Genomic DNA, 57,671 nt, shown 5'->3' with positions numbered 1-57,671 from the left:
TATCTTTTCCAACTGCTAAGATTTCTTTTACAATCTTATCAAGCTTTTCTTGAATTATCATAGAACGGCTAGGTAAGGTAGTTTTCATATAGATTTATCGTCATATTTTGAGAATATATTATATAATTTTACTTATTTTCTTGGCAATGTAACTAAAAGATTACTTAAAAATTTGCTTTATGCATAATTATCTCTAATTAGTATGTTTTAACATAAACTTGTTGATATATATCAAAGCCGGCTGGATTTAGCTTATAATCAATTTCTGCTTGCTCTAAATGTTTCAATGTTTTAATGCAATCTTCTAAGTTAACCTTATTTAGAGCTTGCTTAAAACTTGGCACATATTTATAGAAAATTGGTGGAGATAGTGATTTTATAGCCATATCTATATTAACACCCATTGCTAATTTATTCAATACGGTGTATAGATTTAGATAATACCTGATTAATGCTCTGATAATTAGCACTTCATTAATATTTTGTTGTTTTAGTTTGGTGAATTCTTGTAAAAAATTATCAAGATTTCCTGAGGAGAAATAAACGCATAAATCATCCCCATTCCCTGTAAAATCATCACTAACTACAGCTAGTGCATCATCCAAGGTGATTTGATCTTTATCAAATGTAAAATATATTAACTTATTGATTTCATTAACTAGTGTTTGATGGTCACCTTTTAAACGATCTGTTAAATAGTTAACAGTATCTTCACTTATAACTTTACCAACACTGTTACATTTTTGTAAAATTATCTTAGTAATTTTGTGTTCATCATCGTGATAGCAAGCTAGAGAAGCCAAATAAGTTTCAGTTTCAAAAAACTTACGTATACTAGAAGCAGCTGATAATTCATCAGCAATAAAAACTAAGAAATGCAATGAGTCTTTACTAAGAGCCAGTTTTAAAGATTTATCTATAGACTCGCCAACTGACCTTACTATAATCAATTGTTTTTGCATAAAGAAATTTTGGGTATTAACTAACGTCTCGAGCGATCGATTTTTAATTTCAGAATATTCTATAGAGGTTTTTAGTAAGTCAAATTTCTTTACTAAAGTCTTACAAACTTTATCAATGTACCCTTTATCTGGACCATAAAGCAACAGAGCCTTAATTTGTCCATTTTCTACCTTATCAAGTAGCTGAATGATTTGTGATAGATAAAGCTTCATCTTTAATTCTATTTTGTTAAAACGAACTGATTCTTTTTGGTAATTTTGTCGTCAAAATTTGCTTCCGTTCCTCACGTACATTTGCTTACTGCTTGCGGTACTAAGCTACATTTTTCCTAAAAATTCCTCAAAAATTATTCAGTTCGTAGGCACTCTCTTAAAATATAAAATTAATCTTGCTAGGATTTCATCTGCTCCTCGTTTTGTAAGGTCTTTCAATGCTACCTCTTCATCTATATAGCTATAATATGGTAAAGCAGCTGTACTATAAGAGGTTATATGACTAAATGTTCCTGTTGTTACTTCTCGATTAGTAACAATATCAACTAACCTATATTGAATAGTTTGACTGATTGCTTCTCTTAACACATCAGAATTCTTTTGAAGAATAAGTGGTAAATGTTTGTTGGTAAATTTTACCTTTAATAAATACTTTGTTGTGACTGTTGTAGAGCTTGGTAAAATACTCGATAAATAGTAACAAAATTCTGCACCTTCAATAGATGCTATTGGTTCAATTTCAATGCTACTTAATTGGTTTAATTCCTGCGTGCTATATTTATTACTATATATAGGTTTTAAACTACAAGAGGTAAATAAAAATAAGTAAGCAAGAGCTACTAATAAATTTGAACGCACCATATTGCATTTACCATTTTCAACTATTAGCTACCTCCTGAGATTGTCCACTATCATTGTCATCTACCTTACGTTTATTATAGTTACGTACTCTAGAGGGGCGAGAATAATTTGATTTTTTCTCAATATATTTACGGTTTGACTTATTGGTGTCAAGGTCATTGACTCCGTTAAACGATTCATTTACCACTACTGGTTTATTAGTTTCTTGAATAGAATCAATTACCTCTTTATCAATTTTTTCCATACCCTTATTTGATTCACTACTAGATTCTAATTTATCAGGCATTTTCCATTTTTGCTTCTTCTTGTTATGAGCAGGAGTCTCTTTAATACTCTTTTCTTCTTGATAATTAGAGGACTGATTCTGAATTAATGGCTTATTACCAGCTTCTGTATGGCTAGATTTCTTTGATAATTTTATTTTTTCAATTGAATAATTATCAGAAGTGGCAGAAGGATCAACATGGAATTTTAACTTTAAATTATATTTTTCTTCAATTAGAGATATTTCTGAACGTTTATTATTCAGTAAATAGATAACTGAATGAATATTAGCAAAAATATTTACTAAATCAATATTTTCATTAAAAATTTCATTTTCCACCGTACGTAGAATCAACATAGCATTTGACTCATCTGCCCTAACAAGACCCTTACCGTTACAATATGAACAAATCGATGAATTTGATTCCAAAAATGATGGTCTTAATCTTTGACGAGACATCTCAAGCAAACCAAATTGGCTAATATGAGCAGTTTGAATTCTTGCACGATCTCTACTTAGAAATTCCTTAAAAGACCTCTCGACAATCCTACGATTTCTAGCCTCATACATATCGATAAAATCAATAACCACTAAGCCTGATAAATCTCTTAATTTAATTTGCCTAGCAATTTCTCTAGCAGCTTCTAAGTTGGTCTTTAATGCTGTTTCTTCAATATTTTTTTCAGAAGTTGCTTTTCCTGAATTAACATCAATTGAAATAAGTGCTTCTGTTGGATTTATCACTATATAACCACCAGAAGCTAAAGCAACAACTGGTTGGTATAGTTTTGCTAGTTGTTCCTCAACAGCAAATTTTGTAAAAATTGGCACCTTATTTTTGTATTCTTTGAGCTTAGCCAAATCAATAGGTAATATATCCTTCATGAATTTCACAGCATTTTGATAAGCCCCACTACCTTGTATTATCAACTCTTTAACAGTAGGATCACACATATCTCTTATGACTTTTTGAATTAGACCATCTTCTTCATGTATAAAACAGGGAGCTACAGATTTAAGAGTATTCTCCCTAATTTTATTCCATAATCTTGCTAAATAATCATAATCTCTTTTTATGTCTAAAGTAGTACAGCCAGCACCAGCTGTACGAATTATGATACTTGACCCACTACTGTTATTATTTGCAGTTATTTTACTGACTATATTCTTAAGCCTTTTTCGCTCATCAGCATTGGATATCTTACGCGATACACCATTCTGCAATGGAGTATTAGCCATCAGAACGCAATACTTTCCCGCAAGAGATATAAAGGTTGTAAATGATGCACCTTTATTAGCTCTTTCCTCTTTTGTAACTTGAACAAGCATAACTTGTCCTTTTTTTATTACTTCTTGAATTTTGTATTGCTTTTGTTTATTGTCTTCCTCTCTATCACTTTTGTCTACACTTATTGTTTCAATATCATTATCTAAGACATCCAAATTAAATTCTACCTGAATTTTTTCGTCCACTAATCTTTCTATGGCATTTAAATCAATTTCTTCACTATCTATTATCGGATTATAATCCCTCTTTGCTTCAGATTCTACAAAATCATCTTGGGTAATATCTAAAAGAGAAATTTCTTGTAATTTATTTATAGAAGTTAAAGATTTAAGATCAGATACTGGTACATTATAATAATATGGATGAATTTCATTGAAAGGCAAGAATCCGCTTTTGTCCGGACCATAATCTATAAAGGCAGCCTGCAACGCTGGTTCAACTCTTATAACTTTTGCAAGATATATATTACCTTTGATTTGTTGTTTTATGGCTGTTTCATATTCAATATCCTCGATATTGTTACTATGATTCAGTAAAACCACCCTTGTTTCATTAGGGAAGTTAGCATCAACTATAATTTTTTTACTCATTAATTTTTTACTCGTAAATTTCTAGGTATATCTCTAAACTCTGTAACATTTAGCAATATTAGAGAATATTATAACAAATTTAAAACTTAATATTAAGTTTTTATGAGAAAACATTTAACAAGTACATTAACCTAACAAATAACTAAAAAACTCTACTTAACCTAAATTCGATATAACATTACTATGCCATTGATCATTCCTAGCTAAAAGCGGGAATCCATGATACCTAACAGTCATTCAGGCTGTTCTTTGGATTCTGCAATGAAGCGGGGATGACATCGAGAACTATTATACCTACTTGGTTATATATATAGACTTCTTGCATAATTCTACTTCTGTTGGTAATTTATACGTCAATCCGGTACTCAAATCCTCACGTACACTAGAGTACGCTGCGGTTTTCTGTTCCGTGTCTCCTATAAATTCCGGAGCAGCAGCGAATTCTGCAAGAAGTCTAATATTTTATTAATGGTCAAAATAACAAATTAATTAGACAAATCATAATGAGTGATATAATGTACTTTTAGTTATATCAAAATCTCTTAAACGCCTCTCAACTAATAAAATTTATATACGATGTAATCTAGTTTAGCAAACAATTATTTATGACCCAAAATAATCATTTAAAAACAGTTTTGCTATTGTTTCTTAGCGTATTTCTTTTTGCATGTATCACTTACATCAATGCATTTAACTTCTGCCTTCTTTTGCGATCTGCATCCTGTTTTACCATCTTAAGATACATCTGACGATTTCTTAAAGTTGGATTAATTGTTTCCGTATCAGATTCACTAAGTAAATCTTCCTCATCGTCATCAAAATTTTCTTCCGTGACGTTCCTTTTTGCCATTGATATATACTTCTTATTATAAAGAGGCGGACGCTTACCACCTTCAAAACCTTTGGTATCTATAATTTTATTATTAGCAGATTTTTTAAAATATCCTTTAAAACCATCAGTACAACCTGAAAGTAGGAACAATCCCAAAACTGTAATAATAACTTTCCCTAACATAAAGCAATCCGATAATTTTTTACTAAACCATAATTAATGAAACAGAATTATTAAAGTTGCAAGAAGCAATTCCCTCAACTGAATTAAAAAGTCAGCTTATTATTTCTTCTACTGCATCAGCTAAAACCATACTACCATCATTTTTCTTTTTTAATAACTGATGAGATGTTTGTTGTAATATATCACGATTTCTTACTAGCACTAAGAGTTTACTGGCTAATTTTTCTGCTGTGACGTCATTTTGTTCAAAACACCACCCTGCCCCACTATCTTCTAGAGCCTTGGCATTATAGAATTGATGGTTTTCGCTAGCTGAAGGTAGTGGAATAAAAATCGCCGGCAATCCTACATAGCAAAGCTCAGAAATAGTCGATGCCCCAGCTCTTGATATTACTAACTCTTGACTCGCATATTGCTGATCCATATCATAAAAAAAATCTGCCAACTTATATGGAATTTTCAACTGAGCATAAATTTTAGCAATATTATCATGATCTTCTATGGAAGCTTGTTGGGTAATATGCAGTTTAATATCAGGATTTGATTGCACTAATATTTGAATAGCTTCAGGTACTAAAGTAGAAAAAATCTTTGCTCCTTGGCTTCCTCCAAAAATAAATATCCGAAAAGGATCATTGCCAAAATCATTTCTTACTTTCAGGTTTTTAACATTCTCCCGTACTATATTTCCTATAACCAATTTCTTATTCTTATCAAGAATATCATAATTTTTAGTTTCATCATATGTAAGGGCAACTTTCCTAGCATATTTTAAGAAAAATCTATTAGCTTTACCAATAAAGCAATTTTGTTCATAAACTATGATAGGAATACGTAAAAATACTGCAGCAAGCAATGGAGGAAAAGTCGGATAGCCACCAAACCCAATTATAGCATATGGTTTAATCTTCACTAATAGCAATAACATCTTAAAAGTTATAATTAATAAGGAAATCAATAATTTAAACTTATTAAATAAACCTTTAGGTGGCAATCTAAAATTTATTATATGTGGTATAAGCTTTAAATCTTCAGTTAAATATTTTTGACACCTAACATCGGTGATAAGGTGCAACTCATACCCACGCTTCATTAATTCTTCACCTAAAGCAATAGCGGGAAACAAATGCCCCGCTGTACCACCACCAGCAACAATTATATTCTTCATATGTCAATATCTTGAATTTTATATTTACTAAGAGAGGTTTTATATTTGGTAAAACCAAGCAGCATCCCCATAGCAATGGCTATAGCAAGAGTTGAAGAACCACCATAACTAATAAAGGGTAACGTCATACCTTTGGTTGGCAATAAATTCAAGGTTACACCAATATTAATGATTGTTTGTAACCCTATTTGGGAAATAATACCACTTGCTGCTAATTGAATAAATTTATCTTCTTCATTAATAAGTTTAAGTAAACTACGAATAACTATAAAAGCAAATATCCCTACAATGATTAAACAAATAATTGCCCCAAATTCTTCACCAGCAACAGCAAAGATAAAATCAGTATGCGAATCCGGCAATACTTGTTTTACCGCCCCTTCACCAGGACCACAACCGTATAAACCTCCATGCTCAAACGCCCTGATTGACTTACCAACTTGGTAATTACTACTACTATCAGGATCCAAGAAACTATTAATCCTTTTTGTTACATGAGGAAGCCAAAAGTAAGCTGCTGTAACCCCAAATACCAACATAAAAGCAGCAAGTATAATCCAAAATATCGGCATACCAGCAATAAAAAGTTGAATACCAAAAACAGCAGTCACCATCACTAACATACCAAAATCTGGCTGGATAATTAATAATAAAGCAACGATACTATAAAGACTTATGCAGATAGAAAAACTTGGAAATTCACCTTCAAATTTCAGCGATAATATCCAGCCTGCCACCACTGCAAAAAATGGTTTTACAAATTCTGAAGGTTGTATAGAGAGACCTAGAATATTAATCCAACGAGTAGCCCCCTTAACCTCATAACCATAAAATCTAACTAAAATTAATAATAATATACTACCAATAAATCCTAGAATTGAGAATCTCTTTAACCATTTTCTTGAGAAAAAAGAAAAAAAAATGATTAGTAACAAAGCACTAGCAAGGTAGAATAATTGTCTAGATGCAAAATAATACTCATTAAGTCCAATTCTATTGGCTACTGCTGATCCTGATGTAGTAACCAACATTATACTAAATACAAATAGGATTACTAAAGCAATAATCATTTGCTGGTCAATACTACGCCACCACCATTTTATATAGTTGTTAGACAATTCATTATTATGATTATCTTTAACCATGATTAATAATAGCATTATATAATTTAATAAATAATTCTCCGCGTTCCTCAAAATTTTTAAATTGATCGTAGGAAGCACAAGCTGGGGCTAGCAAAATATTCTTTATACCCCCCATATCCTCCATTGCATCTTTAAAGGCAGAATTAAAAGCCTCCGTTAAATCTTGACAAATTTGGTAGTCTACCTTGCCATTAAGAAATGATGCAAAAATATCTTTGTCTTGACCAAAAAGATAAGCCTTACGAATTTTATAAAACCATGGCTCTAGCTCTGTTATTCCTCCTTCTTTTGCTATCCCCCCAGCTAACCAATATATATTATCAAGCGATGAGATGGATTTAGAGGCAGCAATACCATTGGTAGCTTTGCTATCGTTATAAAAACTTATTCCTTGTATTGTACCAACATATTGCATTCTATGTGGTAACCCCTTAAATAGCCCGATAGCGGCAATTATTTGTTCTGGCATTGCCCCTATAATTCGACAAACTGCATAACTAGCGGCAATATTTTCTTGATTATGTATACCTTGTAGATAGTTATTATTATGGAGATTAATAGTAATCGGTTCAAAAATATTGTCATAAATAATATTATTACAAATTGATATTCCTTTATTAAGAATTTCATAAGTAGAGATTGGTACTACATTTGTTCTATTTTCCTTTTGTAATTCTAGAAAAATATTCTTGGTAATTTCATGATCAACACTAATTATAGCAAATGAATCTTTATCTATTCGATCAAAGATCTTTTTTTTGGCAGCAATATAGCCTTGCATATTATTATGTCGGTCTAAATGATCTTGCGTGATATTAAGAAGCACCACAATTTTGGCTTTAAAACTGTTTAATAAATCTAATTGGAATGAGGATAGCTCCAATACATATCCTTTACTATCTAATCTCATAGCCAAAACAGGAAAACCAATATTTCCTCCAACTTGATAATGAAAACCACAAGATTGTAAAATATGGCTGGTTAAAGCAGTGGTAGTACTCTTACCATTAGTACCAGTTATGCCAATGAAATTAGCTTCCTCAGGCTCTCTTAACCTAACTTCCTCAAATAACAGATCTATATCTGAAGTTATCGGTATATTATAAGAATTAGCCATTGTAACAATGTCATGAGACAAAGGAATACCTGGACTCAGTAGAATCTTATCAAGATTTTGCCACTGCAGATCAGATAAGCTAACAAGACTATCACTCCCATAGATTTTGGTAAAAGCATCCCGACTACTCTTTGCTTGATCATAGCAAATTACTTTAGCTACTTTATTCAGTACTTTCCAAGCAGCTATACCAGTCTTACCTAAACCAACTATACCTATATTCTTATGTTTTTGCGAAAGAAATGATGACATAATTTTTAGGCTTACCTTGTTTTACTTATGTTTACTATACGTCTATAAAACGTCTATTAGCGAGGAGACCATAAGCACAACTGTTGAAAGTTAAAAAGTTGTTATTGCGATGAGCTTTGTAAGCCCTAAACCGTCTATTAGCGAGGAGTCGCTGTAAGCGACGACGTGGCAATCTTGTGAAGAAGAACTTACTTCATGAGATCGCCACGGCGTCTATCGACGCCTCGCGATGACGACTTTTTAACTTTCAACAGTTGTAGATTGCCACGCTCACGTATGTTCGCTCGCTAATAGACATATACGTCTATAAATAAGAAACGAGAACTATATTAACTCCTTAAGATTTCAAAAGAATTTTGTTGCTGAATTTTCAGCAATCTCTGACTTATTATCAAGCTCACTACTTAAAGACCTTACATTACTTTTAAATTGTTTAAATTTTGCTAATTGCTTGCCAACAAGCTCTATGCCTGGAGTAGATTTAACGTGCATAGGGTTTATGTTCTTACCACCTATTTTAACCTCATAATGTAAATGTGGCCCCGTAGTTCTACCAGTACTACCAACATACGCAATAACTTGGCCTTGTTTAACTATACTTCCTAACTTAAGATTTTTAGCAAAATTAGAAGCATGAGCATAAGCAGTTGATAGATTTTGACTATGTTTAATCTGTACAAATTTTCCGTAACCAGATTTCCATCCTATTTCAGTTATCACCCCATTACCTGCAGCATAAATCGGCGTACCAGTTGGAGCGGCGAAATCAACACCTTTGTGCATTTTGGTATAGCCTAAAGTAGGATGATGTCTATTACCATAATGAGAAGAAACTCTAACTAATTTAACAGGGGTTCTAAGCAAACTTCTTTTTACACTTTTACCATCTTCAGAAAAGAAATCATGATTATTGGGTGTATTATCTAGAGAATACCGGAAAATATTATATTCTTTACCGGACAAATTAAGCGATACATATAAAACCTTACCATGATGAGAGAATTTACCCTCCTTGGTAACAAATTTTTCGGTTATAACAGTTACCGTATCACCATTTTTAATTTGACGTTGAAAATCAATCTGATAACTATACGAGTTAATCAGCTCAATTATACTGTTACTTGATAATCCCAACGATTTTAAGGCCGACATAAAGCTTGAATTAATAACCACAGAAGATTTGGTTATTAATTTATTTAGAACTTTGGTCACATCTTTCGCATAAAAACTTTCCTCTTCTCTAATAATTTCTAAAGATTTAACATTATCATACGCTATGGTTATTTTATTCAATATACGTGATTCAGAAGCAAGATCTTCATCATCTTGTTCAGTAATGTTTATCTCATAATCAAAAACAAGTTGCTGTCCTATCTTCAGGGAAGATTCAATATTCTTGTCTTTTACTAGTTTTACGATTTGGTTTATTTCATTATTTGGAACTTGTTGCCGTAAAAGTATTGCCTTTAATGTATCACCTTTTTTGACTGTTATAATTTGGGAGATTTCATTTGATAGTTCTTCTGAAGATTCAAGTATCTCTGGCTCTGCTATAGTAATTGACATAGTATCACTAACGAACTTATTGATCGATAAAGATACAAAAGTAGCAAACCCCATAAAAAGGAATATAGAAAAGTACGAGAAAATGACCCTAAATTTATACTTAATCTGCGGGTTTGTTAATATAAGGCGGATAATAGCTTGCATTAATGCTCATTTAAGTGATATTGATTCATGAAAAAACAAATAACTAACCAAAAATTTATTTAAATATTTTTAGTTTTTATTTGATCTGTATGTAATGATCCTACCAATATGGAGTATAGAAAAATAAATTACAATAAAAATATTACTAAAGTTTTACTTATTTTAAACTACTAGCAATGAATTACACTATCAGGGCAGTTTAAAAGCCCCAACTAATGATAAAAAATACTAAATTATAGAAATAAATAGTTGTCATCGCGAGCCACAAAGTGGCGTGGCGATCCAAATAAACAGCAATTATCTTTTTAAAAAACAAACTTTTCTATCATTAGTTGGGACTTCTAAACTGCCCTGTTACACTATCATAAAATTTTATATATACAATTTTGCTGCATGCTAGTATAATTCAGCATAGTCCAAATTATAACTTAAAGAATTGTTATTTTCGCATGTTGCAGAAATTGATGAAGCACCTTATATTTGCTAGTATAATGGGGTTTTTATGCATTCTTTCTTCTTATGGACAAGCTGAAGATAATACTCAAAATATGGAATTCCTTGATACTACAGATGAAAGTAATGAATTAGAAAAAGATAATAATTTTACTGAGCATGTTGCTGATTCTAATAACTTGCCAAATATACAAAATAATGTTGAACATTCAGAATTAAAAACTTACAGTCTTGGTAAGATTATTGCTTTAAATAAAATCACAGCAACATCAAAGGAGCTGGTATTAAAGCCTAATGAACCACAATATTTTGGTAATATTCAAATTAAACTTCATAAATGTATTAAAAATCTTGATCCTTACAATGAGGATAATTACATGCTATTAACCATTACAGAGCATAAAATTGATGAGGATGCTATGTTAATTTTCCAAGGATGGATTATCTCGTCAAGTATTTCAGTCTCCACCTTTGAACATCCTATTTATGAAATCTTTGCTAAAAATTGTTTATAGAATATTTTAACTAATGATATACTCAAATGATTTAAAAAATGGGGACAATAAACAAGGGGAGAGTAAGCGGAGCATACATTTAGTACGTGAACACGCGAATGCCCCGCAAGTATTTGCAAAAGCCAATTCTTTAAAGCAGAAGAGTATACAATCCATGATCTGCCTATTAGTTATGTTATTCCCAGTAGTTGGATTGATTTCTGGTTTTTCTACTGCAGTAACAGTTCCTATGTTGTTATTAACTATATTAGTTGCTTTGCGAGATAAAATCTTTATTCATTTTAAATACGCTACTATTAAAGAAACTTTGTTATCCAATTGGAAACTGGAATTACTATTTTGTCTTTGGTGTCTTATAACAAATTTTTATTCACCTAATTACCCCTCTTCTTTATTTAACTATCTACAGGTTTGTTTAATTGTTATAATAGGGTTTATCGTAAATAGCAATATTGACAAATTATCCATAAATGTAACTAAAATAAAAATATATTTTATTATAGGAATAACAGCAGCAATTGCTTTGTTTTTTATAGAATACGCATCTCACGGTATTATAACAAGGGCTTTCCGTACTATTTTTCAGCCAAAATCTTCATGTCAATTCTTTTTATTCATTCTTGACCGTGGGTGTTCTTTATTATCAGTTCTTTCATGGGTAGCAATAGCTATAATTATATCATATCATAGATATTTACTAGCGCTAATATATTACCTGATAATTTTTTATTTGCTCTATATCTCAGATAGCCTTGCAAGCTTTTTAGCATTTACCGTAGCTGGATTAGTATTTTTAACAAATAGGCTGTTAGTAACCAAATCACTGCAATCTGTTTTTTTGAAATTATTTACCCTTGCTATGATATCTGGTTCAATATTGATGCCAATAATTGCATATAAAATACAACCACATTATGCCTCAGATCACTATGCCAAGTTTCTACCAGACTCTGCTAAGCACCGTGTATTTATTTGGCACTTTGTTGCTGAACAAATTATCAAAAAACCAATTTTGGGTCATGGATTTGCTTCATCAAGAAATTTTAAAATTGATGAGAAACAAATGATTAGCTATAACCAGTGGACGTGGTCTCCCCTTCCTCTACACCCACATAATAATATAATGCAAATTTTATTGGAAACGGGCTTAATAGGTTTGATACTATTTTTATCTTTAATTTACAAATATATTCAAAAAATTAGTAATATATCCTTAGTGCAGTCTTCTAAAAGTGGTAAGATAAATCGAACGACTGAGAATAACAAAATAGATGTATTAAATTACAAGTCAGTTGCCTATGCTTGCTTTATAAATTATTATATAATAGGTATGATTTCATTTAACATTTGGCAAATATGGTGGGTTTGCAGCTCTTTTGGAGCGATGATTTTGTTTAAGTTACTTCTTTCAAAATCACAGGAGTATAATTACTAATGTTGGAAACATCTAATATTTTACAAGAATACTTGCCTATAGCTGTGTTTTTTGGTATAGCATCAGTTTTATCATTGGTAATAGTTACATTGCCAAGGCTTTTAGCTCCTCGAAAATATAATAAGGCTAAGTTGGATAGTTATGAATGCGGATTTGAAGCTTTTGGTGATGCTAGAAGCAAATTTGATGTACGTTTTTATCTAGTAGCTATTTTATTTATTATTTTTGATCTAGAAATAACTTTTTTGGTGCCATGGGCTATTACGCTTGGACAAATTGGTAAATTTGGTTTCTTCTCAATGATGTTTTTCTTATTGGTACTTACCATCGGTTTTGTATATGAATGGAAAAAAGGAGCTTTAGACTGGGAGTAATGACATGCAAGCAAAGATAGATCTATATGAATACGATCAAGATAAGCTCCTTGAAGAAGAAATTTCAAATCGAGGATTCCTTATAACTAAACTCGATGATTTGATAGGCTGGGCTAGATCTAATTCACTTTGGCCTATGAGTTTCGGTCTTGCATGTTGTGCAGTAGAAATGATGCAAGCTGCTTCTAGCCGCTATGATATGGATCGCTTTGGCATGTTGTTTAGACCAAGCCCACGTCAATCTGATTTAATGATAGTTGCAGGGACATTAACAAATAAGATGGCTCCGGCTCTTAGAAAAGTTTATGACCAAATGACTGAACCTAAGTGGGTTCTGTCAATGGGAAGCTGTGCCAATGGTGGTGGTTATTATCACTATTCATACTCAGTAGTACGCGGCTGTGATCAGATTGTTCCAGTAGACGTATACGTACCAGGCTGCCCTCCAACTGCTGAAGCTTTGATTTATGGTTTAATGCAGTTACAAAAGAAAATTAGAAGAACTACTAGATTTAGAAAAGGTGACAATGGAAAATATCATTGACGACTTAATAAAAAATCAGGAGCTTGAGATAACTGCTTTGCCTGTAAATGATTTGAATATACATTTTACTAGCTATAAAGCTGGTATAGAAAGTTTGTTACCATTTTTATCGGCAATTAAGGAATCTGAGGATTTGCGTTTTACTGTGCTAACAGATCTATTTGCTGCTGATTTCCTAAACCGCTCTAATCGGTTTGAGATAGTGTATAATTTACTGAGTCTTAAATTAAATAAACGTATATTAGTAAAAATTGAGGCTGGAGAACATGACATAATCCCCTCAGTTACCAAAATATTTAGTGCTGCTTGCTGGTATGAACGCGAAGCATATGATATGTTTGGAGTAATTTTTGGTGGTAGTCATGATAATCGTCGTATTCTAACAGATTATGATTTTGTCGGTCATCCTCTCAGAAAAGACTTCCCATTAACGGGTTACGTGCAGGTTAAATATGATGAGACTCTTGCAAAAGTAGTATATGAGCCAGTGAAACTCGAGCAACCATATAGAGAATTTGATTTTTCATCAAGTTGGCAAGGACCAAGTTATGTATTACCTGGAGATGAAAAGGCGAAGTGAAATAACTGTCATCTTTGCAGGGTAATTTAAAAGTCCCAACTAATGATAGAAAAGTTTGTTTTTTTAAAATGCATAAATGTCTATTAGCGAGGAGCCGCAAAGCGGCGACGTGGCAATCCAAAAGTTGCAGTAGCAAAAAATAAAACAGCAAGCTGTTTATTTGGATCGCCACGCCACTTTGTGGCTCGCAATGACAACTATTTGTTTCTATAATTTAACATTTTCCATCATTAGTTGTGACTTTTAAACTGCCCTGACCTTCACAACCTAAAAATTAAGTTGAATATAAACTATTAACAAGCTAATATGCAAGGTACTAAAAATTAGATACAATATTAGATAAAATGATTACTATTACTTTTCCAGATAGAACGCAAAAACAATTTGAAAAAAATATTACGGGATTGGAGATAGCTAGTAAAATCTCTACTTCTCTAGCAAAAGAAGCTATGGTTATTGAGATAAATAATCAATTAAAGGATTTAAGTTTACCTATAGAATCTGATTGTAATGTAAGGATTCTAACCCATAAAGATACTGAATGTTTAGAGATAATACGTCATGATGCCGCTCATATAATAGCAGAGGCAGCTAAAGAATTATTTCCAGATATCCAAGTGACCATAGGACCTGCTATCGAAAATGGCTTCTTTTACGATTTTGCCAAAGATAAACCTTTTACCCCTGAGGATTTAGTCAATATAGAAGCAAAGATGCATGAGATTGTCAAAAGAAATGAAAAAATTACTAGAGAAGTATGGAATCGTGATCAAGCCATAGAATTCTTTAAGTCAATAGGCGAGCATTATAAAGCCGAGATAATTTCAGAGATTCCAGCAAGTGAGGAGATTACATTATATCGACAAGGTAACTTCCTTGATCTTTGTCGTGGTCCACATGCCCCGTCAACTGCCTTTGTCAAACATTTTAAATTAATGAAAGTAGCGGGAGCCTATTGGCGAGGTGATAGTAAAAATCCTATGCTACAAAGAATCTATGGTACAGCTTGGTCAACAAAAGAACAGTTAGACAACTACCTTTATATGATTGAAGAAGCAGAAAAGCGTGATCATAGAAAATTAGGGAAAGAGCTTGGTCTGTTTCACTTTCAGGAAGAAGCTCAAGGTATGGTATTTTGGCATGATAAAGGTTGGAGTATATATCGCATTATCGAACAATATATCAGAAATAAAATCAGAAAAACTGGATATATTGAAGTAAAAACCCCGGTGTTAGTTGACAAAAGCTTGTGGGAGGCTTCTGGTCATTGGGAAAAATTTAGGGAGGATATGTTTGCTCTAAATCTCGCTGATGATAAAACACTAGCTATGAAACCAATGAACTGCCCATGTCATGTGCAAATTTTTAAACAAGGTATCAAGAGTTACCGAGACTTACCGTTACGTATGTCTGAATTTGGTTTGTGTCATAGAAATGAAGCGTCTGGTGCATTACATGGTCTGATGAGAGTAAAGGCTTTTCGGCAAGATGATGCACATATTTTTTGTACTGAGGAACAAATTAACAGTGAGACGGTAAAATTTTTTAGCCTCTTAACCGAGGTTTATAAAGATTTTGGTTTTTCTGATATTAAAATTAAATTCTCAGATCGTCCTAAAATACGGGCTGGCAGCGATGAAGTTTGGGATAAAGCAGAAAATGCTCTAAAAGAAGCCGTAAAAGAAGCCGGTTATTCTTACATATTAAATCCCGGTGATGGTGCGTTTTATGGACCAAAACTAGACTTTTGCCTTAAAGACTCAATAGGTAGAGAATGGCAGTGCGGCACTCTGCAAGTTGATTTTGTTTTACCGGAACGTCTTGACGCTCATTATATTACTGTAAGCGGTGAGAAAAAAAGACCAGTAATGTTGCATAGAGTTGTAATTGGTTCTTTTGAACGGTTTATTGGCATATTAATTGAAGAATATGCAGGACGTTTTCCTTTATGGTTAGCCCCTGTACAAGTAGCTATTGCTACCATCACAAGTGACTTAAATGACTATGCACTGGAAGTACACAAATTGTTGATTAGTGAAGGAATACGGTCAGATGTCGATATTTCACCTGAAAAGATTAATTATAAAATACGCTATTTTTCTAATAATAAAGTACCTATAATAGCCGTTGTTGGTAAACAAGAAATGCTAAATAATACTGTGACTATAAGACAACTAGGATCAGATCAGCAGGAAATTATTTCTCTACAAAATCTAGTAAAGCTTGTAAAAGATCAGAATATTCGCTATTTAACATAATGAAAGCAATTGTGTCGTATGTGTAAAAAGTACACAAAAACACAATAATAACAATTTTTATGGAGAAAATATCATTTCTGGAATTAAGAATAGTAATTTTCCGAAGGCTAATAGGGAAATTAAGGTCAATCAAGTTCGTTTAGTCGATGAAAATGGTAATATGCTTGGTATCGTTAGCATCAAGAATGCTCTAGAACAAGCTGAAAAAGCTGGTTTAGATTTGGTAGAAATTTCACCAAATGCTGAGCCGCCTGTTTGTAAAATCTTGGATTTCGGTAAATTTAAGTATGAGAGTAAAAAGCGTGTCCATGATGCCAAGAAAAAACAAAAGATCATAGTGCTTAAAGAAATGAAATTTAAGCCTAATATCAGCCAAGGTGATTTTAACGTGAAACTTCGCAAGATCAAAGATTTTTTGAAGGAAGGTGACAAAGTAAAAATTTCTCTATGGTTTAAAGGCAGAGAGATTATCCATAATGATATTGGTATGAAGTTGTTTGACCGCATATCGTTAGAACTAGAGGGCTTAGCTAAGATTGATTCCGCTCCTAAAATGGAAGGTAAACAGATAATTATGTTAGTCAGCCCTGATCCAAGCAAAATACCAACTAATTAGAACTATTTATGCCAATTAAAATTCTAATGCCTGCTTTATCTCCAACTATGACTGAAGGAAATATTGCAAAATGGCTTAAAAAAGAAGGGGATAAAGTTGTTCCAGGAGATGTTATAGCAGAAATAGAAACAGATAAAGCTACTATGGAAGTAGAAGCTGTAGAAGAAGGAATTTTTGCTAAAATAATTGTGCCACAAGGTACAGATAATGTGCCAGTGGGTTCGCTTATCGCTGTATTACTTGAAGATGGTGAAGATGCAAACTTATTGGATAGTTTTATAGCAAGTAGTGATAATTCTGCTAAACCATCTACAGAACCAGTAATATCTATAGAAGAAACTAAGCCGGTTAAGTACGATCAGCAACCGCAAACAATGAATGTGAAAGCTTTAGGCAGGATATATGCTTCGCCTTTGGCTAAAAGATTAGCTGCTATTGATAATATCGATCTGTCAAATATTCAAGGTAGTGGACCTCATGGAAGAATAATAAAAAAAGATGTGTTATCATACTTAGTGCTACCCACAAATAGTGGTAAGATTAGAGCGGTGAACAGAAATAAAGAGGAGTACAGGTGCGTCCCCAATAATAATATTCGTAAAATTATTGCTAAACGTTTGCTTGAATCTAAACAAACCATACCACATTTCTATCTCTCAATAGAATGTAACATGGATAAGTTATTGGATATTAGAGAAGATATAAATAAATCACTTGTAGAAGAGAGTAAAATTAAAATTACAGTTAATGATTTTGTTATTTTAGCAGTGGCAAAAGCTTTAAAAGCTGTACCGGAAGCAAATGTTAGCTGGGATGAGTCTGCTATTCGGTATTATAATAATGTTGATGTATCGGTTGCTGTGGCAATTGATAATGGTCTTATAACGCCTATAGTCAGAAATGCCGATCAAAAAGATATAATTACATTATCGCAAGAATTACAAACTCTTATAAAAAAGGCTCGAGATAATAAACTAACTCCTGAAGAATTTCAGGGAGGAAGTTTTTCCGTCTCTAACTTAGGTATGTACGGTATTAAGAACTTTAGTGCTATAATAAATCCGCCACAAAGCTGTATTCTAGCAATAGGAGCAAGCTCAAAACGTGCAATAGTTGAAAATAATCAGATAAAAGTCGCTACTATCATGGATATTACTCTTTCTTCTGATCACAGAGTTGTTGATGGTGCTGTTGGAGCTAAATTTTTAGCTTCATTTAAAAAATTTATGGAGAGTCCTGCGTTAATGCTCATATAACGTTTGATTGACACCCTACCCTCACTATAACTTAAAACTTAAATCATAGAATAAATTATGAGTTTTTCCGATAATCTAGCAAAAATCTTGAATAAACATGAAGAATTATCGAAAAAGTTGGCCACTGGTATAGTCGGAGATGATTTTATAAAAGCATCGAAGGAATATGCCGAACTAGAACCTATTGTTCAAACAATTAATGAATATAATAAATCTCTATCTGAATTGCACGACATCAAAGAGATGGCTCAAGAAGCAAATTTGGACAATGATACACAAACGATGATATATGATGAAGTACATCGTTTAGAGGTTCTGATGCCTAAATTAGAAAGGGCAGTAAAACTCTCTTTGTTGCCAAAAGATGAAGCGGATACAAAAAATGCTATTATTGAGGTAAGAGCTGGTAGCGGAGGAGAAGAAGCGGCGTTATTTGCTGCAGATTTATTTAATATGTATCACCGATACGCAGAATTAAAGAACTGGCGTTTTGAAATATTATCAATCTCTGATACTGGTATTGGCGGATATAAAGAAGCATCAGCACTAATTAAAGGACGAGATGTGTTCTCTAAACTTAAGTTCGAATCAGGCGTCCACCGGGTGCAAAGAGTCCCTGAGACTGAGTCAAGTGGTAGGATACATACTTCTGCAGCTACTGTTGCTGTCTTGGCTGAAGCAGAAGATGTAGATGTTAAGATCGATGACAAAGATTTACGAATTGATACATATCGTGCATCGGGAGCCGGCGGACAACACGTAAATACCACAGAATCAGCGGTAAGGATTACCCATTTACCAACTGGTATTGTCGTTGCATTACAAGATGAAAAATCACAGCATAAAAACAAAGCTAAAGCTATGAAAATTCTTCGTTCTAGAATTTATGAAGCAGAGCGATATAAAAAGGATATGGAAAGAGCCGAGGTACGCAAAGGGCAAGTTGGTTCTGGTGATAGATCAGAAAGAATTCGTACCTATAACTTTCCACAAGGTCGAGTTTCTGACCATAGAATTAATCTAACCCTCTATAAAATAGAGGATATCGTAAAAAACGGGCAATTAGATGACTTTATTGAAGCTTTGATATCGGCTGATGAAGCAAGAAAACTTTCAGAAGTTTAGGTTATATACAATGCAAATCATATATTTTTTAAAGGCTACACCATTTTGGGTATACTTATTATTTGGTTACTTAATTTTTAGAGGGATTAAAGCAACTAAGCAAACAGTTATATTGCCATCAAGATTATTTATTGCTCCTGTTATTTTCTTGTTACTTTATATAAAAGGATTTTCTAATAATGTACAAGACTTAACATTATTTTGTATGTTGCTAATTATCTCAATTATTATTAATTGGCGATTTTTTGACAAACCTCTTATACAGGTTAATAATAATTTAATAATTATTCCAGGTTCATGGCAACCTCTTATATTGATACTTATCATTTTTTCAATAAAATATTTTTTTGGATATATGAGAGCTGTAAATCTAGAACTAGCCCAAAAATATAAAATAATGGAATTAATAATATCAAGTTTGGTGTTGGGGGGCATGTTTTTTAAAGCAATATATTGTTATAGCTATGCAAAAAAAATAAATAATCAGAAAAATTGACCCAAAAAGTCCTAAATTAATTAAAACATTAATTAACATTTTTTCAAGTGTTATAAAAATTTTACTAGACTTAGAAAGCTAATAATTATATAAACCTTAACGATCACTATAAAAGGGCCTGTAGTTCAGTTGGTTAGAACCCACCGCTCATAACGGTGTTGTCGCAGGTTCAAGTCCTGCCGGGCCCACCATTATTCAATTTTAGTGCATTTTACGAATGCGTTAAACGGTGGACGTAGCATAAAGTCTAGCTTTCTGTCTTTTAATTTTAGGTTACCAAACACTAAATTTATCAATTTACGTTTTCTCTCAATAGTAGAACCTTTGAAGGATGCAAACACTCTAGAAGCCAGTTCTACTAGGTTAATCAGGAGTTCTGAAAATTTATCATCAGTATTTGTATGATTCTCTATTTCTCTAATAATATCTTTACGTTTTTGTATTAATTGTTTATGTTTTTCTTCCCTCTGTAGAAATAAATTTTCTATTTTGTCTATTACGAACAATAAACAAAGTACCCATTTCTTGACACGACCATAATAGCTCAAAGATATCTGCTTCTCTGTCACCAATAGTTATAACTTTAGTATCTTCAGGTATAATATGCATAGTGTCTTTAAGTCGAAGCTATTTCTATGTTTCTTGTCACCTAATTCAATGTATTATACTATATTAATTTAACAATCAGATACAGAATCGTCTCAAATCTGATTGTTTCGATAATTTCACCGAATTTGGAATAAGAATTGACAAATTCTTATCCCGAATTCGCGTAATTAATGTGACATTAATGTTGACAAAAGAATTAATATGATATGGAATAACACGAATTTGGATAGGTTAAATAATGAAAAAAATATTTTATATTATTTCAATAATATGTCCAATAGTTGTTGGCATATTATTAATTAACAACAAAGATGAGATGGTAATTAATCTATACAATAATAGTTTTGTTATTAATTTTAGTAGTGAAAATAAGTTAATAGCACTTGCTTTTATTGTTGTAACGCTGGCTACTAACTTATATGCCATAAGTAAAAACAGAAAATTTGAGGTACTTATAGGTAGCCTATATTCAGCTAGTTCTTTGGTCTGTTTATTTGCTGGGGATTTTGTTTCGATGTTTGCTTCTCTAGAAATGATGATGATATTTGCTGCTTTGTTGATTTTTTATGGCAATTACAAAAATAGTGTTAGAGCAGCAAGACAATATTTGCTTACCCATCTTATAAGTGGTAGTCTTATTTTAATAGGGATTAGTTATATAATTACTCACACCTCTAGTTCACAAATTGTTTCTCTTACCTCATTGACAGAAAATCAAGAGGCTGGTTTTATATTTTATGCTCTAATACTTTGTGGTTGTTTGATTAATGTAGCTAGCATACCTTTCTCTGGATGGATTGTTAATTGCTATCCATTTGCTTCAAGCTCAGGGATAATATATTTAACTAGCTTTACTAGTAAAATATCGATAATTATACTCCTTAAACTATTTAGTGGCTTAGAAATACTTAAATTCTTTGGATTATTAATGATTATATATGGCGGGGGTTATGCTTGCCTAGAAGATAACATCAAAAGATTAGTATGTTATCTTACCATTTCTCAGCTTGGATTCATGCTAGTTGCTATTGGCACAAAATCTCAACAAGCAAATTTAGGAATCATAGTTTTTCTTTTTGTCCATATACTGTATAAAGCTTTATTTGGTTTATATGTTGCTATATTAATAGACAAAGAAAATATAGAAAATTGTTCTGAGATAAAAGGAATTTACTCGCCCAAAAGTCATTTGTTGTTTGTTAGTTTAATAGTTAGTGTATTGTTCATTATAGCCTTGCCTCCTTTTGCTAGTTTTGTTACCAAAATTGTTGTGACCAATGCTTTGGATCAAGATATTAATTATTATGCTATTTTCTTACTCAAGATTGTCACATGCATCGCTTTATTTTCTACAGTTAAATACAAATCTTTAGTTAGTGGTTTTTACCCTAAGTTAAATATTCTAACTAAAGTTAGTTTATTTGTCATGTTATCGTTTCTATTAGCAACTAGCTTTTGTTTAGAAGAAGGTTTGAAACTAGTATGGTCATCTTATCCTATTGAAATAATTGATACAAATTGGTTGGATTTAGTAAAACAAATAGTAATAATAGTAATAGGTATAATATTTGCCTTAGTTCTTAGTAAAACGATTTCTAGGCGTTCAACTGCCAACATAAATTTAGACTTATTTCAGTTTATTGAAAATAATATTCGTCATATTTATTTTAAATATAACTTAGTGGTGCAAGACTTTTATGATAAAATAGGAGCGGACTGCCCTACTTTTGACAAAATAGAAAAAAATACTTTACGTAGAATGAAATCTTGGCATAATCAGTCAACCGGTTTGTTGGTAGTAATGATACTATTAATTATTTTTACCATATCATTGATTACAAGTAGTAGAGGAGAGTAAAATGAAGCCACCCATAGCCGATAAGATTGATTATAATTTTGTATTACATGGTCAAAAAATTACAGATGAGTATGCTTGGCTTAGGGATAGTGAGTGGCCTAATGTTAGTAATAAAAAAATTATAGAATATTTACAGGCAGAAAATAAATATTCCGAACAATTTTTTGCACAATTACAACAAGAAAAAGATAAAATATTTGAAGAGCTAAAAGGTAGGATTAAGCTCGAGGATCAGTCAACTTACGTAAAGAAGGATAATTATTACTATTATACTAGAACTGAAGAAACTACAGAATATCCTATATATTGCCGAAAAATGGGGTCAGTAGATGCTTCTGAAGAAATTATATTAGATGTTAATAGCATCTCTAAAGGTAATAAATTTACTGATGTAGGGCAAGTAGCAGTCTCTCCTGATCATACGTTAATGGCTTATAGTGTTGATTTTTCCGGTGATGAAAAATATATAATTAGGGTTTATAACCTAAAGACTAAAGAATATTTACTAGATGAAATAAATAACGTTAGTGGTAATATAATTTGGCATGAATATCTCAAGGGATTTTTTTATATGCCTATTAATGAGAATTTTCGTCATGATAAATTAATGTTCCACTCTTTAGGTGATGTAGTTTCAAATGATAAATTAGTACTCCATATAACAGACCCATTATACCAACTGAACGCTACAAAGTCAGCTAGTCGACAATATATTTTTGTTAATAGCTTTGGTCATAATGAAAATGAAATATATGCGGTGCAAATGCATGATCATAGCTTTCAGCCTAAACTGATTAGAGCGTCAAAAGAAGAGATTTTTTATTCAGTTGAGCATAATGGTGATAATTTTTATATTAAGACCAATGAAGGAGCAAAAAACTTTCGTATAGTACTAGTAAATGTAAATAATTTCCAAAATGATTTGTGGAAGAATGATTATATATCGGAAGATCCGGGTAAATATTTGTCAAGCTTTGCCATCACTAGAAATTATTTGATACTTAATTATCGTGACCAAGGATTGCCTGTTATTAAAATAAAATATCTTAAAGAACAGGATGAGAAAGTTATTCACTTTCCGGATACTTCTTTTACTGCCTACGCTTTGTCTACTAATTTTGAGGAAGATGATATTAGAGTAAATTATTCTTCACTTGCTAGACCAAACACCACTTATAGTTATGATTTTGATAGTGACCAATTGTCAATATTGAAAGTGCAAGAAATACCAAGTGGTTTCAATCCTGAAGAATATAGGGTAGAAAGAATATTTGCTGATAATGAGGGGGTAAAAGTGCCAATTACCTTATTATATAAAAAAGCACTGTTTAAAAAAGATGGAAAAAATCCTTTATATTTGTATGGCTATGGCTCATATGGCATTAGCATACCAGTATCTTTTCGGAATACAGCTATTTCTCTTGTAGATCGTGGGTTTGTCTATGCTCTTGCCCATATTAGAGGTGGAGATGATCTTGGACATGATTGGTATGAGGCTGCCAAGTTCCTCAATAAAAAAAGAACTTTTGACGATTTTATTGCGGTTAGTAAAGAGCTAATTAAAGAAAAATATACTAGCCAAGGTAATATAGTAATCTGTGGCGGAAGTGCAGGAGGGTTATTAATTGGAGCGGTAATTAATGAGCAACCACAATTATTTAAAGCAGCACTTGCCCATGTACCTTTTGTTGATATGTTAAATACCATGCTTGATGAACAATTGCCATTAACCCCCGGTGAGTTTAAAGAGTGGGGGAATCCTAAAGAATTAGACTATTTTAACTATATTAAGTCTTATTCTCCGTACGATAATATAAAGTCACAAAATTATCCAAGTCTATTTATTACTGCTGGAATCTCTGACCCAAGAGTTGGGTATTGGGAAGCAGCTAAATGGGCAGCAAGGATTCGTGCAACAAAACTCGACGATAATATATTATTGCTAAAAACTAATATGGATTCAGGACATAAAGGGGCTTCTAGTCGTTTCGATTATCTAAAAGAAGCAGCCGATGATATAGTATTTGTATTTAGGGTTTTTGGTATAATCAATTGACTATATTAAGATTATTATTAACCAGCTATTGACTCGTATTTTTATAAATGGTAACATGAAGTTTATGATTTACACAATAAATAGAATCACTTAATTTAGAGGATTTACAATGACTAATAGTACTGCCCAATTTGTAGATTTTATGAAATCTTTTATGAATCCAGAAGTTTACATAAATTCCGTAAAAAACTTACCTGTTATGGATTTTTCTGCTATGTCAGATACTATCAAGAAAAGTACTAAAATATTTACTACAACAAATCAGATTGTTACTGAATCACTGCAGTCTATGATCCAAAAAAATTCAGAAGATTTTCAAAACAATGCTATGAATATGCTGAATTCTACAAAAGATGCAATAGCTTTTGGAGATTTTAACCAAATAGCCGAATGTCAGCAAAAATACCTTAAGTCAACTTGCGAAACTTCAATCAATAACATTAAAGAGTTTGTCAGTATGGCATCTGATACTTCAATGAAAATGTTTGATGCCATAAATAGTATGACAGGAGAGATGACTAAGGCTTGTGACAACATAAAAAACAAAGCTTAAGATAAATTCAGGAGAATTGGATAGCAGGAACGATGGAGCGAAGCCTGTAGATAATAGGCGAACGACTAGTCATGGATTGCCACCACAACTGTTGAAAGTTAAAAAACCGTCATCGCGAGGCGTCGATAGACGCCGTGGCGATCTCATGAAGTAAGCTCTTCTTCACAAGATTGCCACGTCGTCGCTTACAGCGACTCCTCGCTAATAGACGGTTTAGGGCTTACAAAGCTCATCGCGATGACAATTTTTTAACTTTCAACAGTTGTGCCTCTCTCACATAGTTTGAAATCATAGCAGTATACAGAAGTGCGAATAATAGACTTCCTGCAGAATTCGCTTTTGCTGAGGAATTTGTAGGAGACACGGAACCTCGACCCGCAGCGTACTCAAATGTACGTGAGGAGCAGAGTACCGGTATCACGCACAAATTACCAGCAAAAGTAGAATTATGCAGGAAGTCTAATGGTTAATTCAAAAGCTACCCCCTATTCTTCTATAGTTTAGTGCTTCAGCAATGTGTATCCTGTAGACGTTGGAAGAAGCGTCTAGATCCGCTATAGTTCTTGCAACCCGTAAGATACGGTTATAAGCACGCATGGATATACGAAATTTTGTCGCGGCTTCATTAAGTAAATCCTTACCTTCATCTACTGGCAATGCATGTTCGATAAGCAATTGTCCGTCCAAACGGTTATTTGTTTTGATATTATATCCTTCATATCTAGTTTGTTGAATATTACGAGCCATTTCTACCCTATTTGCTATCTGCCCCGACTCTTCTTCTGTATCATCTTCTATTAAATTATAGTTATATGAGTCGATAGATCCTACCTCTATATGTAGATCAAATCGATCCATGATAGGGCCGGAAATTCGCATCTGATAATCGCTCCCACATTTTGGGGCTTTAGAACATGCTTTGTGAGGATCGCTTAAATAACCACATTTATAAGGATTCATTGCTGCTATTAGCTGAAAGTTGGCCGGATATTTTATATGTGAATTTGCTCTAGCAATTAGTATTTCTCCGGTTTCAATTGGCTGCCTTAAAGATTCGATAACGTTAGGTGGAAATTCTGGTAATTCGTCTAAAAACAACACTCCATTATGTGCTAACGAGATCTCTCCAGGTTTTACTCTTTTACCAACCCCACCGCCGACCATCGCTGCTATCGAACATGAGTGGTGGGGGGGACCTAGCTCTTGATAGTTTCCCGTTTGCTAGCTTGCCTGCAACGCTTGCTATAGTACTGCACTCCAATATTTCTTCAGGTTGCATTTTGGGTAATATACCAGGTATACATTGTGCCAACATAGATTTGCCAGTACCAGGTGGACCAAGCATTAATAGATTGTGACCACCAGAAGCTGCTATTTCTAAAGCTCGCTTGGCTACTTTTTGTCCTTTGATATCTTTAAAATCAGGGTAATTTATTATAGTAGTATCAATTTCTAATTCAGGTGATGATAATATTTGTGAGCCTTTAAAATGGTTAACTAACTCTATTAAATTTCCTGCTACCAAAATATTATTATTGCCAGACCATGCAGCTTCCTGACCATTAGATTTTGAACAAATTAGCCCTTTATTTCTAGCCGAAGCTCCAATAGCAGCAGGTAAAGCCCCGCTGACAGGCAGAATAGAACCATCTAGAGATAATTCTCCTATTACTAGATATTCTTGTATTTCCTCAGCTGGTAAAATTTTCATGCTGCTAAGTATAGCACAAGCAATAGCAAGGTCAAAATGACTACCTTCTTTAACCAAATCAGCTGGAGCTAAATTTATCAGTATTTTTTGAGCAGGCAAGGCAAGACCTATTGAAGAAAGTGCTGCTCTAACTCGTTCTTTAGACTCGCCAATAGTTTTATCAGCAAGTCCTACTATAGTAAAATTAGGTATCCCTGGTGATATCTGTACTTGCACATCAACATCGATAATATCTATACCGCTAAAAGTTAAACTACCAAGGTGAACTATCATTTTTATAAAATAAATTTTACTAGATCAAGATTTTTTATAATTTTTGATAATTGCTGGTCGACAAAATGTTCGTCAATAACTATCTCTTTTTCTTTCGTATCACTTGCATTAAAGCTTATCTCCTCCAATAAATTTTCTAGAATAGTATGTAATCTTCTTGCTCCAATATCTTCAACTTCTAAATTAACATTTGCTGCATAAGTAGCAATTTTATCTATTGCATTATCAGTAAATTTTAATTTTACCCCTTCGGTTGCGATTAAGGCTGAATATTGTTTTATTAAACTTGATTCTGGTTCAATTAAAATTTTTATCATATCATCCTTAGTGAGTGAGCTTAACTCTACTCTAATAGGTAGCCTTCCTTGCAATTCAGGTAATAAATCAGATGGTTTTGATAAATGAAAAGCACCTGATGCTATAAATAATATATGAGCAGTTTCTATAGGACCATGTTTTGTATTAACTGTTGTACCCTCAATAATAGGTAATAAATCTCTCTGCACTCCTTCTCTACTAATTTCTGAACTTTTTCCCTCAGATCTTGAGGTAATTTTATCTATTTCATCCAAAAATACTATACCATCATTTTGTACTAGCACTAAGGCATCTTGAGTAATTTTTTCTTGATCGATCAATTTTTCTGACTCTTCGGCAGAAATAATTAAACGAGCATCTTTAACCAGCATTTTCTTAGTTTTTGTTTTATTAGTACCGATAGCTTTGCCGATCATATCAGAAATATTTAAGACGCCCATGGCAGCTCCTGGCATACCAGGAATCTCAAAATTACTACTACCAAATAAGCCACCTGAATCTGTTATACTTATTTCAATTTCAGTATTGTCAAGTTCACCTTTTTCAAGCTTGCGACAAAATTTCTCTCTAGTTTCAGTTGATGCTGATTTGCCGACTAAAGCATCCAAAATCCTTTCTACAGTTTTTAAATGTGCATTAGCAATCACTGCTTTTTTAGCATTAGCTTTTTGTGTGTTAACAGCTATTTCCACTAAGTCTCGTATTATTGACTCAACATCTCGTCCAACATATCCTACTTCAGTGAATTTTGTTGCTTCTACTTTAAGAAATGGTGAGCCGCTAAGCTTAGCAAGTCGCCTAGCGATTTCAGTCTTACCTACACCAGTTGGTCCTATCATTAAAATATTTTTTGGCACGATTTCTTGACGCAGTGGTTCGTCTACATTTCTACGTCTGCAGCGATTCCGCAACGCTATCGCAACAGCTTTTTTAGCTTTATATTGCCCAACAATGAATCTATCAAGTTCAGCTACGATTTTAGCGGGAGTTAATCCCATAGATTTTTTTTTAAGATTAATACTCATATAACTTTAACTTTTTCTAGAATAATATTATGATTAGAGAAAACACAGATATCAGCTGCAATATTCATTGATTTTAAAGCAATCTCTTCTGCAGTTAGGTCATTGTCAAAAGACATTAAACCTCTAGCAGCAGACAGTGCATATAATCCACCAGAGCCAATGGCAGCAGCATCACCATCAGGTTCAACTACATCGCCATTACCAGTTAAAATTAATATATTTTTTTGATCTGCAACGATCATCATTGCTTCAAGCTTACGTAAATATTTATCGCTACGCCAATCTTTTGCCAGTTCTACAGCACTTCTTAGTAACTGATACGAATATTTCTCCAACTTTAATTCTAATTTTTCAAATAAAGTTAGAGCATCTGCAGTAGATCCAGCGAAGCCAGCAATAATACTATTATTGAACATGACTCTTAATTTTCTTGCTGTAGATTTTAAAACTGTATTACCATGGGAGATCTGACCATCTGCTGCGATTACAACATTCCCACCTTTTCTTAAGCAAAGTATAGTAGTCCCGTGTAATGTGACAGAGCCATGCGAGTTATCTGACATAAAGAATCTTTTAAATATTGATGTTTGGCTATTTGTTTATTATTATGGTATTTAAGTAATCATTTAATATCGTAATTACAAGACTTTCCTATGAATATTTATTCAATATATGTTAATCCTCAAAAAAAAGATAATGATTTTATTCTTATCAAGCAAGGTTTTTCATTATTTGCTGCGTTTTTAAGCGTGTTTTGGGCATTATATCATAGAATGTGGTTACCACTAATAACTACTTTGATACTAAGTATTGTTATATCAAGTTTAGGTTGTACTAATTTTATTTCTGTAAGTCAACTCGCCATTATGTTGATATTTGGTTTTTTCAGCGATGATATGAGAGAATATGATTTGCAAAAAAAGAAATACCAGCTTACAGACATAATATTAGCAAAATCTGAGATAGAAGCTGAATTAAAATTTTTAGAACGCTTAGTGGATGAAAAAAATGTGTTATAGTAATCTCAAATATTGACATTTGGGAATAGATAATAAAAATGAGAGTATAATATGTATGACAAGAATAATGTTTTTGTAAAAATTATTGGTAAAGATATTCCAGCAGAGATAATATATGAAGATGATAATCTAATAGCATTTAATGATATAAATCCTGTAGCTCCAGTACATATAATAATTATACCAAAAAAGGAGTATATTGACTATAGTGATTTTATCCTTAAAGCTTCTAGTGATGAAATTAAAGATTATTTCACCAAACTAGCCTATATTGCATCGCTAGTTGGTTTAGATCAAGATGGCTATCGTTTGATTACTAATAAAGGGATAAAATCTGGACAGAGTGTGTTCCATTTTCATTTCCATATTATAGGAGGAAAAACTATTTCTAAGCTGATATAGTCAATTGATAAAAAGATAAATGTATAATGACAAAACAATATAATATTGCGGTAATTGGTGCGTCGGGTAATGTTGGGCGTGAAACTTTAGAGATTTTGTTTGAGAGGGGGTTTCCAATTAATAAGCTCTATGCTGTAGCATCGAGTGAATCTACAGGTAAAGAGGTTAGTTTTGGGGAAGATAGTATAAAAATATTTGATATAGATAGTGTAGATTTTAGCAAAATAGATATTGCCTTTTTTGCAGCTGGATCAGAAATATCAATGAAATATATACCCAAAATTGTCGAGCAAGGTTGCATAGTTATCGATAAATCGTCATTTTTCAGACTTGATTATGATGTTCCTTTGATAGTTCCAGAAGCCAATCTAGCGAGCCTAAAAGATTATACTATTAAAAATATTATAGCTAATCCGAATTGTTGTACTGCTCCTATAGCTACTGTATTAAAGCCTTTGGATAATGCAGTAAAGATTAAGAGAATGGTGATATCGACTTATCAGTCGACTTCAGGAGCAGGAAAGAGAGGAATGGATGAGCTTTACGAGCAAACTAAGGCAAAATATGTTTTTAGTGACATCACTCCTAAAATTTTCCCTAGGCAAATAGCTTTTAATTTATTTCCTTATATAGGTAGTTTTAATGAAGATGGTTCTACTAGTGAAGAATCTAAGATTTCCTTGGAATTAGAAAAAATTATAGGATCACATGCTAAATCTAGTGTAACTTGCGTGAGAGTACCGGTGTTTGTTGGTCATTCTATTTCAGTAAATGTTGAGTTTAGTGGAGAGATAGATGCTAAAGAAATAGAAGAAATACTAAAAGAATCAGACTCTATTGTAGTTAATTCTCATTTGGATAAAACACAATATGTTTCTCCCATAGATGTTGTTGGTAAAGATCTTGTTTATGTTTCGCGAATTAGAAATGATCATAGTCAAAAAAATACCATTAATTTATGGATTACAGCAGATAATTTACGTAAAGGAGCAGCTTTAAACGCTGTGCAAATTGCTGAGGAGTTGATAAAAGGATATTTGTCGAAAAAGTAATTAGGTTATACTTCTAGGCTCTAAGTTAATAAAGAGGTTGCCATATTATTTATTTTGCGTATAGTGTAGAGTCAAATAAAAATATTACAAATAGTATAATTTTTACTGATTAGCAGTAAAAATTATACTAGAGCCGGGAAGCCATCAGGTTCAGATAACTACTATTATCAGAACAGGCTAATTTAATTTGTGTTAGACGATATCAGATTATAATTCAGAAAAATATAATATAACAACGGTAATATGAGAAATAATAGTGCATTAGTATCTCAAGTAGTAATAAATCCCCTAACTACTGCTCTTGAGAAGTGCAAAATTGCGTTTTGGATAGTTTTTAGTTTTGCGTTTGTTATTAACTTGTTAATGTTGATAACGCCTCTTTATTCCTTGCAAGTGCTTGATCGGGTTATAGGAAGTGGTAACTTATTTACATTAATGTGGTTGTCTATTATTATTGGTACGATCTATTTTATTTATGGGTTGTTGCAAGTTGCTAGATCATTCACCCTAATTAAAGTTGGTGAATGGTTGGATAAAACAGTTGCTCCTGTAATTTTTGGTCACTCTATTTCAGCCTCTGCAACTCGTACTAATATGGGTGCTAGTCAGTTACTTCGTGATTTTCAAACAGTAAAAACCTTTCTAACTAGCACTGGTATTAATACTTTATTTGATGCTCCTTGGAGTGTTGTCTATATAATAGTAATTTTCTTAATTCATCCATATATTGGAATCCTTACATTAGTTGGGGCTATTATTATTGTATCTACGGCTTTCTTTAATGCGGCTGCAACTAATAAAACTCTCGGTGAAGCTACTGAATTTTCTATAAAGGGTATGACGCAAGCTGACATCGCCAATAGAAATTCAGAAGTTGTAGAAGCTATGGGCATGATGAAAAATGTCACGGCAAATTGGCATCAATTTAATATTGCTTCTTTGGAGAAGCAATCAATTGCTAGCTACCGTAATGGTGCTATTTCTAATTTTTCAAGATTTATCCGTAATGTCATGCAAATGCTGGTAACTGGTATTGGTGCTTTTGTTGTTGTTTATACTTCAGGCAGAGATATGACTACTGGTGGTATGATTATGAGTTCTATTATAGTTGGTAGAGCTTTAGCCCCTTTTGATAACGCTATTGAGTTATGGAAAAGTATGAGCGGAGCTATAAAATCTTATAAAAATATCAATCAATTATTTGCTTCGTATAAATCAAGAGAAGAAGCAATGCCAATTCCAAATGTCGAAGGACATTTAACTGTGGAAAATATTTATTATTCGATACCAATTCCTCCACATATACCACAGCCACCAGTACCAAGATATATTTTAAAGGGAGTATCCTTTGCGGTACAGCCTGGTGAAATATTAGCAATTATAGGACCTTCTGCAGCAGGTAAGTCAACTTTGGCAAAAGTTTTAGTTGGGGTATGGAAAGCATCGTCAGGAACTGTTAGGCTTGATAGTGGAGAAATTTATCGTTGGAACAGGGAAGACTTTGGTAAACATGTAGGGTATTTGCCGCAAGGAATAGAGTTATTTAGTGGTAGTATAAAGCAGAATATAGCTAGGATGGCTGAAAATGCTGATCCAGAAAAAGTAATTGAGGCAGCTAAAATTGCTGGGGCTCATGAAATGATCTTAAGATTACCGGATGGCTATGATTCAGATATTGGAACAGCAGGCTCTAATCTTTCTGGTGGACAAAAACAACGGGTTGGTCTTGCTAGAGCATTTTATGGTAATCCTAAACTACTTATTTTAGATGAACCTAATGCAAATCTTGACGAAGCGGGTGAAATAGCCCTATCAAATTGCTTAAAGCAAGCAAAATCTAGGGGTATTGCTGTAGTTGTTATCTCTCATAGACCTTCTGTATTATCGGTGGTAGATAAGATTTTGGTATTACAAGATGGGGCGGTAGCTCTTTATGGCACTCAAGAAGAAATGCAAAATCGAGTTAAACTGTTACAAAATGGTGTAATCCACATTAATGAATAAGTTTTAAATATGGAAGAAAAGTCAAATAACAATAAGCCGGCATTTACAGCGGAGCAACTTAAACAACTTTTGTCGCTACAAAATGATTTAACACACACAAAAAAAACAAAGGGAGCTATTGTATCACAAAAGGTAATAGTAAAGATTTCTAATGCCATTAAAAATACATTATATTATCTTGATCGCTTCGTCAATTTTGTTACTAAAAATAATGATGTTGATCGCAATGATGTAGTGCAGATTGCTAGATCCCCTATTCTTTTTGGAGTGTATGTAATAATCTTTTTTGTATTAGTTGGAGGGGTATGGGGCAGTTTTGCTCCTCTTGATAGTGCTGCTACAGCATTGGGTGTTGTTATAACGAGTGGTAATAAGAAGACAATTAATCACCAAGAAGGTGGAATTATAGCTAATATTTTTGTTAAACAAGGTGATCAAGTTAAAGAAGGTGATAAATTAATAGAGCTAGAAGATACAAGAATTAAGTCAGCATATGAAAGTAATTTAAGCCAATATAGACATGCTTTAGCAACGGAAAGTCGTTTAATTGCTGAGAGAGATAATCAAGATAAGATTGAATTCCCAGAATTATTAACCAAAAATATCAATTTACCTGAAGTAGCAAGGATTATACATACCCAAGAAAATTTATTTCAGTCTAAAAAAGAAGTATATAAAAGTGAAAAAAATGCCTTACATCAAAGGATCGAGCAATTAAATAAAAGAATCGAAGGTACGCAGGCTAAAAAAGTTGCAAATGTAAAAACTCTAGAGGTTGTTAAGGATCGTTTAAAGGCAATGGATACATTGCATGGAAAAGGTTTTGCCAATAAAGCCGCTTTATTAGACTTAGAAGCTAAGGAAGCACAGTACAAAAGTGAGATAGCTATGGCAGAAGCTGAGATTGCATCTATTAAGCATTCGATTACAGAGTGTGAGATTAGCATTATTAACTTACAGAATAAATATACAGAGAAAACTCTGACTGAACTAAAAGAGACACAAGAGCTAGTAGCTCGTTTTAAAGAGGCATTTAATGCACATCAGGACTCTTTAAATCGAGTGGTTATTAAATCACCAGTTGATGGTATTATAAATGTATTGAACTATCATACAATAGGACAGGTGATTTCACCAAGTTATCCGATTCTAGAGATTTCTCCAACTGATGATAGTTTGATAATAGAAGCAAAAGTTCCAAGCAAGAATATAGATTCAGTGCATGAAGGCTTGGTAGCAAAAATTCGCTTCAGTGCTTTTAAATCTAGAACAACGCCGTTATTTACTGGCAAAGTTGTTAAAATATCTCCTGATATTGTACAAGACAGAAATGCTCCAAGCCAAGATCCTACCACTTATTATATCGCTAGAATTGAGATTGATATGGATGAGTTTAATAAGATTGCAAAAGCTAAAAAGTTAGAGTTACATCCTGGTATGCAAGCGGAAGTTCAAATTGTCACTGGCACAAGGACTCTCCTGAGATATTTACTTGATCCTATTACTGATACGATGTTTAGAGCATTTAAAGAGAAATGATATAGCTAACCAAAGAAGGTTTTAGCCAAAAATGCCTAGTACTACAAATAGTACTAACGTTAAAACGCTGTCATTCCCGCTTCGGCGGGAATCTAAAAAAATAACATAGAAGGTCTGTTATACTGCTCGTAAATGAAGAGTTGGTAGACGATAGAATCAAAATCAACAAGTGCTAGGAGTGTTCAAGCCGAGGAGCGCAGCGTACATTTTAGTACGTGGCTACCTGCGGTCTTGGACAACGACAACGCAATTGTTGATTTTCATCGAGTATATCATAATACCCTACTTTTTTTATATAACCACCATTAAAATGGCTGCTGATCGTATATTAGCGAGGAGTCGCGAAAAAGCGGCGACGCAACAATCCAGGATACACGAAGCGTTACTCTAAAAAAACAGCTTCGCTGTTTACCTAGATCGCCACGGCATCTAAAGAGTCTTGCTATGACGATTATAGAAAAATGTACTATGATTAGCTTGTTACATCGATAGTTGAGATTAAGTAAGTGTATTAATTTTCGGATTTGATATACTCTTCTGCTTTAAAGAATTGTTTTTTGAAAATATCATGGATTCGCATGCGTAACTATACTATATGTACACCTAGCATGCTCACCATTCATTTTCAAATCCAATTCTTCAAATCATTTGAGTATACTAGAGTTTTCTAACGTTTTATCAATTACCCTAGAAAGGATTTCTAAACTATATCCATTTGTTAGTATGCCATTAACAAAAAATGCGGGTGTACCAACAAAACCTTGTGAACTAGCAGCAAGGTTAGTATTAGCAAGTAATGTTTCGACAATTTGATTATCATTAAGACATTTAGCATAAGTTTCTGCGGATACTCCACCAATTTGAGCTATATTTGTTAATAATTCACGATATCTATTACTACTGCCCCATTTATCTTGTTGTGCTAGTATTACACTTTGGAATTTAAGAAAACTCTCTAGATCATTTGGACAACGTGCCAAAATTGCTGCATCTAAATCTTGCTTATTACCGACAAATTCACGAATTATATAAGCAATTTTATTGGTATCAATATATTTCTTTTTAAGCTCAGGTAGAATTTTTTCATGATAATAAGCACAATGTGGGCAAGTTGGAGAAAAATACTCAACTACCACTACAGTTGCCTTAACATTACCAAGAACTATATCATTTTGGCTAACATTGAAAGTTGGTTTATAAGGCATCTGTTTCAAGCTAACATTATCAGTAGAGTTAGTAGCAGAATCCTCTACCGTATCTAGAGGTTCTTCCGTATTAGTTGAAACCGTACTGTCTTGAGGATTTACTATTGTATTCCATTTATCATTGGCAAGGTTGTCATTATTTTCTTCTTGTGGAACTTTTTCCTGAGTCACTTCAGCCTTATTATCAGGTTGCTCGTTTTTATTATTAGATTTATCACTTTCTTCCGAACATGATATTAACAATAATGAAATTATAATGATAAGGATATTATGCATAAGTTTTGATATAGTTTTAAGTTAAATTAAATACTTTACTCTTCAGGATTTTATATTCCTTATGAGAAGTCCTTATAAAAATAAGGTTTTACTGGTATTTAAGCAATAAAAATTTTTACTTATTCGTAACAAAATAATTAATTTATATACTATAAATATTTTTTCTAATAAATGCAAAAATACTATTAGTTAAAATAAAAATATTGTTATAATGATTTGAACCCCCGCGTAACTTTCATGATAATTAAGTCTTATTTGTAAATAAGGTAACACAACCCAAGAAGAAGTGAAAAATATATTGGGATACCATGATGATACTGATATAATGCTTGATGGTAGCATGAAATGGGTATACATCCGTATAACTTATGTTCCGATTAGTTAATTGATTCTCCTCCCTAGATACTGAATAACACGATAAGAAAATTAATTATGAAAGATTTTAATACTAAGGTCATTAGTAAGTATACAGAAAGATTAAAAGGCTGTTTTGTCTCTTTAAGCTCTGAATGTATCGTGTCTTGTAAGTATCCTAGTACTTTAAAAAGGTCTTTGCGTACTTTTAATATTATAAAGATTCTACAACAGAATAGTGACTTGCTTGATTATCTTAGTCTAGATAGTCAAAAGAACTTGCTTTCTGTTCTTGAGCATTACGGACCTCTCTCCATTGAAACGTTAAAGCAACAAAAATATCAAATGGAAGAGGTAACAAATTTTGTTACCTCTCTTAATCAATTGGTTGATTGCTTAAAAAGCTCTTCCACTTTACATCATGAAGAAAATAATAAGGCACTAAAACCTGTAATGGATTTAGCTAGAAACTTTGTACAACATTGTTGTATATTAATAATTGAAGATGTTAAAAATCAAGATGTTATAAATAATTTACAGGCAACTGCCATTGTTTTGAATTTAGATAATTTATCGCTTGAGCAACAAAATCTACTTTTAGATCAATTGTTGTTCATTAAAGAATTATGGCAGATTGATTCTACTATTGACATAAAGAAAGAATCTGTTCCTTTGTTATTTCATGCTAATATATTATTAACACTGAAAGAAGAGAACACAGTAGATTACGAATACATTTTTAAAAAAATTACTAATTTTTTAATAGATGATCACAATGTATTGATGGAGTTAACCAATGCTAAATTAATTTGCTTATATAATAGGCTAAAAGATTTATGTATTAAATCTCAGACCATAAACCATATTTTGCTAAGAATACATGACGAGTCAAAATTTAGGAAGAGTTTCAGTAAACTTAATAATTCAGGGTATGAGCTTTCAGTATTATTTGGAAATTATAATGCAATAATACATCAGATAGAAAATGCAGAGTTCGCTATAATAGAAAGATTCTTACTTCGGCAAAATGTCTTTATGCATGAAATTTTAATTAATATTACAAAGCATATAGATGCTATCAGGATGCTCAATATAACAGAAGATTCTGATCTGAATTATATATTAGCTCAGATTAGAAAAAGGTTAACTCAAAATATCCAAAGTGGTCATACTATTTCTTTAATGATTTCTTCTATTGAGTCTAAATTTTCTGCAAAACTTGAAGTTAAAATTATCAAACGATATACTTCTTTAGATAGTTTTACTAAAAATGCTTTAAAAACTAGGTATCAGTTGTTATTTAAAAATATTACTTCATTATTAAAAAAAGAGCTAAATTATGCAGAGTTTGTACAACAGGTAATAACATGTAGAATCGCAGCTGATTATAAGATAAATAGTAATGTTACTTCAGTTAGAACGTTAAGACTAATTGAACAAGAAAGGTTAGAAGTAAAAAAACAATTATGTGAAATAAATTTTGTAGAAACTTTTAGTGACAAATATTTAAATAAAACATCTAGTTTAAGTTTTAAAAAACATGTCAGGAGAACTAGTATAACAACTCCTGCAGGTTATGTTACGGTAATTATTAGAATATTACTAACAAATTTTAGTGTTGAACAGCTTCAACTTTTATCACAATTTTTAATGAATGGTAATCTAACTACAATTCGAACAATCGTTCAACAAGAGTTGGTTGTGCAAGTTAAAAAACGCACCACTATAAGTAAAGTAATATATTATGTATTTACTAGAAAGAAAAATGAACTTACCATGCTCAATAATATCAAGAGAATTCTAAATGAATATACTAACCTCAATTAGATATAAGAACCCTTTTTTAGGGGTGTATTAATAAGCAGATTATAGTCAATTCAGGAGAATTTGATGCTAGGAACGATGGAGCGAAGCCTATAGATAATAGACGAGTGACGACGTCACCAAATTCTCATCAATTGACTATATCAAAAATTTTTGTAAGATTTGCTAACATAAGCATGTCAGAACCATCTTCTAAAGCCCAAACCCAAGAAAGTACAGATTGGACAAAACACCAATCGCTAATTCGCTCCGTATCTAAATCCAAGAGAGTTGCAAACTTAATGATGCGATTTGCAATAATACTCTCAACATCTTCTAAAGCAAGGAGTTCAGGGAGAGGATTACGAATAAATGCTGCTACCTCATATGCTTTTTCACCGATAACTCCTTTAGGATCAATAACCACCCAATTATCACCACTTTGTAGAATATTATCATGATGTAAATCACCATGAAGTAAAACTAACATTGACGATGTGCCTAGTAATTTATCTCGCAATTGTCTAGCTTTTTCTAAGTAGTAAGTTGGCACATCCCATTCTTTATCTAATACTGCCAACCAATCTGTGACATAAGGAAAACCTTCTGATGGCAAAGGTGCATAGTGTAATCTTTTCATTACATTACATGCTATTTTAATAGCCTCGTAATCTTTTACAGGAAAATAGGATTTTAATGATATATTAGAAATAGCCTGCTCAACTAGCAGTAAGCCGGTGCTTTCAGCTAAAACCTTCACCCCTCCAAATTTAGAAAAAACTTTTAAAGCTGTTGATTCTCTCTTAAGATCATCAATGTCTAGCCCTAACTTTAAGATAATTGGCTGATAACCTTGGAAGCCTGCTAGGACATAATGGTAACTCAAGTTCTTAACTGGATTTAAGCTAGACAAACCGTACTCCTTGACCAATTTATGGACAATTTTTGGCAAATCATCTAACCAAACCTTACCTTGAACACCATAGATATTAGTAATGTTAGTTTCAAATGTTTTCATGATGACCTCAGAAAAATGCATTCTTGAAGCGGCTGGCACAAATGCATTTTAATCTATTATCGCTAATAATCTTAGCTAATAATATTATTAGCAAATGAAATATTTAACAATCAGGCATCAAACCACTTTAAACCTGATTGTTTACATTCTCATTCCAATTTCGGATTAATGAAATTAATCCGAAATTGAGGTTGATAATAAATTTGTATTTTTTTATGCTAGATCAAATTAACTATTTGCTATAATATTATAGGTAATTCTAACTTAAAACTTATAAAATTGATATTATGGGAATGAGCTTCAGCCACTTATTAGTGATCTTATTAATCATCTTAGTGTTGTTTGGAGCTGGTAAGTTGCCTCAAGTGATGTCAGATCTTGCAAAAGGTCTTAAAGCTTTCAAGGAAGGAATGAAAGACATTGATAAGAAAAAAGATGAATAGACTTCTTTCGAAACTCGCTTATGCGCAAGGGTGTGAAGGAGACGCGGAACCTCGACCCGCAGCGTACTCTAATGTACGTGAGGATTCGAGTACCGCATCGACGTACAAATCACCAGCAGAAGTAGAGTTTCGAAAGAAGTCTAATAACCTGTTTTGCTAGGTGATGTGAAGATTTCTATCTAATTCTTATCGATCGTTATTTTCGTTCTCGAATCCGTAATACCATTTCCCAAAACTAAATTGCTACTCGGAGTACGAGTGGCAGCTACCTTCGCGTACAACTAGTACGTGAGGAGCGGAGATTATGAAATACGACGACGTGATGATTAGTTTTCGGAAATGGTATTACACCACAACTGTCGAAAGTTTACAAACACCTATACCACAGCGTCATTGCGAGGAGGCTGTAAGACCACAACTGTTGAAAGTTAAAAAACCGTCATCGCGATGAGCTTTGTAAGCCCTAAACCGTCTATTAGCGAGGAGTCGCTGTAAGCGACGACGTGGCAATCTTGTGAAGAAGAGCTTACTTCATGAGATCGCCACGGCGTCTATCGACGCCTCGCGACTCATCTTCGAGATAAATATGAGCAAAAATTATGCTATAGAAGTAGGTTATCATGCGGTGTGTGGGACAGAAAATTAAATTTTTGTTACTGACTACATTTTATCATTTTGCAGATTTTGTCATTTGGGGCATCGTTAAATCAAATAAATTGAATAAATTTTGTTGAAACTCGCTTAATTTTGGTAATCTTGCAACTTTGCAACCCTTGATTGTGTAATATAAAAAACATACTTTATCCAGCTCTCTTAATGCTTCCTCAATGGTCACATTATATTTACCATCCTTGGTTACGCCACAACCTTGTTTCAACTTATTTTTCATATAGTGCCATATTTTTAATGCCAACATACAAACAAATACATGTCCCTTCGTTCTGTTGCTTTTCCTTAAAAAGATCGGTCTTACTTCGAGTAATCCTGTCTTCATACTGCTAAAATTCGATTCTACTTCATGTAAATTATGGTAAGCTTTATCAACCAATTCTTTACTCATCAGTTTAATTTCAATCTGTGTTTCAATCGCATAACAACCATCAAGAGCAAACAACTCTTTTTTCTTATCTTGATCAATTTCAACCACTATTTGGTTGCCGTCTAATTTTAGGTTGATAAATTTATCTATCCGCCATTCTTTGGCAATTTTTTGAATATTATTTAAACCAAGTTCTAGCTTTGCTTTCTTATGGGTTGATACATATATATTACGCTCTTCAATCTTTGCAACCAATTTTTCAACTCGGTTATTCCTATCAAACTCAACTTTTCGGGCTATAGAACCATTTTTCCTTAAAATATATCTTTTGCCATTATTGGTTACTTCGCATAGCTGTTCTGCAAAAAAACTATATTGCAAAACTCCGCTTTTCTTTAAGCTTTCAATCTCAACTTTACTTAAGGTTGTAATATAGTCCCATCCTTCTTTGCCTAGTCTCTTAATCATTCCTTTATCACCAACAAAGACGATATTCTTAATACCAAAATTAGATTTTACTAGCTCAATCTGCTCATAAATGCTAGAAGGATCAGCACTATTACCCTTAAAAACTCTAACAGCCAAAGGTTCGCCATGATCATCAGTTAATAGACCAATCACTATTTGCTTTTTACCCTTCTTTTTATCCCGATTGTACCCATATTCCGCAAGTTCATTCTCTGTTCCTTCGAAATAGCTGGAAGTGACGTCATATAAAAGCATAACAGGCGGCTTGTTATTTTTCTTTTGATAAGTTTTAAATAATTTTAATTCGATCTTTTCTTGGTTCTCTTCTAACCATTCTAGAGCCTGATATAAATGGTTTTCATCAAATGAATCGACAGATAATACATCAGATATCGCATGCGATTTCGCCCATTTCACGCTGGAAAGTCTAGACCCTTGGTGAGCAAAGCGTGCTAAAACCAAAAATAGACTCAATAAAGCTTCTTTGCTTCTAGTACCAAGAGCCTTAGTAATACCAATTTCATCAGCAATTCTTTTTAGTAGAAAAATAGTCCCAAAACTTTCACCAACCTCAGGAACACCATCTAAACCATCAAATTCACCTTTAAGCATCTTCTTAAAAGCCTCAATGCGTAAATCATCCCAGTTAGTTAAGTTAGCTAGGGTTTTATTTAATACTTTCCCGTCTTCGCGATAAGAGGTACGAAGCAATATTGCAGGACAAGAATTTCTATTTGGAACAGTTGTAATATACATGAAAGAGATTATATCTCTAAATTCTAGCATTGTCAAATAAAAAATATCATTTACATGACTACAAATCTTATAGCAAAATCCTTATAAACCTCATTCTTTAGGTGTTTTAAGCACTTTTTCGTCTAGAAGATGAGTCGCGATGACGATTTTTAACTTTCAACAGTTGTGGCTGTAAGACCGACTAAGCAATCCAGTAACATCATTTATCTATAGATTGTTTCCTAGATTGCTTCGCTTACGCTCGCAATGACACTGTGGTATAGGTGTTTGTAAACTTTCAACAGTTGTGCGACGGTCTCTTTGCTAATAGACGGTTTTTTAACTTTCAACAGTTGTGGGATAATTATACTCATTCAATAACTATCGCAGCTCGCTCAAATTTATTTTCTAAGTTGCTTTTAAGGTTTTTATATTGAGGAGTTTTTAACTCTTCATTGGTAATCAAACTTTTTCTTATGGAGATTATATCTGTAAATTCGGTATCTTTATTTTGATATTTACATGATCTATTGACATATAGCCACGGAGTATCAACCTCAAAGTTTAATTTTTTACAATCTTTAATTATAATATTTTTTATAATTATATGTCTTGTGTTAGTGTTAGGTATACCTATAAAAAGGTCTGATACTTGGTCAAAAGCTGTATTTGTAATATCCTCCGTCCCATATAATCTTAACCTTAAACCAGACCCCTTATTGGTTTTAAAAATTCGGTTTTTTTGCTGATATGCGTATTTAATTGTAAGATCTTTGACAATACGAGAAGTAAGATCAGGTAATTCTAAAAATTTCTTGTCTTCTTCATCAAGATATACTCTTGTCAATATGTGGAAAATCAAATCCCTTAGCTGTTCATTTGATTTATATAACCCAACACCTGTTATATTTGCTGCTGTTTCTCCTTGTAAATCAAGCTGACCATGCACATCTACAATATTATTTCTTATTACCAACTCATTGTGCATTATAGCTTGTGAATTTTGATGGGCTATTTTAGGAATTTTGATATAATCTGCTTGTTGAATATCTAATACCAAGGCTAACTTACCTGCAACATCTGGAAAAATTCCTTGTGCCATACTGACAATATTTGTTGGGTCAATCCAATATATTTTTCCATTTTTATTAGCTACTTTAAGCATCACATGATTAAAATTTCCCATATTAGGTAGTGCATCTGGGTTAGAAAAATTAGTAATACCTCGCATTACTAAAATGGGTTGAACCTTAAACCCAAGCTTTTGCAAGATAACAGCAGTACTTGCAGAAAAATCTTTGCAATCACCAATTTGAGAAGTAGCAATCTTTTCTAAATCTCTAGGAAAATACCGACCTGATACTGTTCGCCAATCACCCATATATTGGATTTTCTCAGCTAATGAAGAAGTAACAAAATTAATTTTTTCTTCATCGGTATTTTTATCTAGAGCAGATTCCGCTATATTCATGAAAATTGTAGGAAGTGGTTGATTGATTACCTTAGAATAGCCAGGAGCTAATTGTTTGGCCAAATCTTGCCATTTGGTTAAACTTGATAAAGATACCCAAGTTTTGTGCTTAATATTTAATATACCATTACTTGGTTCATTGGTCAATTGATTATAAATAGGTTTCTCTAGGATAATCTCTGCCGAATGAAAGTCACTTTCAGCATCGGTAATAACTTTTAATACGCCTTTTGGGTCGTTTACTTTGATATTTAGAGGTAATTTGGAATTAATCTTAGTTCTACTTGCTTGCAAGTAACCTTCCCTACCATAGAATATGGTATCACCATAAAAATCATCTATAGCAACTTTTGTTTCAACATACTTATATTTTAAGTATATTTCTGCACCAAGTTCCACTTTAGGGAATGAGATAGTTATCTGATTTAGCTGATCAAAACCTTGTCCAAAACTAGCTAACGGTTTATCCTCAATCATATCTTTAGAAACTACATATTCTTGCCCATTATAAATAGTCTTGGCTTCTAATATAGAGATTTTGGAACTATAGTTATTATAAGTCAATCTATATTGAGAGAACTGACTACGTCCTGATTCTTTTAGTATTTTTGCGTGTATTTCCATTATTTCTTCAGAAGTGCCATCTTGATTAATACTAATATCGTTATTATAAAATGTAATTTCAACAGGAGCATCTTCGTACTTACTCCATCTCCCTTGAGCGGAGTAGTTTATTAAAAATACTAATAATATTAGACGAAGACAAAATTTTAAATAAGTCATTATAAATAATCCTAAAAATAAGAAAATACCCCTTAGTTACCAGCATTATAAGGTATTATAAACTAAAAAATAGAGACCACTAAGTAAAAATGATCTTTTTTCTTGGAGGTATATAAACAATTTTATCTTGATCATCTATAGTAACGTCATGATGCATCTTTTCCATGACACCAATAAAATAATTACCATGTGGCATTAGTTTTACTATTGCCCAACCATCCATAATAAATTGAGTAATTTTATCTAAATCAGATTTGTTTTCAGCGAAAGATATAATTTTTTTATGGGGTTTTACCCTTGTCATAATCTTATTTTTTATTAATTTTAATTTCTTATATTTATTATTACTAAATCTTTTGATTAGTACGGCTGTAACAATAATTGCATCGAAACTGTGTTAGCTTTATTAGAGGGAAAATGTATACTCAAATGATTTGAAGCATTGGATTTGAAAATGAATGATGAGCATGCTAGGTGTACATATAGTATAGTTACGCATGCGAATCCATGATATTTTCAAAAAACAATTCGTAGGAGCAGAAGAGTATATGTATTTTTTGAAATACACTAACATTATCCCAAAAGTTAACTGATTTGATTGACCTTTCTTTTTCTTACATAAAATTAGATACTCTAATGATAAATTATATAGTCAAATACATTGAATTAGGTGGTAAAAACATAGAAGTAGTTTTTACAATCAACTGATTTTATCAATTATCTTTCCACCTAATTCAATGTATTTGACTATATTGCATTTTTATCTGTTCCTAGAATTCACGGTGTCAGTATCCTTTAATACCAATCTATCCTAGATAGCTAATTATTGCAACACTTTCTTTTATTTTAAATACATAATGCTGAGGGATTTAAAGAAGCCACGAAACCTCGACCCACAGCGGACAATGATGTACGTGAGGAGCAGAGTATCGGTAGCACGAATAAATTACCAACAGAAGTAGAGTTTGCCAAAGATATCTATTATATTTTCCACATTATATTACTTAGTGCTTTATAATTTCTGTGCTATACTAGCTTTATAATTGATAACTACTAATAGCAACATATATGGATAAAATAACTCCTCGAGTAGATTTGGCATTTAAGAAAATCTTTGGCGTAGAAGAGAATAAGGACTTGCTGATATCCTTGATTAATTCAATTGTATCTAAGGAAGATCAAGTGGCAGAGGTAACGCTGCTTAATCCATATAATCCAAAGAGCTTTAAGAATGATAAACTCTCAATATTAGATGTTAAAGCCAAATCTGTTGATGGCAAAAGGTTCAATATTGAAATTCAAATTAGCGACGAAGCTGATTATGATAAGCGAGCTTTATATTATTGGGCTAAATTATATACCGAACAATTAAAGGTAGCTCAGGACTATTCTACCCTAAGCAAAGCCATTGGTATTCATATTCTAAACTTTACTTCTATTCCGAATGTAACTAAATATCACAATGTTTTCCATATAGTAGAAAAAGATAGTGGCTTGTTATATTTCAAAGATCTCGAATTACATACTATTGAGCTTAATAAATTTACTGATAATTCTTATGAGGAATTACCTGATATACTGAAAAAAGTAAAAAACTCTCTAGACATGTGGACAGCTTTTCTAACAAGACATGACCTACTTAACAAAGATAATTTACCTAAAGAATTAGACAATGCCAGCTTAAAAAAAGCTCTAACAGTGCTAGATGTTATGAACTTTACTGACGAAGAAAGGGAGGCCTATGAAGACCATCTTAAATGGCTGCGTATCGAAGCTAATACTCTGAAAAAACAACTAGAAAAAGGTAGAGAGGAAGGTATAATAGCTATAGCAAAAGAAATGCTATTAAACAATGAGCCGATGGAAAAAATTATTAAATACACTAAGTTAAGTAAATCTCAAATAGAAAATCTAAAATGACTTACGATCCTCAAATTTATCATTTACTATCATTTACTAACATATTCTATTATTGTTATGTAATGGTTAGCTATAGCAGAAGAGGAAATTATGATTAAGAGTATTTGGGCAAAGGTTAAATATGTAGTATATTTGCTTATATATATAGTGATTACTTGGGTTACTGCGAAAATTATACTTATATCAACATTTCCTGATGATGGTCAATGCCATTGCACTGAAACTCCAACGTTACTGCATTATATTTTAGCTTCGATAGTAACTATATTGCCAGTAACAGCACATATATATACAAAAAATCGTAAACCAAAAGTAAAGTCTGATACTAAATAAATTATGATTGGTAAATTAAAAGGTAAAATAGATGCATGTTTTAATGATTATGTCATTATTGATGTTAGTGGTGTTGGATATTTAGTGTATTGTTCTAGTAAAACTTTAAATAAGTTAGTCGTTAATGAGTTTTGTCAATTATTTATTGAAACACATGTAAGAGAAGATCATATTAATCTTTACGGCTTTTTATCTCTTGAAGAGAAGGCTTTTTTTAATTTATTACAATCGGTAAACGGTATTGGTACAAGAATGGCTTTAGCTATTTTATCAAATTTATCACCCGAGCAAATCCAATCAGCGATAGCAAGGAGGGATAAAGAAGCTTTTAAAGCCATTTCTGGTGTTGGGCTAAAACTAGCTGAACGAATTATCATAGAGTTAAAGGATAAAGCTTTAACTAATTTTACTAACAACCTTACCATGGATAACAATGATACTGACTTAGCTAAGATATCATCTGATGCCACATTAGTGTTAACCTCGCTTGGTATTGGTAAAACTGAAGCACAAAATTTAGTACAGGGAATTATTGCAGAAAATTCTAATCTCTCTATTAATGAACTAATTAAACTTGCACTAAAAGCACGTGGATCCAATGTCTAAAAATATTTTGTCAGCTGATATACTTCCGAGTGATCAAGAATTTTCTCTACGACCTAGCTATTTAAGAGAATTTGTCGGACAACAACAAATTAAGGAGAATTTATCCATTTTTATCCAAGCAGCTAAAAATAGGTCTGAACATTTAGATCATACATTATTTTACGGTCCTCCTGGACTTGGTAAAACCACTCTTGCACAAATTATTTCTAAGGAAATGGGAGTAAATTTTAAATCCACCTCAGGACCTGCTATATCAAAAGCAGCTGACCTAGCTGCTATACTTACTAATTTGCAAGATAATGATGTGTTATTTATCGATGAAATTCACCGTCTTAGTACAAATATTGAAGAAGTATTGTACCAAGCAATGGAAGATTTTGCTTTAGACATAGTTATTGGTGAAGGGCCTTCAGCAAGGTCAGTAAAAATCAACCTACCCTATTTCACTTTAGTTGGAGCAACTACTAGGCTCGGCTTACTCAGCAACCCTTTGAGAGATAGATTTGGTATACCATTGCGTTTGCATTTTTATAACGTAGCTGAATTAAAACTTGTTTTGAGTAGAGCTAGTAAATTGCTAGCAATTAATTTAACCGATGAGGCATTAGAAGAGATAGCGGGGCGTAGTAGAGGAACTCCAAGAATTGCCCTTAGGCTAGTTAGACGAGTGAGAGATTTTGCTTCTGTCGATGATAAGCTAGAAATTGATAAAAATATTGCCAATATCTCCCTAAATCGATTAGAAGTTGACAAAATAGGTTTAGATAGTAATGATTATAGATACTTAAAATTTATAGCTGATAATTATGCTGGTGGTCCGGTTGGTATAGAAACAATTGCCGCAGCTCTATCAGAACAACGCGATGCTGTTGAAGAGACTATAGAACCATATTTAATACAAATAGGGTTATTACAACGCACCCCAAGAGGTAGAGTTATTACTAAAAATGCCTTTGACCATCTTGGAATATCGTAATTTACAGTTACAAAGAGGTAGTTTATGAAAATAATCAACATAAAACAACTAGCAATCTTGCTTGCTTTAATGTTACTCCCATTCAGCAAGGTGGTTGCTAATGGTCAAGAATATTTTGAAAAAGCGAATACTTTAGCAATGGATGGTAAATTGCAGGAAGCAATTGACTACTATGATTTAGCAATCAAACATAAACCTGATTATGCTGAGGCTTACTATAATAAAGGTGTTGCTTTAAATAAGTTAGACAAATTGCAGGAATCAATTGACTCCCTTGATTTAGCAATTAAGTATAAGCCTGATTATGTTAAAGCTTACTATAACAAAGGTATTGTTTTGAAAGAGTTAGGTAAATACTCGCAATCAGAAGAAGCATTTAGCAAGGCAGAGCGACTTAGAACAAAACATTAAAAATTATAGAATGTATAGCTAACCCGACTAACATTACTCCGTCATTGCAAGGAGCTACTTTAGTGGCGACGAAGCAATCCAAAAAAGTTATTAGAAATGGATTGCTTCGTCGGCTCACGCCTCCTCGCAATGACACTAGGATTTATGTACTCTTCGCTAATAGCCGGAGTAATGCTAATCGGAGTTAGCTATATATTTTAAAAACAAACTAAGAAATACTTAAGAAAGAAATATTATATGCAAAAAGCTTTAAGTCTTATAATTGCTGCAGCAATTATTTACTCTATTGTCCAAATGAAGATGCTCTCTCCTCCCGAGGACAAAGACCCTAAAGTTCAGACGACTAATGATGCTGAAAATAATAAAAATACTAAAGCTGCTCCTGAACAAGCAAATATACCATTAACTGGTAATTTTCTTGAAAAAACTGTTTCAAAGGTTTTGATAAATGCTCTTAAGACAGAAGAAGGTCGACTATTTTTTGAGCATTTACTACAACCAACGAACAAACCTATTACTGATGGTAAATATACTATAGAGGTTAATAGAGACTTAATACAACCAATGTTTAAGATTAATAGCTTTGGTAATGGGACTAAAGGATCAGCTACTTGTGGTCACGTAGTCACATTACGTTATCAATTATTGGATATTAACAATAATTTACTTAGCGAAAATACCAAGACCTTTACACTTGGTTCTAGAGCAATCATGTTAGGCCTTGATTCTGTAGTAGTAGGTATGATGGTTGGACAAACAAGACAAGCGGTGCTTCCTGCAAAATATGCATATTATAACCAGCAATATAAAGAAGAAGATAGAGATCATGATACACCTTATAGAGTTAATATTGTCTTAAATTCAATATTACCTAATAATTTTGTTGATAGTAATGAAGTAAAGATATTTGATGATGAAATAGCTTATAGAATGCCATTATTATGCGGAGATAGCTTATAGAATGCCATTATTATGCGGAGATAAAGTAGGGGTTGACGTAAAGATTACTAAACTATCGAATGGTCAGGTAATTTATGATTCAGTACAGAAAGGTAAGAAATTAGATATAAAAATTGGTGATATTAATTATCCATTAATCGTTTCATATGCTCTACATGGTAAAGTGCCAGTTGGCACTAGAACAGTAATTGCCAAAGGTAAGTCATTTAAGGCACTTGGTTCTAATATCAACAAAATGCTTAATCAAGATAAGATTCCTATGGATGAATATTTGATGCTGGAATTAACAAATTTTCAAACAGAATAATAGAGAAAAGAATGCACGACAATAATTACAAGACAAGAAGAGCCACAGTACCAGCTCTAGAAGAATTATTATTTGAACCCATAAAAATACTAGATCATGGCTTTATCAGAATTATTGATTATATGGGTGATGATAGTAGCATCGTCCAAGCAGCACGAGTATCATATGGTAAAGGTACAAAACAACTAAGCCAAGATAAAGGTTTAATCAATTACCTAATGCGTCACCACCATACAACACCATTTGAAATGTGTGATATCAAATTTCATATTAAACTGCCTATTTTCGTTGCAAGACAATGGATACGTCACAGAACCGCTAGTGTTAATGAATATTCAGCTAGATATTCTATATTAGGAAATGAATTTTATTTACCAGAAAAACAGAATCTTGCTGCTCAATCCACAATAAATAAACAAGGAAGAAGTGATGAAGAAATTCCAAAAGAAATTGCAGATAAAGTCTTAGTGCTACTAGAAAAAGATGCTAAACTATGCTATCAGCATTATACTGAAATGATGAACCAGGATGAACATGGCAATATTATCGATGAAAATACTATAGGTATTACTAGGGAACTTGCGAGAATGAATTTAACCTTAAACTATTATACAGAATGGTATTGGAAAATTAATTTGCATAATCTATTACATTTTCTACTGTTACGTGGGGATTCTCATGCTCAATATGAAATCAGAGTATATGCAGAGAAAATGCTAGAAATAGTAAAAGCTTGGGTACCTTTCACTTATGATGCTTTCGAGGAATATAGGCTAGGAGGAAATAATATTTCTAAAAAAGGACTTGCTGTTATAAAAAAACTACTCAATAATGAAGAAATTACTCAAGAATCTAGTGGCATAAACAAAAGAGAATGGGATGAATTAATGCAACTTATAAAATAGGTATTATAAAAATGATTACAATTGATAGAACAACCTACCGAGCCCCATCTTTTAATGAGAGAGTTAGATTTTTGGTACTGCATTACACTAACGAAAACTTAGAAGGATCCCTAAGAGACCTACTAGGTCCGAAAGTTAGTGTACACTATCTAGTTTCTGACTCTAATCCGAATCATATATTCCAATTAGTGGAAGAGTCTAGACGAGCTTGGGATGTTGGTGTTAGTGGTTGGCAGGGGCGTCAGAATCTCAATGATACTTCTATAGGTATTGAAATAGTAAATCTTGGCGATACTAAAGATTCTCAAGGAAATATTCATTGGTATCCTTATCCCGAAGACCAAATTACAGCGGTAATGGAGCTTTGTCAGAATATTATAACTCGTTATGATATTGACCCCACTTGTGTGATCGGCCATTCTGATGCCGCTCCGGGAAGGAAACAAGACCCAAGGCCTCTATTCCCATGGAAACAATTATATGATAATAATATCGGAGCTTGGTATGATCAAGATACTGTTAATGCTCTAATGCCCAAGGTAGATCTGTCTAATGTAAAGTTAATCCAAGAACAATTTAGCAAATATGGTTATGTGTTGCAGCCGACAGGAATAATTGATCAACAGACAACGGATGTTGTAGTATCGTTCCAAATGCATTTCCGCCCAAAGAATTTTTCTGGAATATTAGATGTCGAGACCGTGGCAATTTTAGAAGCATTATTACAAAAATATCTTATGTAAAAAAGCTGTCATTCCCGCGAAACCTTTGCCCACGTGGATCAAAAAAACAACATAAGTAATGGTACTTACATAACCAAAAACGTTGTCATTCAGCTAAAAGCTGGAATGACAACGAAGGCTTATTAAAGGTTAAAATTTAAGCTTTGCACCAATAAGAGCAACTGTACCTTTAGTTTTTTTCTTAGGAGCTTCAATAAGGTAAACTGGCTTACCCTTAGCTTGAAAATAAGAGATTTCAGCATAAGGCAACAAGCCTGGTGTTATCTTATATTCAGTACCTAGGCTTACTGTATCCACCGTATTTTTATACTTTAGTGATTTAAAATAGGAAAGACTTGCTTTAATAGGACCTTGCCCATAAGCAATTGTACCATTATAATATTTCGTATCACGACCAACTTTATGGTAAGTTTTTGAAGTCAAACTTTTACCTAAACTACCATAAGAACCAGCACAAGAAATATTACCATAAGTTAAGACTGCACCTAAATTGTAAGCGTTTAGATCTGATAGCTTGTTGCTAGATAGCATCTTTCCATTAGGATCTAATACTATAAGTTTGCGAGCTGGTTTGGCATGTTCTCCTGTAACACCAACTTCTACTGCCATATCATCTAAAATCTCATACTTATAGGATATCCCTGCAGAAATCGCATCTTTGACATTGTAATTATAAATTACTGTATCACCTTTACCACCATCTATACCAGGTAGTTCTACTTCATTTATACCAGTCTTTAATTTACTACGACCCGTTTTACTATCTAAATTTTTTATATTACGATGACCACCAGTATTTGCTGAATCAGGAATATAAGAAATACCAAACTGAAAACCTTGTATCTCTGGCGTATAATAAGAGACTTTTCTAGCTGGCTCTGTTCCTTTATTTATGTCATCGAAGCCATTGGTAAATGAGTCTATGACAGAGGGTGGAGTGACCTCAAATTCTGGATTCATACCTTTATATTGCATACTGCTATCGTCTAGTGAGACATACTTACTCCAAGCAAAACCACAACTAGCTGCTGCAACTTTAGCACCACTAATACCCATCTTATTTGCAGCATCATAAGGAGAGCCTAGCTCTACTTTACCATAGTCTGTCTCTAAGAAAATGTGAGAACCATTGACACTTGGAGTCCCTTTTGGTTTAGTTGTTGTTAGCAAAACTATTTTGCCTCCAGCTATTACATCATTAAATTCTTGCTTACCAGTAACAGAAAAAGCCGCATCACTATAAAATCCAAGCTTTTTCTTATTATCAGTGATATATTTACTTTGTTCTGACGACAATTTACTTTGGTTACCATAACCAGCTTGGAAACCAAAGAGTCCTTCTAATTTTATTTCAGTATCTGAAGCGGCATCAGCTGGAGGAGTAGAACTGCTAAAGGCTGTGCTAGACAAACAAGAGACACAAAGCAACATTATTAATTTTTTCATAAGTAATACCAAAACTCTTTATTCATTATGTTCTTTTTATATCCCATTGAACATAATACATTTCTATTTGGAGTATTTATAGCAGAAGATAAACCATAATGTAACAAGTTTTTGCAAATAACTATGATTAGTCAGACAAATTTTATTATTTTAATGGTAAAATTACAACTAATATAACATTTTTTTTAATTGTTGCTAATATCATAAAAATATTGTATTCTAGCTTTGCGGGTTGAAATTTTTGTAAATAAAGTTGAAAAAACAAAGGTGGGGTTAACCCCATCTTTTTTATTAAAATCTTTAAATATTTATGTTGTAATGCAAACTATAGAGCAACAAATTATTGATGCGGTGCAAGATAACCTAAAAGATCTTGGTTTTGACTTAGTAAAAGTAACTTTAAAGGGTTCAACCCATAAAGTACTTGAAATATTAATAGATAGGTTGGATGGTGAAAAGGTTACTATAATAGATTGTCGGAATAGCAGTAGAATTATCTCAGCCCTTTTAGATGTTGAAGATATAATTAGTGATAAATATTTTTTAGAAGTTTCTTCAGCAGGTATTGAACGCCCATTAATAAAATTTGAAGATTATACTAGATTCCTCGGTAGGGAGGCTACCATAAAATTAAAAGAATTATTAAATGGTCAAACTCGATATCAGGGAAAGATAGTTAAAGCTGAAGATAATAAAATTCATCTGAATAACCATGGTGAAGACATAGTGTTTTCATTTGATATGATAAAAAAAGCCTCTTTGGTATTAACAGATGAAATGTTTAGGAATTTAATGAATAAAAAATAGACTTCTTGGATAATTTGCTTCTGCTAGGGAATTTGTAGGAGGATCAAAACCTCGACCCACAGCGTACTCAAATTCCGTTACGGATTCGAGTGCCGGATCGACGCACAAATTACCAACAAAAGTAGAATTATGCAGGAAGTCTAATGAATGGTGAGCATGCTAGGTCATAGTACCCTATATTTTTCTATAATCGTCATAGCAAGGCTCTTTAGATGCCGTGGCAATCTAGGTAAACAGCGAATTTTTTTAGAGTAACGCTTCGTGTATCCTAGATTGCCGCGTTGCCGCTTTTTCGCGACTCCTCGCTAATAGACGATCAGCAGCCATTTTAATAGTGGTTATATAAAAAATGTACTATGATGCTAGGTGTACATATAGTACATGAGCATGCGAATCCATGATATTTTCAAAAAATAATTCGTAGGAGCAGAAGAGTATACCGACGCACAAATTACCAGTAGCAAGTAGATGCAAGAAGTTTAACATTAAAAGGCAGTGAATTTATGATTAATATTGGTAACATAGAAATTCTGCAGATCATAGATTCTGTAGCTAGAGAAAAGAATCTTCCTAAGGAAGCACTACTTTTGGCAATGGAACAGGCTGTACAGATTGCAGGACGCAGAAAATATGGAAATGAACATAATATAAAAGCTGAGATTGATAGGAAAAATGGTAATATTAATCTTTTTAGAATCCTTGATGTAGTGGATGATGTGGAGAATTATTTTACTCAAATTTCTTTAAAGGATGCTGTTGAAAAGAAAGTCGATGCTAAAATTGGCGATGAGATTTATGAATTTTTACCGCCTATTGATCTTGGACTTGTTGCAGCTCAGGCCGCTAAGCAAATAATAATACAACGCGTTGGTGAAGCGGAAAGAGAAAAACAATATGAAGATTTTAAAGATAAGAAAGGTGAGATTTTAAACGGCACTGTTAAGAGAGTAGAGTTTAATAATATCATAGTTGACCTTGGTGGTCGTGCTGAAGCAATGATTAAAAAGGAGCAGCTCATTAGAGGAGAAAGCTTTAAGGTTAATGATCGTATTAAAGCTTATGTACAAGACGTAAGATTATCGTCTAAAGGGTCACAAATTTTTCTATCTAGAACTGACGACCAAATGCTAATAAAATTATTTGAATTAGAGATTCCAGAGATTTATGATAATATAATTGAATTGCGAGCTATAGCTCGTGATCCTGGATCAAAGGCAAAAGTTGCAGTCTTTGCTTCTGACTCCAGTGTTGATCCTATAGGTTCATGTGTAGGAATTAGAGGTAATAGGATTAAGGCTATTACTAATGAACTTAATGGCGAAAAAATAGATGTAATATTATGGAGCAAGAATATTGCCCAATTTATTATGAATGCAATTGCTCCTGCAGAAATTGCAAAAATTGTTATTGATGAAGATAAGAATATAGTTGATGTAGTTGTGTCTCAAGATAATTTGAGTCTTGCAATTGGTAGAAGAGGTCAAAATGTTCGTTTAGCCTCTAAACTTACTGGCTGGAATATTAATGTAATGACGGAAGATCAAGAATCCAAACGGAGAAATGATGAGTTTTGCTCTGCTACTGAGTTATTTATGGAGACCTTAGATGTTGAAGAAGTGATAGCACAACTGTTATCTGCACAAGGTTTTACCTCTCTAGAACAGTTAGCTTCCAGTAAAATTGAAACTTTAATGAATATTGAAGGCTTTGAAGAAGAATTAGCAACTGAGATAAGAGAACGAGCAATAAATTATGTAAATGCTAAAAATGAAAAAATTATTATTAAACTCGAAGCTTTAGGTGTTGAACAAGAATTAATTGATGTATTGGATTTACAACCAGAATTCATATTAAAATTAGCTGAGTATGGTGTAAAGACTATAGAAGATTTGGGAGAGTTGACAGTTAATGAATTTAAATCATTAGTGCCTAATTCTAACATGGTAGATGATGATATAGAATTACTGATTCGTACAGCTCGTACTCGTGAAGATGAATAAATTTAAGCAACCTCAGTATCAATCCTGACAGGGGATGCTACCACAACTGTTGAAAGTTAAAAAGCCGTCATCGCGATGAGCTTTGTAAGCCCTAAACCGTCTATTAGCGAGGAGTCGCTGTAAACGACGACGTGGCAATCTTGTGAAGAAGAGCTTACTTCATGAGATCGCCACGGCGTCTATCGACGCCTCGCGATGACGATTTTTTAACTTTCAACAGTTGTGGGGATGCTACCTAAACTACTTAAGTTGCCATGTGCGTAGACGAGGATCTAAAATGTTTAATTAGTTGTCAGTCAAAGCAAGAAAATTTTAAAAAATTTAGCATTAAGTATTAGTGCTAAGAATTTTATTGATATACTGAAGAACTACTAGCAAAATTAGCCATTTCTAATAACAGAAACTTGGTAATTTAATTTTGGGTAAAGAAAAAATTAACAATTCCCTTAAAAAAAATGGTATTATAGTGTAAGCATGAGATGCAAGTCAAGTGCAAGAGAAAATCTAATAGACCTCTTGCATCATTCTACTTCTACTGGTAATTTGTGTGTGATACCGGTACTCTGCTCCTCACGTACTCTAGAGTACGTTGCGGGTCAAGGTTTCGTGTCTCCTACAAATTCCCTAACAGAAGTGAATTCTACAAAAGGTCTAATGATAAATTAGAAATTTGTAAATTATTCGATATACTCAAATGATTTGAAGAATGGAGACAACAAACAAGGGGTGAGTGTACCTTACTATTCCCCACAAATATTTGCAGAAGCCAATTCTTTAAAGCAGAAGAGTATATCTGTTAATCATTAATCACATAGCAAAATTATTTAAAAAACTTTATCACAAATATAATTGCTATTTAAAGGTTTAATATTTATGACGAATAACCAAGAACCTAAACCAAAGAAACTAACACTTGGTGGTCCTAAACTATCGCTTAGTAAGCCAACCCAACCCACCAATGTTACTAGAGGTTTTGTTAGTTCTGCAAAAACAATTGTAGAAGTTAGGAAGAGTAGCACTCCAGCTAATACTTTGTCTTTTAACAAACTTTGGTCTAGTGGTTCTACTTCTCAAGGCGGCGAATCTACTGCTGGAGAAGAATTTAACAGACGCTTAACTATTTTAAAAAAAGCAGCAGAAGATGCAAAATCTCAGAGTACTGATAGTAAGATTAGCACTCTGAGTAAACTTGCAACTATCAATCAACCTGTGAAAAAAGACTATATAGACGATATTGAAGAAAATGTTCAGGATGAGTTACAAGATATCGAAAATGATTCTGAAATACCACCTACTACATTAGCACCTACATCTTCACAGGATAACAACCCATCCAAGTCTTTTGTTAGATCAACACTGATTGGTTCTCAGAGTAATTTTGGCGTTGCACCTGAAGATGTTTTTGGGGTGGATAAGACTGGTGATAATAAAATAGTAGTACCAAAGGTTAAAGTTGAGGAGTCTAAAAAATTAAAAAAGGCAGATATCTTCAATATGCTTGATGCAGATAGAAGCGATAATACTGGTAGAACTAGAAGCCTTGCATCAATAAAAAGAGCTAGAGAAAAAGAAAAACGTAAAGCCGAGCAACAAACACCAGACAAAGTATATAGGGAAGTTATTATTCCAGAAGCTATTTCTGTAGGAGATCTAGCCAATAAAATGTCTGAGCGAGCCACAGATGTTATAAAAGAATTGATGAAGCTCGGTATTATGGCTACAACCATCCAAATAATTGATGCAGATACAGCAGAGCTTGTTGCTACGACCTTAGGGCATACAGTAAAAAGGGTTCAAGAGTCCGATGTTGAAAATATATTGATTAGTGAAGCTGATAAGGAAGAAGATTTAAAGCATAGGGCTCCTATTGTAACGATTATGGGACATGTCGACCACGGTAAAACTTCGTTACTTGATGCTTTAAAGTCAACTGATTTGGCAAGTCAGGAAACAGGTGGGATTACCCAGCATATTGGTGCTTATCGAGTCACCTTGGCTGATGGGAGGGCTATTACTTTCATTGATACTCCAGGACATGAAGCGTTTTCAGATATGAGAACTAGAGGGGCAAAGGTAACAGATATAGTGGTTATAGTAGTTGCTGCAGATGATGGAATAAAGCCGCAAACGATTGAAGCAATTAATCACGCTAAAGCGGCAAATGTTCCTATAATCGTTGCAATAAATAAGATAGATAAACCGGATATTAATCTTGACCGAATTA

At 32.9% G+C, this 57,671-nt stretch carries 50 protein-coding genes, 1 tRNA gene and 2 pseudogenes (2 of these 53 running past the window's edge); 34 read left to right on the top strand and 19 right to left on the bottom strand.

Annotated elements, in window-relative coordinates:
• The 9 genes from ACQH1W_RS02905 to ACQH1W_RS02865 all read right to left on the bottom strand — a co-directional run.
• On the bottom strand, positions 1–88 hold the start of the coding sequence (locus ACQH1W_RS02905) for a HEPN domain-containing protein (protein WP_425361157.1). Its footprint begins 803 nt before the window's first position; the window shows 88 of its 891 coding nt (coding positions 1–88); its start codon is at positions 86–88; its stop codon lies beyond the left edge, outside the window.
• A 109-nt stretch (positions 89–197) separates the two neighbouring features.
• Entirely contained in the window at positions 198–1,175 is a 978-nt protein-coding gene (gene holA / locus ACQH1W_RS02900) for a DNA polymerase III subunit delta (protein ID WP_375333084.1), read from the bottom strand.
• 138 nt (positions 1,176–1,313) lie between these two features.
• The gene (locus ACQH1W_RS02895; RefSeq protein ID WP_375333085.1) at positions 1,314–1,817 is read right to left on the bottom strand and encodes a hypothetical protein; all 504 of its coding nucleotides are present in this window, start codon (positions 1,815–1,817) and stop codon (positions 1,314–1,316) included.
• A 16-nt stretch (positions 1,818–1,833) separates the two neighbouring features.
• Positions 1,834–3,960, bottom strand: a complete 2,127-nt coding sequence (locus tag ACQH1W_RS02890; protein ID WP_425361156.1) for an Rne/Rng family ribonuclease — start codon at positions 3,958–3,960, stop codon at positions 1,834–1,836.
• 676 nt (positions 3,961–4,636) lie between these two features.
• Positions 4,637–4,975 carry a hypothetical protein gene (locus ACQH1W_RS02885; protein WP_425361155.1) on the bottom strand — a complete coding sequence of 113 codons (339 nt, stop codon included), beginning with the start codon at positions 4,973–4,975 and terminating at the stop codon, positions 4,637–4,639.
• Positions 4,976–5,066: 91 nt separating this feature from the next.
• The gene (murG, locus tag ACQH1W_RS02880; protein WP_375333089.1) at positions 5,067–6,143 is read right to left on the bottom strand and encodes an undecaprenyldiphospho-muramoylpentapeptide beta-N-acetylglucosaminyltransferase; all 1,077 of its coding nucleotides are present in this window, start codon (positions 6,141–6,143) and stop codon (positions 5,067–5,069) included.
• Positions 6,140–7,288 (bottom strand): putative lipid II flippase FtsW, encoded by a 1,149-nt coding sequence (ftsW, locus tag ACQH1W_RS02875; RefSeq protein ID WP_375333090.1) that lies wholly within the window; start codon positions 7,286–7,288, stop codon positions 6,140–6,142. The genes murG and ftsW overlap by 4 nt, the downstream gene beginning before the upstream one ends.
• Positions 7,281–8,657: a UDP-N-acetylmuramoyl-L-alanine--D-glutamate ligase gene (gene murD / locus ACQH1W_RS02870; RefSeq protein WP_425361154.1), complete on the bottom strand. Its 1,377-nt coding sequence runs from the start codon at positions 8,655–8,657 to the stop codon at positions 7,281–7,283. Before murD ends, ftsW begins: the two co-directional genes overlap by 8 nt.
• Positions 8,658–9,002: 345 nt before the next feature.
• Positions 9,003–10,367, bottom strand: coding sequence for a M23 family metallopeptidase (locus ACQH1W_RS02865; protein WP_341763297.1), 1,365 nt, complete (start codon positions 10,365–10,367; stop codon positions 9,003–9,005).
• 449 nt (positions 10,368–10,816) lie between these two features.
• Here ACQH1W_RS02865 and ACQH1W_RS02860 point away from each other — a divergent pair, with 449 nt between their 5' ends.
• From ACQH1W_RS02860 to ACQH1W_RS02810, 11 genes are all read left to right on the top strand, one after another.
• On the top strand, positions 10,817–11,335 hold the full coding sequence (locus ACQH1W_RS02860) for a DUF2155 domain-containing protein (protein WP_375333091.1): 519 nt from the start codon (positions 10,817–10,819) through the stop codon (positions 11,333–11,335).
• 13 nt (positions 11,336–11,348) lie between these two features.
• A complete protein-coding gene (locus ACQH1W_RS02855; protein WP_375333092.1) occupies positions 11,349–12,770 on the top strand; it encodes an O-antigen ligase family protein in 1,422 nt (473 codons plus the stop codon).
• On the top strand, positions 12,770–13,144 hold the full coding sequence (locus tag ACQH1W_RS02850) for an NADH-quinone oxidoreductase subunit A (RefSeq protein WP_342278731.1): 375 nt from the start codon (positions 12,770–12,772) through the stop codon (positions 13,142–13,144). Before ACQH1W_RS02855 ends, ACQH1W_RS02850 begins: the two co-directional genes overlap by 1 nt.
• Before the next feature lie 4 nt (positions 13,145–13,148).
• Positions 13,149–13,688 (top strand): NuoB/complex I 20 kDa subunit family protein, encoded by a 540-nt coding sequence (locus ACQH1W_RS02845; RefSeq protein WP_341763293.1) that lies wholly within the window; start codon positions 13,149–13,151, stop codon positions 13,686–13,688.
• Positions 13,666–14,268: an NADH-quinone oxidoreductase subunit C gene (locus ACQH1W_RS02840; RefSeq protein ID WP_375333093.1), complete on the top strand. Its 603-nt coding sequence runs from the start codon at positions 13,666–13,668 to the stop codon at positions 14,266–14,268. Before ACQH1W_RS02845 ends, ACQH1W_RS02840 begins: the two co-directional genes overlap by 23 nt.
• A gap of 344 nt (positions 14,269–14,612) precedes the next feature.
• The gene (gene thrS / locus ACQH1W_RS02835) at positions 14,613–16,526 is read left to right on the top strand and encodes a threonine--tRNA ligase (protein WP_375333094.1); all 1,914 of its coding nucleotides are present in this window, start codon (positions 14,613–14,615) and stop codon (positions 16,524–16,526) included.
• Positions 16,527–16,686: 160 nt separating this feature from the next.
• Positions 16,687–17,142, top strand: a complete 456-nt coding sequence (gene infC, locus ACQH1W_RS02830; RefSeq protein ID WP_341763288.1) for a translation initiation factor IF-3 — start codon at positions 16,687–16,689, stop codon at positions 17,140–17,142.
• A gap of 8 nt (positions 17,143–17,150) precedes the next feature.
• Positions 17,151–18,398, top strand: a complete 1,248-nt coding sequence (locus ACQH1W_RS02825; RefSeq protein WP_375333095.1) for a pyruvate dehydrogenase complex dihydrolipoamide acetyltransferase — start codon at positions 17,151–17,153, stop codon at positions 18,396–18,398.
• A 57-nt stretch (positions 18,399–18,455) separates the two neighbouring features.
• Positions 18,456–19,523 carry a peptide chain release factor 1 gene (prfA, locus tag ACQH1W_RS02820; protein WP_341761308.1) on the top strand — a complete coding sequence of 356 codons (1,068 nt, stop codon included), beginning with the start codon at positions 18,456–18,458 and terminating at the stop codon, positions 19,521–19,523.
• 10 nt (positions 19,524–19,533) lie between these two features.
• Positions 19,534–20,019: a hypothetical protein gene (locus ACQH1W_RS02815; protein WP_375333096.1), complete on the top strand. Its 486-nt coding sequence runs from the start codon at positions 19,534–19,536 to the stop codon at positions 20,017–20,019.
• Positions 20,020–20,133: 114 nt separating this feature from the next.
• Positions 20,134–20,210, top strand: a tRNA-Ile gene (locus tag ACQH1W_RS02810).
• Here the strand turns inward: ACQH1W_RS02810 and ACQH1W_RS02805 are convergent.
• Positions 20,211–20,588: a hypothetical protein gene (locus ACQH1W_RS02805; protein ID WP_425361153.1), complete on the bottom strand. Its 378-nt coding sequence runs from the start codon at positions 20,586–20,588 to the stop codon at positions 20,211–20,213.
• A 278-nt stretch (positions 20,589–20,866) separates the two neighbouring features.
• On the opposite strand from ACQH1W_RS02805, the gene ACQH1W_RS02800 reads away from it, so the two are divergent.
• From ACQH1W_RS02800 to ACQH1W_RS02790, 3 genes are all read left to right on the top strand, one after another.
• On the top strand, positions 20,867–22,486 hold the full coding sequence (locus tag ACQH1W_RS02800) for a proton-conducting transporter membrane subunit (RefSeq protein ID WP_375333099.1): 1,620 nt from the start codon (positions 20,867–20,869) through the stop codon (positions 22,484–22,486).
• A gap of 1 nt (position 22,487) precedes the next feature.
• On the top strand, positions 22,488–24,542 hold the full coding sequence (locus ACQH1W_RS02795) for a S9 family peptidase (RefSeq protein WP_425361152.1): 2,055 nt from the start codon (positions 22,488–22,490) through the stop codon (positions 24,540–24,542).
• Positions 24,543–24,651: 109 nt separating this feature from the next.
• Positions 24,652–25,095 (top strand): phasin family protein, encoded by a 444-nt coding sequence (locus tag ACQH1W_RS02790; RefSeq protein WP_375330970.1) that lies wholly within the window; start codon positions 24,652–24,654, stop codon positions 25,093–25,095.
• A gap of 471 nt (positions 25,096–25,566) precedes the next feature.
• Here the strand turns inward: ACQH1W_RS02790 and ACQH1W_RS02785 are convergent.
• From ACQH1W_RS02785 to hslV, 3 genes and pseudogenes are all read right to left on the bottom strand, one after another.
• Positions 25,567–27,079: pseudogene (locus ACQH1W_RS02785) on the bottom strand (YifB family Mg chelatase-like AAA ATPase).
• Between the two features lie 2 nt (positions 27,080–27,081).
• Positions 27,082–28,422, bottom strand: a complete 1,341-nt coding sequence (hslU, locus tag ACQH1W_RS02780) for an ATP-dependent protease ATPase subunit HslU (RefSeq protein ID WP_341747709.1) — start codon at positions 28,420–28,422, stop codon at positions 27,082–27,084.
• Complete coding sequence (gene hslV / locus ACQH1W_RS02775; protein WP_375333103.1) at positions 28,419–28,985, bottom strand: ATP-dependent protease subunit HslV; 567 nt, start codon at positions 28,983–28,985, stop codon at positions 28,419–28,421. Before hslV ends, hslU begins: the two co-directional genes overlap by 4 nt.
• 90 nt (positions 28,986–29,075) lie before the next feature.
• Between hslV and ACQH1W_RS02770 the strand changes: the two genes are divergently transcribed.
• From ACQH1W_RS02770 to ACQH1W_RS02750, 5 genes are all read left to right on the top strand, one after another.
• Positions 29,076–29,441, top strand: a complete 366-nt coding sequence (locus tag ACQH1W_RS02770) for a DUF2628 domain-containing protein (RefSeq protein WP_341763277.1) — start codon at positions 29,076–29,078, stop codon at positions 29,439–29,441.
• Between the two features lie 51 nt (positions 29,442–29,492).
• On the top strand, positions 29,493–29,843 hold the full coding sequence (locus tag ACQH1W_RS02765; protein ID WP_341763276.1) for an HIT domain-containing protein: 351 nt from the start codon (positions 29,493–29,495) through the stop codon (positions 29,841–29,843).
• A gap of 26 nt (positions 29,844–29,869) precedes the next feature.
• On the top strand, positions 29,870–30,895 hold the full coding sequence (gene asd, locus ACQH1W_RS02760) for an aspartate-semialdehyde dehydrogenase (protein ID WP_375333104.1): 1,026 nt from the start codon (positions 29,870–29,872) through the stop codon (positions 30,893–30,895).
• Between the two features lie 243 nt (positions 30,896–31,138).
• The gene (locus ACQH1W_RS02755) at positions 31,139–32,899 is read left to right on the top strand and encodes a type I secretion system permease/ATPase (protein ID WP_375333105.1); all 1,761 of its coding nucleotides are present in this window, start codon (positions 31,139–31,141) and stop codon (positions 32,897–32,899) included.
• 9 nt (positions 32,900–32,908) lie between these two features.
• The gene (locus ACQH1W_RS02750; protein WP_375333106.1) at positions 32,909–34,438 is read left to right on the top strand and encodes an HlyD family type I secretion periplasmic adaptor subunit; all 1,530 of its coding nucleotides are present in this window, start codon (positions 32,909–32,911) and stop codon (positions 34,436–34,438) included.
• Positions 34,439–35,082: 644 nt separating this feature from the next.
• Here ACQH1W_RS02750 and ACQH1W_RS02745 read toward each other — a convergent pair.
• Complete coding sequence (locus ACQH1W_RS02745; protein WP_375333107.1) at positions 35,083–35,919, bottom strand: DsbA family protein; 837 nt, start codon at positions 35,917–35,919, stop codon at positions 35,083–35,085.
• A gap of 432 nt (positions 35,920–36,351) precedes the next feature.
• Here ACQH1W_RS02745 and ACQH1W_RS02740 point away from each other — a divergent pair, with 432 nt between their 5' ends.
• A complete protein-coding gene (locus tag ACQH1W_RS02740; protein ID WP_425361151.1) occupies positions 36,352–38,100 on the top strand; it encodes a hypothetical protein in 1,749 nt (582 codons plus the stop codon).
• Positions 38,101–38,227: 127 nt separating this feature from the next.
• Here ACQH1W_RS02740 and ACQH1W_RS02735 read toward each other — a convergent pair whose 3' ends face one another.
• A complete protein-coding gene (locus tag ACQH1W_RS02735; RefSeq protein WP_342278748.1) occupies positions 38,228–39,094 on the bottom strand; it encodes an aminoglycoside phosphotransferase family protein in 867 nt (288 codons plus the stop codon).
• 287 nt (positions 39,095–39,381) lie between these two features.
• Here ACQH1W_RS02735 and tatA point away from each other — a divergent pair, with 287 nt between their 5' ends.
• The 3 genes from tatA (at position 39,382) to ACQH1W_RS02720 (ending at position 39,988) form a co-directional block, all read left to right on the top strand.
• Positions 39,382–39,537, top strand: coding sequence for a twin-arginine translocase TatA (gene tatA, locus ACQH1W_RS02730; protein WP_341747719.1), 156 nt, complete (start codon positions 39,382–39,384; stop codon positions 39,535–39,537).
• Positions 39,530–39,697, top strand: coding sequence for a palindromic element RPE1 domain-containing protein (locus tag ACQH1W_RS02725; protein ID WP_341763269.1), 168 nt, complete (start codon positions 39,530–39,532; stop codon positions 39,695–39,697). Before tatA ends, ACQH1W_RS02725 begins: the two co-directional genes overlap by 8 nt.
• Positions 39,698–39,841: 144 nt before the next feature.
• Entirely contained in the window at positions 39,842–39,988 is a 147-nt protein-coding gene (locus ACQH1W_RS02720) for a hypothetical protein (protein WP_425361150.1), read from the top strand.
• Between the two features lie 219 nt (positions 39,989–40,207).
• On the opposite strand, the gene ACQH1W_RS02715 is transcribed toward ACQH1W_RS02720, so the two are convergent.
• The 3 genes from ACQH1W_RS02715 to ACQH1W_RS02705 form a co-directional block, all read right to left on the bottom strand.
• Positions 40,208–41,800, bottom strand: coding sequence for an IS1634 family transposase (locus tag ACQH1W_RS02715; protein WP_425361195.1), 1,593 nt, complete (start codon positions 41,798–41,800; stop codon positions 40,208–40,210).
• 349 nt (positions 41,801–42,149) lie between these two features.
• Positions 42,150–44,033, bottom strand: a complete 1,884-nt coding sequence (locus ACQH1W_RS02710) for a DUF3857 domain-containing protein (RefSeq protein WP_425361149.1) — start codon at positions 44,031–44,033, stop codon at positions 42,150–42,152.
• 79 nt (positions 44,034–44,112) lie between these two features.
• Positions 44,113–44,337: a DUF2674 domain-containing protein gene (locus ACQH1W_RS02705; protein WP_341760801.1), complete on the bottom strand. Its 225-nt coding sequence runs from the start codon at positions 44,335–44,337 to the stop codon at positions 44,113–44,115.
• A gap of 764 nt (positions 44,338–45,101) precedes the next feature.
• Between ACQH1W_RS02705 and ACQH1W_RS02700 the strand changes: the two genes are divergently transcribed.
• The 8 genes and pseudogenes from ACQH1W_RS02700 to ACQH1W_RS02665 all read left to right on the top strand — a co-directional run bounded on the left by ACQH1W_RS02700 (position 45,102) and on the right by ACQH1W_RS02665 (position 51,194).
• Positions 45,102–45,953, top strand: a complete 852-nt coding sequence (locus ACQH1W_RS02700) for an Rpn family recombination-promoting nuclease/putative transposase (protein WP_375332975.1) — start codon at positions 45,102–45,104, stop codon at positions 45,951–45,953.
• A 90-nt stretch (positions 45,954–46,043) separates the two neighbouring features.
• On the top strand, positions 46,044–46,286 hold the full coding sequence (locus ACQH1W_RS02695; RefSeq protein ID WP_375332974.1) for a Holliday junction ATP-dependent DNA helicase RuvA: 243 nt from the start codon (positions 46,044–46,046) through the stop codon (positions 46,284–46,286).
• Positions 46,287–46,289: 3 nt separating this feature from the next.
• Positions 46,290–46,892: a Holliday junction branch migration protein RuvA gene (gene ruvA / locus ACQH1W_RS02690; protein WP_341751956.1), complete on the top strand. Its 603-nt coding sequence runs from the start codon at positions 46,290–46,292 to the stop codon at positions 46,890–46,892.
• Positions 46,885–47,868 carry a Holliday junction branch migration DNA helicase RuvB gene (gene ruvB / locus ACQH1W_RS02685; RefSeq protein WP_375332973.1) on the top strand — a complete coding sequence of 328 codons (984 nt, stop codon included), beginning with the start codon at positions 46,885–46,887 and terminating at the stop codon, positions 47,866–47,868. Before ruvA ends, ruvB begins: the two co-directional genes overlap by 8 nt.
• 24 nt (positions 47,869–47,892) lie before the next feature.
• Positions 47,893–48,279 carry a tetratricopeptide repeat protein gene (locus tag ACQH1W_RS02680; protein ID WP_425361148.1) on the top strand — a complete coding sequence of 129 codons (387 nt, stop codon included), beginning with the start codon at positions 47,893–47,895 and terminating at the stop codon, positions 48,277–48,279.
• A 237-nt stretch (positions 48,280–48,516) separates the two neighbouring features.
• Positions 48,517–49,546, top strand: a pseudogene (locus tag ACQH1W_RS02675) (FKBP-type peptidyl-prolyl cis-trans isomerase).
• An 11-nt stretch (positions 49,547–49,557) separates the two neighbouring features.
• A complete protein-coding gene (gene thyX / locus ACQH1W_RS02670; RefSeq protein ID WP_341763201.1) occupies positions 49,558–50,451 on the top strand; it encodes an FAD-dependent thymidylate synthase in 894 nt (297 codons plus the stop codon).
• A gap of 11 nt (positions 50,452–50,462) precedes the next feature.
• The gene (locus ACQH1W_RS02665) at positions 50,463–51,194 is read left to right on the top strand and encodes an N-acetylmuramoyl-L-alanine amidase (protein WP_425361147.1); all 732 of its coding nucleotides are present in this window, start codon (positions 50,463–50,465) and stop codon (positions 51,192–51,194) included.
• A 129-nt stretch (positions 51,195–51,323) separates the two neighbouring features.
• Here ACQH1W_RS02665 and ACQH1W_RS02660 read toward each other — a convergent pair whose 3' ends face one another.
• Complete coding sequence (locus ACQH1W_RS02660) at positions 51,324–52,640, bottom strand: porin (protein WP_425361146.1); 1,317 nt, start codon at positions 52,638–52,640, stop codon at positions 51,324–51,326.
• A gap of 318 nt (positions 52,641–52,958) precedes the next feature.
• On the opposite strand from ACQH1W_RS02660, the gene rimP reads away from it, so the two are divergent.
• From rimP to infB, 3 genes are all read left to right on the top strand, one after another.
• A complete protein-coding gene (gene rimP, locus ACQH1W_RS02655) occupies positions 52,959–53,447 on the top strand; it encodes a ribosome maturation factor RimP (RefSeq protein WP_341762212.1) in 489 nt (162 codons plus the stop codon).
• Between the two features lie 503 nt (positions 53,448–53,950).
• Positions 53,951–55,447: a transcription termination factor NusA gene (gene nusA / locus ACQH1W_RS02650; RefSeq protein WP_425361145.1), complete on the top strand. Its 1,497-nt coding sequence runs from the start codon at positions 53,951–53,953 to the stop codon at positions 55,445–55,447.
• Positions 55,448–56,320: 873 nt separating this feature from the next.
• A protein-coding gene (infB, locus tag ACQH1W_RS02645) for a translation initiation factor IF-2 (RefSeq protein WP_425361144.1) crosses the window boundary here: on the top strand, positions 56,321–57,671 show its 5' portion. 1,148 nt of this gene lie beyond the right edge of the window; the window shows 1,351 of its 2,499 coding nt (coding positions 1–1,351); the start codon lies at positions 56,321–56,323; the stop codon falls past the right edge of the window.

It is taken from the genome of Candidatus Tisiphia endosymbiont of Stenodema calcarata, from assembly GCF_964030695.1.
Taxonomy (GTDB): Bacteria; Pseudomonadota; Alphaproteobacteria; order Rickettsiales; family Rickettsiaceae; genus Tisiphia.
Note: the sequence above shows the minus strand (reverse complement) of the source record. Positions and strands in the feature narration are given on the sequence as shown.

Bases quoted from the DNA above. Each gene is read 5' to 3' on its own strand.
- murG (WP_375333089.1), bottom strand. From the start codon at position 6,143: ATGAAGAATATAATTGTTGCTGGTGGTGGTACAGCGGGGCATTTGTTT.
- ACQH1W_RS02745 (WP_375333107.1), bottom strand. From the start codon at position 35,919: ATGCATAATATCCTTATCATTATAATTTCATTATTGTTAATATCATGT.
- ACQH1W_RS02720 (WP_425361150.1), top strand. From the start codon at position 39,842: ATGAAATACGACGACGTGATGATTAGTTTTCGGAAATGGTATTACACC.
- ACQH1W_RS02795 (WP_425361152.1), top strand. From the start codon at position 22,488: ATGAAGCCACCCATAGCCGATAAGATTGATTATAATTTTGTATTACAT.
- ruvA (WP_341751956.1), top strand. From the start codon at position 46,290: ATGATTGGTAAATTAAAAGGTAAAATAGATGCATGTTTTAATGATTAT.
- rimP (WP_341762212.1), top strand. From the start codon at position 52,959: ATGCAAACTATAGAGCAACAAATTATTGATGCGGTGCAAGATAACCTA.
- ACQH1W_RS02800 (WP_375333099.1), top strand. From the start codon at position 20,867: ATGAAAAAAATATTTTATATTATTTCAATAATATGTCCAATAGTTGTT.
- infC (WP_341763288.1), top strand. From the start codon at position 16,687: ATGCTTGGTATCGTTAGCATCAAGAATGCTCTAGAACAAGCTGAAAAA.
- tatA (WP_341747719.1), top strand. From the start codon at position 39,382: ATGGGAATGAGCTTCAGCCACTTATTAGTGATCTTATTAATCATCTTA.
- ACQH1W_RS02660 (WP_425361146.1), bottom strand. From the start codon at position 52,640: ATGAAAAAATTAATAATGTTGCTTTGTGTCTCTTGTTTGTCTAGCACA.
- nusA (WP_425361145.1), top strand. From the start codon at position 53,951: ATGATTAATATTGGTAACATAGAAATTCTGCAGATCATAGATTCTGTA.
- thyX (WP_341763201.1), top strand. From the start codon at position 49,558: ATGCACGACAATAATTACAAGACAAGAAGAGCCACAGTACCAGCTCTA.
- ACQH1W_RS02700 (WP_375332975.1), top strand. From the start codon at position 45,102: ATGGATAAAATAACTCCTCGAGTAGATTTGGCATTTAAGAAAATCTTT.
- ftsW (WP_375333090.1), bottom strand. From the start codon at position 7,288: ATGGTTAAAGATAATCATAATAATGAATTGTCTAACAACTATATAAAA.
- ACQH1W_RS02815 (WP_375333096.1), top strand. From the start codon at position 19,534: ATGCAAATCATATATTTTTTAAAGGCTACACCATTTTGGGTATACTTA.
- ACQH1W_RS02750 (WP_375333106.1), top strand. From the start codon at position 32,909: ATGGAAGAAAAGTCAAATAACAATAAGCCGGCATTTACAGCGGAGCAA.
- ACQH1W_RS02890 (WP_425361156.1), bottom strand. From the start codon at position 3,960: ATGAGTAAAAAAATTATAGTTGATGCTAACTTCCCTAATGAAACAAGG.
- ACQH1W_RS02715 (WP_425361195.1), bottom strand. From the start codon at position 41,800: ATGTATATTACAACTGTTCCAAATAGAAATTCTTGTCCTGCAATATTG.
- ACQH1W_RS02725 (WP_341763269.1), top strand. From the start codon at position 39,530: ATGAATAGACTTCTTTCGAAACTCGCTTATGCGCAAGGGTGTGAAGGA.
- prfA (WP_341761308.1), top strand. From the start codon at position 18,456: ATGAGTTTTTCCGATAATCTAGCAAAAATCTTGAATAAACATGAAGAA.
- ACQH1W_RS02770 (WP_341763277.1), top strand. From the start codon at position 29,076: ATGAATATTTATTCAATATATGTTAATCCTCAAAAAAAAGATAATGAT.
- ACQH1W_RS02850 (WP_342278731.1), top strand. From the start codon at position 12,770: ATGTTGGAAACATCTAATATTTTACAAGAATACTTGCCTATAGCTGTG.
- ACQH1W_RS02825 (WP_375333095.1), top strand. From the start codon at position 17,151: ATGCCAATTAAAATTCTAATGCCTGCTTTATCTCCAACTATGACTGAA.
- ACQH1W_RS02860 (WP_375333091.1), top strand. From the start codon at position 10,817: ATGTTGCAGAAATTGATGAAGCACCTTATATTTGCTAGTATAATGGGG.
- ACQH1W_RS02885 (WP_425361155.1), bottom strand. From the start codon at position 4,975: ATGTTAGGGAAAGTTATTATTACAGTTTTGGGATTGTTCCTACTTTCA.
- hslU (WP_341747709.1), bottom strand. From the start codon at position 28,422: ATGAGTATTAATCTTAAAAAAAAATCTATGGGATTAACTCCCGCTAAA.
- ACQH1W_RS02865 (WP_341763297.1), bottom strand. From the start codon at position 10,367: ATGCAAGCTATTATCCGCCTTATATTAACAAACCCGCAGATTAAGTAT.
- ACQH1W_RS02735 (WP_342278748.1), bottom strand. From the start codon at position 39,094: ATGAAAACATTTGAAACTAACATTACTAATATCTATGGTGTTCAAGGT.
- murD (WP_425361154.1), bottom strand. From the start codon at position 8,657: ATGTCATCATTTCTTTCGCAAAAACATAAGAATATAGGTATAGTTGGT.
- hslV (WP_375333103.1), bottom strand. From the start codon at position 28,985: ATGTCAGATAACTCGCATGGCTCTGTCACATTACACGGGACTACTATA.
- ACQH1W_RS02705 (WP_341760801.1), bottom strand. From the start codon at position 44,337: ATGACAAGGGTAAAACCCCATAAAAAAATTATATCTTTCGCTGAAAAC.
- ACQH1W_RS02845 (WP_341763293.1), top strand. From the start codon at position 13,149: ATGCAAGCAAAGATAGATCTATATGAATACGATCAAGATAAGCTCCTT.
- holA (WP_375333084.1), bottom strand. From the start codon at position 1,175: ATGAAGCTTTATCTATCACAAATCATTCAGCTACTTGATAAGGTAGAA.
- ACQH1W_RS02755 (WP_375333105.1), top strand. From the start codon at position 31,139: ATGAGAAATAATAGTGCATTAGTATCTCAAGTAGTAATAAATCCCCTA.
- ACQH1W_RS02680 (WP_425361148.1), top strand. From the start codon at position 47,893: ATGAAAATAATCAACATAAAACAACTAGCAATCTTGCTTGCTTTAATG.
- thrS (WP_375333094.1), top strand. From the start codon at position 14,613: ATGATTACTATTACTTTTCCAGATAGAACGCAAAAACAATTTGAAAAA.
- ruvB (WP_375332973.1), top strand. From the start codon at position 46,885: ATGTCTAAAAATATTTTGTCAGCTGATATACTTCCGAGTGATCAAGAA.
- ACQH1W_RS02710 (WP_425361149.1), bottom strand. From the start codon at position 44,033: ATGACTTATTTAAAATTTTGTCTTCGTCTAATATTATTAGTATTTTTA.
- ACQH1W_RS02665 (WP_425361147.1), top strand. From the start codon at position 50,463: ATGATTACAATTGATAGAACAACCTACCGAGCCCCATCTTTTAATGAG.
- ACQH1W_RS02740 (WP_425361151.1), top strand. From the start codon at position 36,352: ATGAAAGATTTTAATACTAAGGTCATTAGTAAGTATACAGAAAGATTA.
- ACQH1W_RS02895 (WP_375333085.1), bottom strand. From the start codon at position 1,817: ATGGTGCGTTCAAATTTATTAGTAGCTCTTGCTTACTTATTTTTATTT.
- asd (WP_375333104.1), top strand. From the start codon at position 29,870: ATGACAAAACAATATAATATTGCGGTAATTGGTGCGTCGGGTAATGTT.
- ACQH1W_RS02765 (WP_341763276.1), top strand. From the start codon at position 29,493: ATGTATGACAAGAATAATGTTTTTGTAAAAATTATTGGTAAAGATATT.
- ACQH1W_RS02695 (WP_375332974.1), top strand. From the start codon at position 46,044: ATGATTAAGAGTATTTGGGCAAAGGTTAAATATGTAGTATATTTGCTT.
- ACQH1W_RS02790 (WP_375330970.1), top strand. From the start codon at position 24,652: ATGACTAATAGTACTGCCCAATTTGTAGATTTTATGAAATCTTTTATG.
- ACQH1W_RS02855 (WP_375333092.1), top strand. From the start codon at position 11,349: ATGATATACTCAAATGATTTAAAAAATGGGGACAATAAACAAGGGGAG.